Source organism: Actinomycetota bacterium, from assembly GCA_014360655.1.
In the GTDB taxonomy this organism is placed as follows: Bacteria; Actinomycetota; Geothermincolia; order Geothermincolales; family RBG-13-55-18; genus JACIXC01.
This window is the reverse complement of record JACIXC010000002.1, coordinates 115344-171415: the sequence shown is the minus strand read 5'-3', so window position 1 is coordinate 171415 and position 56072 is coordinate 115344. Positions and strand designations below refer to the sequence as shown.

Sequence of the window (56072 nt, the reverse complement as noted above, 5' to 3'; positions counted from 1 at the left end):
ATGTAGCTGTCGCTCGCCGCCGCCAACAGGGGTATGTACGCAGCGTGGATGTTCATCTCAACCATCCTTCCCAGTAATTACCATACAACATCACCTTCATGCGCCCGGGTTCCTCCCGTCCCAGCCCTGCCATTCCCGGATTAACTCCAACATTCTACCAGCCTCTATCGCGGCTCTGCAATCGAGCATGAGGCGCTGCATGAAGAGCAGGTTGTGCCAGGTGAGAAGGCGGTGGGCGAGGATCTCCCCCGTGCCGTGGAGGTGGCGTATGTACGAGCGCGTGAAGCGCTCGCAGGCCGGGCAGGTGCAGCCCTCCTCGAGCGGCCTCATGTCGTCACGGTAGCGCGCGTTGCGCAGGTTCATCCTCCCCTGCCTGGTGAGCGCCACCCCGGTGCGCGCCATGCGGGTGGGGAGCACGCAGTCGAAGAGGTCGATCCCCAGGGCGATCGCGCGCAGCATCCCCTCGGGGTCGCAGATGCCCAGCAGGTGGCGGGGCCTGTCCTCGGGAAGCACGCGCGCCTGTACCTCCAGGCAACGGAGCATGGTCTCGCGCGGCTCGCCCACGGAGAGCCCACCGATGCCGTAACCCGGGAAATCCATGCCCGCCGTGAGGCGCGCGCTCAACTCGCGCAGGTCCTCGTAGGCGCCGCCCTGGACGATGCCGAAGAGGGCCTGCACGTCGCTCCTGCGGGCCGCGAGCGAGGCCTCCGCCCAGCGTAACGTCGTCTCCACGGATTCCCTGACCTCATCCCGCGAAGCCGGGTAGGCCACGCAGTGGTCGAGCACCATGGCCACGTCGGAACCCAGTCTCTCCTGGATACGCACCACGGCCTGCGGCGTGAGGAGATGTTCGCTGCCGTCGTAGACGGAACGGAAGCGCACGCCGCCCTCCTCCACGCGCGCGGCCGTCGAGAGGGAAAAGACCTGGAAGCCCCCGCTGTCGGTCAGAACGGGCCCGTCCCAGCCCATGAAGCGGTGGAGCCCGCCAGCCTTCTCTATGGTCTCCACCCCGGGACGAAGGAAGAGATGGTAGGTGTTGGCAAGGACCATGTCGAAGCCGATCTGCGCGAGCTCCCAGGGCGCCATGGCCTTGACCGTGCCCCTGGTGCCCACGGGGAGGAAGGCGGGCGTCACCACCTCGCCGTGCGCGGTCATCATGCGGCCTACCCTGGCCGCGGTGCCGCCGTCCCGGCGGATTATCTCGAACCTCATTCCCTTTTCTCTTTCTCTTCCTTTTCCTTTCCTTATTTTTCCTTTTTCTCTTCCTTTTCTTTTCCTTTTCCTCTTCCCCTTCTCTTCCCCTTCTCTTCCTTCCCGTTATCTCCGCTCTTCTCGTTCTTCCCCCTGTCTCGCTTGCTTATCTCCCCTTCTTCGCATCTCGCCTCCTCCGCCCACCAGGGCCGTCCACCGCAACCATGGCGCCGTTTCACCCCCGCCCGCCGAAACTCTGGCGTGCACCTGCGCGACCGCCTCACGGGCGCGGTCCGCCGACCTTTCCCTCCGCACCCTTCGATCCCAAGTCCAGGAAGCGCGCCGCCGTCCCCCTTCCCCGCGCGACCACGTCAGTCCGGGGGTCGCCAGCCGTGTGGGTAGCGGAAGAGGCAGGCATCTCCGAAGCTCAGGAAACGATACTCCGCCTCCACCGCCCTGCGGTAGGCCTCCATGACCAGATCCCTGCCGGCGAAGGCGCAGACCATCACCAGGAGGCTGGAGTACGGGAGGTGGAAGTTGGTGAGCAGGTGGTCCACCACACGGAAACGGAAACCGGGGTAGATGTAGAGATCGGTCGGGCCCTTGAAGGGACGCAGTTCGCCGCCGCGCGCCGCGCTCTCCAGGGCACGGACCACCGTGGTTCCCACGGCCAGCACCCTCCGTCCTTCCCTGCGGGTCTCCGCCACCCGTTCGCACAACTCCTCGCCCACGTCGATCTCTTCAGTATGTATGCGGTGACGCTCCACCTCCTCCTCCTCGATGGGACGGAAGGTGTCCAGTCCCACGTGCAGCTCCAGGAAGGCCAGGCGAACTCCCCTGACCTCCAGCTCCCTCAATACGCCATGGTCGAAGTGGAGCCCGGCGGTGGGCGCTGCCGCCGAACCGAGCGCGCGCGCGTACACCGTCTGGTACCTCTCCTGGTCCTCCAGCCTCTCCTTGATATAGGGCGGCAGCGGCACCTCGCCGACCCTCTCCAGCCATTCCTCCACGCTGCCTCCATCCGCCGCTTCCATCGCCACCCGCAGCATGCCCCGCTCCCCCTTTTCCACCACCCTTCCCACCAGCTTGCCGTCGGCGAACGTGATGGTGGTCCCCACGCGCAGGCGCCTCGCGGGACGTGCAAGGGCCTGCCAGCACCCGTCTCCCAGGGGCTGCAGAAGGAGCAGTTCCGCCCCACCGCCTCCCTGCCTGCTCCCGCGCAGGCGCGCCTTTCTCACGCGGCTGGAGTTGAAGACGGCGCAGTCGCCTTCCTCGAGCAGCGACGGCAGGTCCCGGAAGAGGCGGTGTTCCATGGCCCCGGTCTCGCAGTCGACCACCAGGATACGTGAGTCCTCCCTCCGCTCCAGGGGACGCTGGGCGATGAGCCCGGCGGGGAGTTCGTACGCGAAGAGCTCCCGCTTCATGCGGTCGCCTCCGCGAGTGCCTTGCGGGGCGAGGCCGTGCCGCCTTCCTCGCGAGCAAGACGCCTCCACCAGGGGGCACGGGCCACCGCTCTCAACCCTCCCCTTCATGCGGGTAAACGCCCCTGGCGCGCATCCTCTCCCGGAAGGCACGGTCGTAACGCTCTCTCTCGCTGAAAAGGCAGCCGCAGTAGGGCTGGGTGTACATGCCGAGCTCCCGCGCCTCGGCAAGGGTTTCGCGGTATGCGGCGCGTCCGTCCCATACAACGAAATGCAGGCCACGGCTGCGCGCCACCGACTCTCCCAGCAGGCGGAGGAGCCCGTGGTCCTGGAAGGGGCTGGCGAACAGGGTGGTGGTGAAGGATGGGATGTCATGCTCCGTGGCGAAGTCGGCCGCCCGGCGCAGGCGCAGGCGGTAACAAAGCTCACAGCGGCTTTCCTCGCGGAAGGCCACCGCCCTCACCCAATCCTCCGGCTCGTAGGCCAGGACGGTGAACTCGCTTCCCGTCCTGTTCATGAGCTCCTCGAAGCTCTCCAGCCTTCGCCTGTATTCCCGGAAGGGGTGCACGTTGGGGTTGTAGAACAGGTAGCGGGTATCCGGCACCGCGAGGTCCAGGGCGCGTTGAGCGACCAGGGCACACGGTCCGCAGCAGCTGTCCAAGAGCAACGATTGCGCGCACATATCACGTTTGAAGTCCCTCCCGCCGGCGCTTCCCGGCAACGAGCTTTCCAGGGCCCCTCTCCGGCAGCGCACCGTCGCCTCTACGCCTCGTCCCACCCGGGGCCCGCCAGGTGAAACGTCCTTCATCCCCGCATATCAGAGCCCGCGCTTCCCCGCGCGGGTTCCTCCGGGAACACCGGCCTTCCGCGGTCAGAAGAGGGTGTTGCCGCGCCGCTCCTCCATGCCGAGGTGGCGGTAGGCGTTCTCCGTGGCCACCCTGCCGCGCGGCGTCCTCTGCATGAAACCTATCTGCATGAGGTAGGGCTCGTACACCTCTTCCAGGGTGTCTATTTCCTCGCCTATGGAAACCGCCAGGGTGTTGACGCCCACGGGTCCCCCGTTGAACTTCTCGATGATGGTGGTGAGGATGAGCTTGTCCACCTTGTCCAGGCCCATCTCGTCCACCTCGAACAGGGCCAGCGCACGGCACCCCACCTCGTAGGTTATGCTCCCCTCGGCCCTCACCTGGGCGAAATCGCGCACCCGCCGCAGCAGGCGGTTGGCTATGCGCGGCGTGCCGCGGGAGCGGCGGGCCAGCTCGTGCGCTCCCTCCTCGTCTATCTCCACCTCCAGTATGCGCGCGGAGCGCATGATGATGGCCTTCAGCTCCCGCACGTCGTAGTAATCGAGGCGACACTGCACCCCGAAGCGGTCGCGCAGGGGCGAGGTGAGCAGCCCGGAGCGCGTGGTCGCCCCCACCAGGGTGAAGGGCGGCAGGTCCAGGCGTATGGAGCGCGCGGCCGGACCCTTGCCGATGACGATGTCCAGCTGGAAATCCTCCATGGCCGGGTAGAGGACCTCCTCTACGGCTCGGTTGAGGCGGTGGATCTCGTCGATGAAGAGCACGTCGCCTGGTTCAAGGTTGGTGAGCACGGAGGCCAGGTCCCCCGCCCTCTCCAGGGCCGGCCCCGAGGTCTGGCGCAGGGAGACCCCCAGCTCGTTGGCGATGATGCCCGCCAGGGTGGTCTTCCCCAGCCCCGGGGGACCGGAGAGGAGCACGTGGTCCAGGGGCTCCCTCCTCTCCTTGGCGGCCCCGATGAAGATCTCCAGGTGCTCGCGGATACGGTCCTGCCCCACGAACTCGCTCAGCCAGCGGGGCCGCAGGGTGAGGTCGAGCTCCTGCTCGTCCTCCCGCGGTTCCGGGTCCAAGAGGCGTTCCTCGTCCGCGCCTTCCCGGTCTTCCCGTCCCATTCCTTCCTCGGCCATGTCGCAACCGTTCCTTCCGTGCGGAGCGGACGGCGCTTCCCGCGCGATCGCCGCACCCTCACCCGTGCGCCTTCCCCATCCCTTTCTCCGCAGGGATGTCCATCCGCACCGACGCCTTCGACGTCACCCCTTGCCCCCCAACCGCCGCAGCGCGTAGCGGATCATGTCCTCCACGCGCGGCTCCTCCGCGCTGTAACCCTCCAGGGCGCGGTTGGCCTCCGCCACGCTGTAGCCCAGACCCTTCAAGGCCTCCCGCGCCTCGCGCAGCATGTCCCCCCCGTCGGGTCCCGCGGGCAGCGTGCCCAGGTCGCCCGCCAGCGGCGCCAGCTTGTCCTTGAGCTCGACGATGATGCGCTGGCCGCTTTTCCTGCCCACGCCCGTCACGGCGGTGATGGCCTCCAGGTCCTCGCCGGCCACCAACCGCGCGAAGGTATCCGGGTCGTAGGCGGAGAGTATGGCCAGGGCGGCCCTGGGGCCGATGCCGGTCACGCCGATCAGGTTGAGAAAAACCTCCCTCTCGCGGCGGTCCCGGAACCCGTAGAGCTGAACCAGGTCTTCCTTTATATGGAGATACGTATGAAGGCGCACCTTCTTACCCAGGGGCGGAAGGCCGCTCAGGGTACCCGTGGTGAGATGGAGGGTGAGGCCCATGCCTCCCAGGGCCACCACCGCGCTGCCCTCGCCCTTTTCCACCAAGGTGCCTTCCACGAATTCGATCATCCCGCGACCCTCTTCCTGCTCCGCCTCCTGCCCTTCCTCGCTCCAGGCGGCATATCACCGCCCCGCATCACGTCCGCGCCGTTCCTTCCGGCCCGGCGCGCACGCCAGCTCAGCCGTCCCCGACCCCACCCTTCCGCTTCGCCCCCGCGCCTTTCCTGGCAATATCTTCCAAGCGGCCCTGGAGCTTCTCGCGATGCGCGTGGCAGATGGCCAGCGCCAGCGCGTCGCTGGCGTGGCTGGACGCTATCTCGTCCTCGAGCGACAGCAACGTCCGCACCATGTAGCTCACCTGCCTCTTGTCGGCCCGCCCGTGTCCCACCAGCGCCTGTTTTACCTGCAGCGGCGTGTATTCCTCCACGCCCACCCCGCAATGCGCCGCGGCGAGTATGACCCCTCCCCGGGCCTGCCCCACCACCATGGCGCTGCGCGCGTTGCTGTTGAAGAAGAGCTCCTCGATCACCACCAGGTCCGGCCGATACTCCTCTATCAGGTCCTTTATCTCGCGATATATCTTAGCAAGTCGCGATGACAGCGTCTGGCGAGAGGAGGTGGTGATGCCGCCGTAGCCCAGCGCCCGCAGCACGTCGCCCCTCTTCTCGATCACGCCGTAGCCGGTGGACGAAAGCCCGGGGTCGACGCCCATGATGACCATGTTTACCGCACGCCCCTATTCCTCCGCGAGCTCCGCCAGTATTTCGTCGGGGATGTCGAAGTTGGCGTAGACCTCCTGCACGTCCTCGTAGTCCTCCAGCGCATCCACCAGCCTGAGCACCTTCTTGGCGGCTTCCTTGTCCAGCTTGACGGTGTTCTTGGGGAGCATGGTGACCTGAGCGGAGGCCACCTCGACACCCGCTTTCTGCAACGCCTCCACCACGCCCCGGAAGGACTCCACGTCGGTGATGATCTCCCAGTGGTCGTCCTCGGAGACCATGTCTTCCGCCCCCGCCTCGAGGGCCGTCTCCAGCAGGGCGTCCTCGTCCGCCCCGCTCTCCTTGTTCACGATGATGTTCCCCTTCTTCTCGAACATCCAGGCCACGCACCCCGTGGTCCCCAGGCTGCCGCCCGTGCGGTTGAATATGCGCCGGATGTCGGAGGCCGCCCGGTTGCGGTTGTCCGTCATCACGTCCACCATGATGGCCACCCCGTCGGCGCCGTATCCCTCGTAGGTAATCTTCTCGAACTCGTCGGCGGAACCCTCCCCGGTGCCCCGCTTGATGGCCCTCTCGATGTTCTCCTTGGGCATGGAGTAGCTCCTCGCCTTCTCGATCGCGTTCGCCAGGGCGAGGTTCGTCTCCGGGTTGCCGCCTCCTTCCCGCGCGGCCACGATGATGGCCCGCGAGAGCTTGCTGAACATCTGCCCGCGCTTGGCGTCCTCCGCGGCCTTTTTATGCTTGATCGAAGACCACTTGCTGTGTCCGGACATCTCCTCCTCCTGTCTCCTCCACCGGCCGGCTGGAAACGGCCTGCCTGCATGAGCCTATCGCATGAGCCTGTCAGCGTGTCCTCCTGCGCCGGCGTGCGGCTCCGGGCGGCGCAGGGAACCCTCCCGGCCCGCTAATCGCCCGCGAGTTCATCGACCATGCGCAGGAAATAACGGTGTACGCGCCCGTCGTCGGTCAGCTCGGGGTGGAAGGCGGATACCAGCATGCCGTCCTGGCGCGCCATCACCGGCCTGCCCCTGAACTCTCCCATGACCGACACCTGCGGCCCCACCTCCTCTATCCAGGGAGCGCGGATGAACACGGCGCGGAAGGGTCTCTCGGCCTCCTCGACACCGCGCAGGGCAATGTCCGTCTCGAAGCTGTCCACCTGGCGCCCGAAGGCATTGCGCCTGGCGGTGATGTCCATCAGCCCCAGAAGCGGCTGGTCTCCCTCCGCCAGGCGCGCGGCCATCATGATCAATCCCGCGCAGGTCCCGTAGAGGGGCATGCCCTCGCGCGCCAGCGAGCGTATCTCCTCCAGGAAACCGTGGGCCTGCATCAATCTGCCCATGGTGGTGCTCTCTCCGCCGGGTATGATGAGCCCCCGGCAGACTTGAAGCTCGGCGGGATACTTGACCGCGATCCCCCGAGCTCCACAATCCTCGATCATGCGTAGATGCTCGCGCACCGCACCCTGCAGCGCGAGCACGCCGATGGTCGGTTTCTTCATCGTTCCGCCTCTCCCGTTCCCCCGCCGTCGTCACCAGCCGCGGAACTGGATGAGGTTCTCGCGTCCGATCTCCGAGATCTCCTTGCCCACCATGGCCTTACCCAGGCCACGCGAGACCTCGGCCAGTATCTTGGGGTCATCGTAGTGCGTGGTGGCCATGACGATGGCCCTGGCCCTGGCCGCAGGGTCCTCCGACTTGAAGATGCCCGAGCCCACGAACACGCCGTCCGCGCCCAGCTGCATCATCATGGCCGCGTCCGCCGGCGTGGCAATGCCGCCGGCGGAGAAGTTAACCACCGGAAGCCTGCCGTTCTCCGCCACCCAGCAGACCAGGTCATAGGGGGCTCCCATCTCCTTGGCCGCCGCCATGAGCTCGTCCCGGGGAGTCACCGTGAGGCGCCTTATCTCCTCGTTGATGGTGCGCATGTGGCGCACCGCCTCAACCACGTTGCCCGTGCCCGCCTCTCCCTTGGTGCGGATCATGGCCGCGCCCTCCGCGATGCGCCGCAGCGCCTCCCCCAGGTTGATGGCGCCGCAGACGAAGGGGACGGTGAAGCGCCACTTGTCGATGTGGTGCCTCTCGTCGGCGGGGGTGAGCACCTCGCTCTCGTCCACGTAATCGACTCCCAGCGCCTCCAGGATCTGCGCCTCCACGAAATGCCCGATGCGCGCCTTGGCCATGACCGGGATGGTCACCGCCTCCATGATGGCCTCGATGACCCCCGGATCGGCCATCCTGGCCACTCCACCCGCAGCACGGATGTCGGCGGGCACCCTTTCCAGGGCCATGACCGCGACCGCGCCCGCCTCCTCGGCGATCTTCGCCTGTTCCGGCGTGGTCACGTCCATGATCACCCCGCCCTTGAGCATCTCCGCCAGGCCGGTCTTCACGCGCAGCGTACCTTTTTCCACCATCTTCCGGATCCCTCCAAACCTTCCGTCTATGGAAACAACGCCCCGCGGGGCTTTCCTTCTTTTAATATAGACCATACTCACCCGCAACTGAATAGCTCCCCCCGGCACGGGAAGTCATGCCTGTCCTACTCCCTGCGGTTCGTTTTGCACCACGACGAGCCCTGGATTATCATTGTTTACTGGCCCGCATGGAGCTCGCGTGGGGGAGAGGGGTCTTGCGCGGAAGGGGGAGAGTTGAGCAAGCAGGGCGAGATCGATTACCTGAAGAACATAGGGGTTGCGGGGGCTGAGCATGCCGCCAACAAGCCCTTCTCCGACTCCGAATGCGGCACGTACCTGGTGCAGATAGGGACGGTGATGTCCCTTCTTCCCCCTCCGCCCGCGAAGCTGCTCGACCTGGGATGCGGCACCGGCTGGACCAGCCGTTTTCTGGCCAGGCGCGGATATGAAGTCACCGGGGTGGACATCTCGGCGGACATGATCGCCTGCGCCGAGCGCAAGCGCGAAGAGGAGGGGGTGGGCAACCTGCGCTTCCTGGTCCGGGATTTCGAGTCCCTGGAGTTCCGCGACGAGTACGACTGCGCCCTCTTCTTCTCCGCCCTGCACCACACGGAGGACGAGGAGGCCGCCCTGCGCGGCGCCTACCTGGCCCTGAAACGCGGCGGTACCTGTCTCGTCTACGAGCCGGGAAAGGGCCACGCCGCGGCCCCCGCTTCACGCGACGCCGTCGAGAGATACGGGGTGACGGAGAGGGACATGCCACCGTCCCTGGTGGTGGCGGCGGGAAGGAGGGCCGGCTTCGGGATCCATCACGTATACCCGCATCCCGAGTTCATGTTGGAGACCATCTTCGGCGAGCCCGGGTATCCCCCCCTGCGGAAACTGTTCAAGTACGAGCACCTGCGCGATCCCATCCGCGTAGTGCGCCTGCTGGGAAGGCTGCGCAAGAAGCGGGATTCCGGCATCGTGATCTTGATCAAGTGACCCGCAGCCGGGCGGGGAATCCCCTCAGGTCATCGACTCCCTCTGCGCCTGGGTGTACATGCCCTCCATGCCGGCCATGGCCCGCAGGCGGCGTATGCGCTCCTCTATGGGAGGATGGGTATCCCAGATGCTGGAACGCCGGTGGATGCGCTCGCCCCCCTCCTTGCGGAAGGGCTGCACGATGAAGAGATGGGCTGTGGCCTTGCTGGCGCGCGGGAAGGGCTTGGCCTGCGTGGTAAGTTTTTCCAGGGCGCTGGCCAACCCCTCGGGATAGCGCGTCAGCATGGCCCCGTTGGCGTCGGCCAGGTATTCCCTGCGGCGCGATATGGCCAGCTGCAACAGCTGGGCGATGACGGGCGACAGGACGAGAAAGACGAGGCCTATCACCAGTATCACCAGGTAGATTATGCCCCCGCCCTCGCCGCCGCCTCCCCCTTCGCTGCGCCGTCGTCCGCCCCCGCCGAACAGGAACATGCGGAAAAGGACCTCCGAGAAGATGACCACCAGCCCCACCAGCACCACCACCATGCTCATGAGACGTATGTCGTAGTTCTTGATGTGGGACATCTCATGGGCGAGGACGCCCTCCAGCTCCAGCCGGTTGCAGTTCTCGAGGAGACCCCTGGTCACGGCCACGGCCGCGTGCTCCGGGTCCCGTCCGGTGGCGAACGCGTTCATGGCCGGGGTGTCGATGATGTAGGTGCGGGGCACGGGCAACCCCGCCGCGATGGCCAGTCCCTCCACGGTGTTCACGTAGTAAGGGTACTCCTCCCTGGTCACCGGCCGCGCTCCCGCAGCCGCCAGGGCGATCTTGTCGCTATGGTAATAACTGGTAAAGGCCATGACGGTGGCCACCACGGTGGCTATGATCAGGCCGACCAGGGCTCTCTCCAGCCCCCAGATGTAACCGACGAAGAAGCCGAGCAGCAGGATGAAGGCGATGAACACGGAGACCAGCACCGCCGTCTTCCACTTGTTCTTGGATATCTGGTCGTAGAAGGTCACTTCCTACACCTCCCCAACCTTCCTCGCCGTGTGCCGGCGGACCCCGCGCCGCTGCCCTGCGACCCGGTCTCGCGCCCCCGCGACGCCGTCTTCGGCGCCCTTGAGCAGCTCCGACCGGCCAGGCACACTCGCCGGCGCGACGCCCCCGGGGGGCTCCCGCCTCAGCACGTGCGCGGAAACGCGTTCCCGCCGCGCGCCGCTCAGAACTCCACCTTGGGGGCGGCCCGCTCCGCGGCGACCTCGATCTCGAAGTACTCGCGCGGGGTGAAGGTGCCCGAGAACATCCCGGCGATGATGTTGCCGGGGAAGCGCTGCCGGTCGGTGTCGTAGGACATGACGCTGTCGTTGTAGAACTGGCGAGCGAAGGCGATCTTGGACTCCGTCCCGGAGAGCTCCTCCTGCAGCATGAGGAAATTCTGGTTGGCCTTCAGGTCCGGGTAGTTCTCGGCCACGGCGAACAGGGTCTTCAGGGCTTGCGTGATGGCGTTCTCCGCCTGCGCCTGCTCACCCACCGTCTGTGCGCTTATCCCCATGGCTCGCGCCTGGGTGACCTTCTCGAAGACCTCCTTCTCGTGCGCGGCGTAACCCTTGACCGTCTCCACCAGGTTGGGGATGAGGTCGTAGCGCCGCTTCAACTGCACGTCTATCTGGTGCCAGGCGTTGTCCACGCGGTTGCGGTCCCGGATCAGCTTGTTGTAGTAGTAGACTATCCACGATATTACGAGGAAGGCCAGCACCGCTATTATCACGATGACCCATACCACTTCCCTTACCTCCTTTCTTCCCGCTTTCGCATTCTACACGAGGGCGACGACAACCACCCTCCTGCGCCGCGAGCCTTGGCACCTCCTTCCCTGCCTGGCGAGATGCCATCAATCTACCGAAGCGGGCTCCTCCCAAAAGTCGCCCGCGTCAATCATATCAACCCGCCCGCTTCCCGGCCACCGGTTCGCTCCACGAGTGCAGGGGGCCAGGCGATCCGTCTTTTACCGGGCTACGGACAGTATCGGTAAGAGGTGGCTCCTTCCTTTACACGCAATCCGTATGCCGTTCACGCCCGCCTTCTCGCGCTCCGTTGGCCATACCACGGCCTCCGGCGGTTCGGCTTCAACGGCGCACCTTCAGAGCAGGTGGGCCAACCCGTCCCCCACGAACCTTGCTCCCAGCACCAGCAAAAAGGCGCCGCAGGCCAGGATGACGTAGCTGTATATGCGGTCGGAGAGGAAGCGCTTCCCCGTGACCACCAGCATGGCTACCAGAAAATACCAGAGGACGTCGGCCATGATGTGCCCGGTGTAGAAGAAGACCACCCCCGCGACCCCCCGCTCGAGGGAGCGCAACATCCAGCTCAGCCCGAAGGTCGCCCACCACATGAACCAGTAAGGGTTGGAGAGGCTGGTGGTGAGACCCGAGAGAAACGGCCCGAGACGGACCGCGGAGCGGTCCTCCAGGTCCAGGTGCAACCTGCCGTCCCTGACCTCTATGGCCATCCCCAACCCCATCCAGAAGAGAAAAGCACCTCCGGCCACGCCCACCAGGCCGAAGAAGACGTCGTTACCCACCACGCGGTCCAGGCCCAGCATGAGAAGTATCACCAGGCTCCCCTCCAGCACCGCGTGTCCCGCCACCAGCAGGGGGCCGGCCACGAAGCCACGTCGGTAGGATTCGCTGATGGTCACGGTGAGCAGGGGCCCCGGCATGAGAGCCCCGGAAAGCCCCACGCCCAGGGAGACCAAGAAGATCGAGGCCAGGCTCATCGCCGCCGCTCACCATCCGTAATGGGCCCGCATGCGTGCCATGCCCTCGTCCACGCACGCGATGATCGCGCGACACAGATGCGGGGTGACGGCGGCGACGCAGGAGAGCTGCCCGTCCCGTCCCGAGGCCAGCAGGGGATACCCGTCCAGGGGCCGGCCGAAAGCATCGCCGACGGCCAGGCCCGCCTCGCGCGCGATGAGGTTGGCGGCAGCCAGGTCGTAGGACGAGTTGTTGAGGACGTGCCCGTGCCCGCAGCGCAGGAACATCTCCTCGAGTTGCGGGACCTCCCTTAGCATGCGGTCCCCCACATCCACGTAGGCGTCCAACTGCCCGGTGAGGAGGCGGGTGATGCAGAAGGTGGCGCTACCCAGGTCGAAGACCCCCCCGTCCACGCTGGAGGCGTCGATGAGTCCCTCGAGGACCAGCACGGTGGGGAGGGCGGGCCGCCCCCGCAATCCCAGCGTCCAGAAGAGGGTGGAGAGGTCGTCGTGGGGGTGGAGGACGATCTCCCTCTCCTCCCCGTCGATGACCATGCGGGAGCCGGCTCCCCGCCTTGCCTCGAACCAGGCCTCGTTCTTTATCTCCCGGATCAGCCCGTAAACCACGTCGCCGAGGTCGGGGCGGGGTTTCCGCTCCGGTTCATAGGCGGCCACGGCTATGGACACGCAGCAAGCTTCCAGGCCGGCGGCCGCCGGCCGCGTGCCGTCGATGGGGTCCACCACCAGCACCCAGCTCGCGCCCTCGCTTCCCACAAGCCCACGGTCCTCGGAGAAGAAACCCACCCCGGGGAGTTCCGCGACGCGTTCCTCCACCAGGCGCTCCGCCATCTCGTCTATGGCAAAGGTTGAGTCGCCGCTGCTCCCCCTCCCCTCCATCCTGCGCGCTTCCTTGCTTCCCAGGTGGGGACGCACCAGGTCCCGTACCTCCCTCGAGAGGTCCCGGCAGAACGTCACCAGCTCCTCCAGGCGCATCCCCGCTCCTTTCCCTATCACGCGGCGGGGCGGCTCGCGGTCCCTCCCCGGCGCCTCAGCGGCCCCTCCCCCGGGCTCGCACGGCGTCCTCGTAAGCCGCCTCCACCTCGACCACCAGTTTCTTCCAGGAAAAAGCGGCGGCCCTCGCCAGCCCGGCGGCGGCCATGGCCTCCCGCCTTTCCTCGTCCTCCACCAGCCCACCAAGCGCTTCCGCCAGCGCCGCCGCGTCGCCGGGGGGCACCAGAACTCCCTCCACGCCGTCCCTCAGGACGGAGCGGTACCCCGCGATGTCCGAGGCCACCACCGCCAGCCCGCAGGCCATGGCCTCCAGCAGCACGATGCCGAAACTCTCCCAACCCAGCGCGGGGGCCACCATGACGCGCGCCGAGCGGTAGGCGGCAGGCACCGCCTCGCTCTCCAGCCTTCCCAGCCAGCGCACGCCCTCCACGTCGCCCCCCCTCGCCTCCGCCCCCACCACCAGCAGCTCCACCTCGGGATGTTCCCGCCTCACGAGCGGCAGCGCCTCCAGGAGGACCTGCAGTCCCTTGCGCGGCTCGTCCCTGCCCACGAAGACCACGCGGAAGCGGCGGGGGTCAAGTCCCGGGAGGGTGGGACCGCGGGGGGTGAACCTCTCCGTGTCCACGCCGTTGGGCAGGATGCGGTACTCGCCGGGGAAGTAGCGGGAAACCAGGTCGAGGGCGGCGGGGCTCACCGCCGCGCGCACGTGCAGGCGTTTCGCGAGCCTGCGCAAGAGCGGCGCGGCCAGGCGGTAACCCGCGCTCCCGCCTTCCCGCGCGGCGTGAAAGGTGCCCAGGTTGGCCGACCGCGACGCCAGCAGGGCGAGCATGGAGACGCTGGGCACGAGGGGCTCGTGCAGGTGCACGAGGTCAGGCCGGTTGCGCTCGAGGAAGCGCCTTATCCTCGCGTAGACGCGTGGCCCGAAGGATATGTTGGCCACGGAGCGGTTGGCGTACACCGCGAAGGAGCCGCCCACGGAATGGAAACCCTCGCCGCTCTTTCCGCCGGGCGCCACAACGGTCACGTCGTGCCCGCGCTCCCTCAAACAGCGCGACAGCTGCTCCACGTGGCGGTTCACGCCGCCGGGCACGTCCCAGGAATAGGGGGAGACCAGCGCGATCTTCATGGAGCCATTCTACCCCTCACCGCGGAAAATGGGCTGGAACATGTGCCACTGGGTGGGGTCCTCGCGGATGAATCCCTCGAACACCTTCGCCAGCTTCTGGGTGTTGACCCGCACGTCGCGTCGGGTGTCCCCGGTGACCTCCACCTCAAGGGGCGGCCCCACGTACCCGTGGTAGGCGCCGCCCCTGCGTATGATGTGGCAGGGGAGCACCGCCGTGCCCAGCTTCACGGCCAGCAGGGCGGGCCCGATGGGCATGAGGACCTTCTCCCCGAAGAACTCCACCTCCACGCCGCTCCCCGCGACGAGGCGGTCGGAGAGCAGGGCCACCATACCGTTTTTCAGAAGTACCTCGATCACCTTCTCCACCGTTCCCTCCCCCAGGGGGATGATGCGGATGCCCATGCGCCGTCGCAGCTCCGTGTGGAACTCGTACATGGGGCGGGGTTCGAGCTGCTCGGCCACCGCCCAGAAGGAGGGGTAATTGTGCCCCACCCAGCCGCCGATCATGTCCCAGCTCCCGTAGTGCGGTAGCGCCAGGACCACGCCCTTGCCGCGCCGCAGGCACTCGTCGAACCATTCGACCCCGTGGGGGATGGTCAGCGAGTAGAAGACCTCCTCGAAGGTGAGGTGGTAGCAGCGCAGGAAATCCACCCAGTAGCGCGCGTACTCGTGAAAGCAGCCCCGTGCCATCCTCTTCCAGGCGCGCGGCCCGGCATCGGGGAGCACGCGGCGCATGTTGCCGCAGACCACCTCCCTCTTGCGGGGCGAAAGGCGGTATGCTACCTCGCCCATCCCTATCCCCACGGCGTGCGATACGCGCGCGGGGAGGCGGCCCACCAGCCAGCAGGAACCCCTGAAGAAACAGTACTTCAGGTAGCCGAAGATCCTGGCGGCCGAGGGGACTTCCCGGCGCATGGCGCCTCCCCGCTCAGGCCTCTCGTCCGGAGGCGTCCTTCGCGCGCGCCCCCCGGTAGATGACCAGCACCCGGTGCGCAAGGGTCTCCACGCCCAGGATGAGCACCAGGTAGAGCGCCCCGCGAAAGGTCCACAGGTTGCCGGTGAACCCGTAGACGAAAAGGGGTATGCCGAAGAGGAGCATGCGCAGGGGTCGTGCCAGGAGGCCAACCCCGCAGGAGATGCCCAATCCCTCCGCCCTGGCCTTCACGTAGCTGATGAGGGAGGAAAGCACCATGTAGGCCACCACCATGAAGGCCACGTCGAAGATCCTCTCCACCGTGAAGTAATAGAGGGCGCCCAGCGAGTAGAGGAAATCCGCCACCCGGTCGGCGGTGGAGTCGTAGAAGGATCCGAAGGTGGTGACCCTGCCGGTCAGCTTGGCCACCTGACCGTCCCAGATATCGAAGAGCCCCGCGAGGAACATCAGCCAAGCCCCCAGGAAGAAACGCCCCCGGGCGAAGAAATAACCCACCGCCACCGAGGAGAGCAGGGAACAGGTGGTGAGCAGGTTAGGCGAGAGGACGCGGCCCAGCACCCATCCCAGGGGGTGGAAGACCGTGCTGGAAAATCTTCTCAAGCCGGCGTCCACGCTCCAGGTCCTAGCCATGCCCGCCCTCCCCTCAGCGCAGCGGACCGTAGAAGACGCTGATGATGGTGCACCCTTCCTCGCCGGCGATGAAGGGGCCGTGCCGCAGGCCCGCGGGGAGGAAGACGAAATGTCCCTTGCGGAAAACCTCGTCCTCTCCCACCTCGGCCGGCTGTCGCAGTTCCCCCTCCAGCACGTACGCCGCTTCGTCCGAGGCGGCGTGCCCGTGCGCCGGCATCTCGCAGTGGGGCTCGAAGCGCACCAGCAGGATCTGCCCCCCTCCCCTGGGATCCATGTAGAGCACCTTCATCTGCGCGCGTGGAAAATCGGCGGGGACCCATTCCAGCTGATCCTCATGCGTCACGAACTTGTCCATGATCACTCCTCCGCATCTTACCTCGCCGGCATCCCTGCGCCGTCCCCTCCGGGAAACCCGTCGCCCGACGCCTCACCGCGGGGCCCTCCCCTCACGCGTCGTCCCTGGCGGAGAGATCGTCGAACGACCGCAGCGACTCCTCGATCCTCTCCAGGCACGCGGCCGCATGCAACCTGGCCCTTTCCCCCGTGGCCCTCTCCTGCAGCTCCAGGGTGCCGTCCTCGTCGTATCCCTTCCCGATGACCACGCGGAAGGGTATGCCCAGCAGGTCGGCATCGGCGAACTTCACTCCCGCGCTCTCCTCGCGGTCGTCGAGCAACACATCCCATCCCCTGCGCAGGCAGGCGCCGTACAGTTCCTCCGCCGCCCTCCTCCTGCCCTCCTTCTGGTAATCGAGGGGGAGGATGTGCAGGGCGGCGGGCGCCACGGACAGGGGCCAGATGATGCCGCGTTCGTCGTGGTGCTGTTCCACCACCGCCGCCATGAGCCGGGTCACGCCGATGCCGTAACAACCCATGTACATGGGGCGGGAGACGCCCTCCTCGTCGTGGTAGTAACAGTGCATGGCCTCGGAATACCTCAACCCCAACTGGAAGACCTGGCCCACCTCTATGCCCGCCTCCAGCCTGAGCCTCCCCTCGCAGCGGGGGCAGGCGTCGCCCTCCCGCGCGGTGGTCACGTCCGCGAACCGGTGCACGGTGAAATCCCGGCCTTCCTCCACGTTGACCAGGTGAAAGTCGGCACGGTTGGCGCCGCAGGCCATCCCCCCCGCTCCCTGCAGATAGGTATCGGCCACCACCTCGATCGCGTCCAGGCCCACCGGCCCCACGAAGCCCTGCAGGATACCTGGAAATCTTTCCCAGTCATCCTCCCGGAAGAGCCGGAACTCGTCGGTCCCGAACACTCGCGCCAGCTTCGTCTCGTTGGCCTCGCGGTCCCCGGGGACGAGAACGGCCACAGGCCTCCCCTCCACCAGGTACATGAGGCACTTGATCATGCGCTCCGCCTGCAGGCCCAGGAACTCCCCCACCTCGTCTATGGTGCGTCGCCCGGGGGTGTGCACCTCCTCCCGCTCCTTCCCGTCTCCGCGCGGCGGCCCGGCGCGCCTGTAGGAGGCCAGCTCCAGGTTGGCGGCGTAGGAACAGCGGTCGCATAACGCTATGCGGTCCTCCCCCGCAGCGGCGGGGACCATGAACTCGTGGGACACGTCGCCGCCGATGAGCCCGGTGGCCGCCTCCACCGCCCTCCAGGTGCAGCCACAGCGGCTGAAGATGCGGCCGTAGGCCTCGTACATGACGCGGTAGGACTCGCGCATGCCCTCCTCGTCGCGGTCGAAGCTGTAGGCGTCCTTCATGATGAACTCCCGCGCCCGCATGAGCCCGAAGCGGGGTCGTATCTCGTCGCGGAACTTGCTCCCGATCTGGTAAAGGTTGAGGGGCAGCTCGCGGTAGGAGGAGACGTTGGAGCGCACGAGGTCCGTGATGACCTCCTCGTGGGTGGGTCCCAGTCCGAAATCCCGCTCCGCACGGTCCTTCAGTCGCATCATCTCCGGCCCGTACTTCGCCCAGCGCCCGCTCTCCTCCCACAGCTCCCGCGGCTGCAGTATGGGAAGCATGATCTCCTGCGCGCCCGCCGCGTTCATCTCCTCGCGGATGATGTCGCCGATCCTGCGCAGCACCCTGACCCCCAGGGGCAGGAACTCGTATATGCCCGATGCCACCCTGCGCAGGTAACCGGCCCGCAGCAGCAGGCGGTGGCTGGCGATCTCCGCGTCCGCGGGACTCTCCCGCAGGGTGGGGATAAAGGTCCTCGACTGTCTCATCCCGCCTTCTCCGTCATGCCCTTTCTCCCGCCGCGCGGCGGGGCTCTCCCGCCGTCCCTTCCGCCACGCGTATTTCTACTCTGCGCGACCCTCCTGTTCCTCCCAGTCACGTTCCATGTTTTCCACCTCGCGCAGGAGCACGGAGAGGAGCTCCTCCTTGGGAAACCACCCGACCGACTCGCCGCGCCGGAAGAGGAGGCCCCGCTCCTTCCCGCCCGCTATCCCCAGGTCCGCTTCCCGCGCCTCTCCCGGGCCGTTGACCGCGCACCCCATGACCGCGATGCGCAGGGGAGCCCTCAGGTCCGCCAGCAGCTTCTCCAGCTCCCCCGCTATGGCGGCCACGTCGATGCGGCAGCGCGCGCAGGTGGGACAGGCCACTATATCCGCCCCTCTCCTCGCCAACTCCAGGGCCCGCAGTATGGCCAGGCCTGCCCTCACCTCCTCCACGGGGTCCCCCGCCAGCGACACTCTTATGGTGTCCCCGATCCCCTCGGCAAGCAGTGTTCCTATGCCCACCGCCGACCTCACCGTCCCCGTCCATGGCGGTCCCGCCTCGCTCACCCCCACGTGCAGTGGATAATCGACCGCGCGCGACAGGAGGCGGTATGCCTCTATGGTCAAGGGGACGGAGGAGGCCTTCACGGAAACCTTTATATCATAAAACCCGTACTTCTCGAGAACGGCTATCTCCTCCAGCGCGCTCTCCACCAGCGCCTCCGGCGTGGGATGGCCGTATTTCGCCAGTATGTGGCGGGGAAGGGAGCCCGCGTTCACCCCCACGCGCACGGGGATACCGGCCGCCTTCGCCGCCGCGGCTACCTCGCGCACCTTATCCTCTCCCCCGATGTTCCCGGGGTTTATGCGCAGGCCGCGCACCCCCGCCTCCACGGCCAAGAGGGCCAGGCGGTGGTCGAAGTGCACGTCCGCCACCACGGGCAGGGGGGAACCCTCCACGATGCCGCGCAGGGACTGCAGGGCGCGTTTCATGCCCCCGCTTCCCGGGGCGGGTACGGCCACGCGCACGATGTGGCACCCCGCGCCGTGCAGGCGCCCTATCTGCTCCAGTGTGGCCGCGACGTCCCAGGTCGGGGTGTTGGTCATGGACTGCACGCTCACCGGCGCCCCGCCGCCCACCGGGACGTTCCCGATCATTACCTGCCGGGTGATCTTGCGCACGGTCATGGCAGGCTCACGGGGTTGGTGATGTCCAGCCGCAGGGTGAGCAGGAACATCATCGCGAAAAAGGTCAGGACCGCCACCGCCACCGGGTAAAGCTTGCGCATGTCGATATCCTTCCCGGTGATCTTTTCCACGAAGAGCACTAGGAGGTGTCCGCCGTCCAGCGGCGGGAGGGGCATCAGGTTGATGTAGGCCAGGAAGAGAAGGATGAAGGCTAAGAAGTTGAGGAAATAGTACATTCCCTCGCCCGCCAGCTCGCCGGCCACTCGCGTTATGCCCACCACGGTCATCGGCCTCTCCTCCGTGGGTTCCGCAAGGCCCAGTAACTGTTTCAGGGTCGAGAGGTTGAAGACGCGGTAGATGCTGTAGAAGACCCCCCTGGAGTATTCCAGGTACCAGCGCCCCGTCTCCGCGAAGGAGGCCGCCAGGGAGTAATGCTTCTCTCCCGGCTGCGGGCTTATGCCCAGGAAACCCCTGCCGTCCTCCAGCTCCGCCAGCCGCACCACGAGCGCCTTTTCCCGCCCCTCGCGCTCGACCAGTACCTCCACCTCCTCACCCGGGTTGGCGATGATGAAGTCGCGCACGTCCTCCCAGTCGCGCATCTCCTTCCCGTCCATGGAGAGGATGACATCCCCCGGCTGCAGGCCAGCCAGGTGAGCGGGGGTCTCCTCTCCCGTCTCCTCGACGTACTCGCCGACGCTGCCCACGGTGTTGGTGAGCACGGGGACCCCTATGAGCCAGACGGTGAGGAAGGCGATGAGCAGGGCGAGCAGCACGTGGACCAGCGACCCGGAGATGATGATCCAGAAGCGGCGGGCGCGAGACACTCCCTTGTAGGAGTGGGGCCAGTCCTCCGGGCTGACTTCCTCCTCGGGGTTCATGCCCAGGATCTTCACGTACCCGCCGACCAGTATCCATTTTATGCCAAACTCCGTCTCCCCCCGCCTGGTGCTCCAGATGCGCGGCCCGAACCCCACGAAGAACTCGGTGGCCTTAACCCCCACCATCCTGGCGGCCACGAAGTGCCCCAGCTCGTGGGTGATGACCATGAGGATGACGGCGGCGAGGGTCGCGAGCACGTAAAGGAAAACCGTCACTCCGCCTCACCTCCGCCGCGCCTCCTCCCCGCGCCCGCTCCCCGGGCGGAAAGCTCCCCGGCGGCCTCCGCCGCGCGGGCGCGGGCCCATTCCTCCGCGCGCAGCACGTCCTCCAGCGAACGCAGCGGCGTGGGACGGTAATCCTCGAGGGTCACCCTTATGACCTCCTCGATGGCCAGGAAAGGAAGGCGCCCCTGCAGGAAGGCGCCCACCGCCTCCTCGTTGGCGGCGTTGAGGACGGCGGCATGCAGCCCGCCCCTTTCTCCAGCCTCGTAGGCCAGGTCGAGGCAGCCGAAGGTGCGCCTGTCCACCTCCTCGAAGGTGAGGGAAGCGATGTCGCACGGGCGCGTCACCCGGAAGGGTGGCCCCCAACGCTCCGGGTAGGAGAGGGCCAGGGAGATGGGGAGGCGCATGTCGGGCAGGCTCAACTGTGCGGCGAAGGAGCCGTCCACGAACTCCACCAGGGAATGGACGACGCTCTGGGGGTGGACGACCACCTTGATCCTCTCGTAGGGCAGACCGAAGAGGAAGTGGGCCTCGATCACCTCGAGGCCCTTGTTCATGAGGGTCGCGGAATCCACGGTTATCTTCCTGCCCATGCTCCATGTGGGATGGGAGAGCGCTTCCTCGACCGTGACCGAGGCCAACTCCTCGCGGCTGCGGCCGCGGAAGGGCCCCCCGGAAGCGGTGAGCACGATGGAGGCGACGCTCTCCATGTCCTCGCCGCGCAGGCAATGGAATACGGCGCCGTGTTCCGAATCCACCGGGATTATCTCCCCGCCCCTCCCCAGCGCTTTCAGCACCAGCTCCCCGCCGGCCACCATGCTCTCCTTGTTGGCCAGGGCCAGGCGCTTTCCCGCCTCCAGCGCGGCCAGGGTGGGGGGCAGTCCCGCGGAGCCCACCACGGCGTTGAGAACCGTCTCCGCCCCGGGATGGAGGGCGGCCTCCAGCAGGCACTCCTTACCGGCGCAGACCCTGATCCCCGTGCCCGCCAGGCGCCTCCTCAGCTCCGCCGCCTCCTCCTCGCCCACCATGCCCACCATCTCAGGCCGGAAGCGCCTGGCCTGTTCCTCCAGGAGATCCAGGTTGCGGTGGGCGGTAAGGGCGAGCGCCCGCAGGCGGTCGCGGTGGGCTTCCACCACCTCCATCGCCTGGGTGCCAATGGACCCCGTGGATCCCAGTATGGCCAGCCCCCGCCGATGTTGTGCCTCTTTCATAGGAACATTATAAAGGTTATCGGGGCCTGACACCCTTGTTGTATGATGACATGAATGCGGGCCGGCGCGGCGCGGCGGCGAGACGGCTTCCGGGTACGGATCGATGAAGGAGGGGGATAGGATGGTCAAGCTCATCTACTGCGTGAAGAAGCGTCCCGACCTCAGCGACGAGGATTTCCACGATTACTGGCTCAACCGCCACGGCCCCCTGGTACGCAGGCTCGGTCCCGCGCTGAAGGTCTTGCGCTACGTGCAGAGCCACACCATGCCTCTGGAGTTGCACGACCTCATGAAGTCGCTCAGGGGGCTGGGCGACATCTATGACGGAACGGCCGAACTGTGGTGGGAGAGCATCGAAGACTTCCTGGACGCCTACAGCAGCCCGGAGGGCATGGACGCGAACAACGCGCTGATGGAGGATGAGGCCAACTTCATCGACTTCGCCGCCTCCTGCATGTTCTTCACGGAGGAGCACTCCATAATAGGGGAATGAGCCGGGGGGCGCAGGCGGCACGCCTCAGGCCTTGATCACCAGGTAGCGGAGGAAGTAGTAGCAGACCACGGCGGTGAGGAACATGCTGTCGAAGCGGTCCATGATGCCGCCGTGCCCTGGGATGAGCGAGCTCATGTCCTTCACCCCCAGCTCCCTTTTAACCATGGACTCGGATAGGTCGCCCAGGGGCCCGAAGACGCTCACCAGGGCCGCCAGCTCCATGGCCACGGCCACCGTGAGCCACTCGCGGTGCAGGGTCACCTGCAGGATGTATGCCGCCAGGAAGGCGCCCGCCGTGCCCGCCGCGGTTCCCTCCCAGCTTTTTCCAGGACTGATACGCGGCGCCACCTTGTGTTTCCCGAAGGCGGAGCCGGCGAAATAGGCCACGGCGTCGTAGACCCAGACCATGACGATCACCGCGAAGGGGGCGGTCCAGTTCACCTGGTCGAAGCGGAGCATGAGGACGAAGTGGGAGAGACAGAACCCCACAAGGACCACGCCCAGGAGGGAGATCGCCATGTCCGTGGTGGGCGACTGGGAATGGCGGCCGCACAGTACCCAGGCAAGGAGGACGGGGAGGTAGAGGGCCAGGAGTATGGCCAACGGCGTGAGCTCTCCCTCCTCGCTGCGTGATATGAAGTAGGCGATCACCGGGAGCCCGCAGCCGGCGGCCACGGAAACGATGGCGGCGGGCCGGTAACCGTGTTTCCCGAAGGTGGAGTAGAGTTCCCACAGCCCGCCGGCGACGATGAGCGCTATCCCCGCCGTGAAGGGGATCTCCCCCCACCACAGGAGGATGACCATCACCAGCACCAGGACGACCGCACTGACCACCCGGACGGCCAGGTCGGCGAAGCGGGCGCGCAGGGAAAGACGGGTCTTCTCCGCCCTTTCCTCGACGGTCACTGCTCAGACCTCCATGAGCTCCTTTTCCTTCACCTTCAACATCTCGTCCGTCTCGGCGACGAAGCGGTCGGTGAGCTTCTGTATCTCCTCCTGGCCCCGGTGCAGGTCGTCCTTGGTGATCTCGCCTTCCTTCTCGAAGGAGCGGAGGTTCTCGATGGCATCGCGGCGGATGTTGCGGATGGCCACCCTTCCCTCCTCCGCCCTGGCCCTTACCAGGCGCGTCAGCTCCTTGCGGCGCTCCTCCGTGAGCTTGGGCACGGGCAGGCGGATGACGTTGCCGTCGCTCACCGGCGTCAAGCCGAGGTCTGAGGCGAGGATGGCCTTCTCCACCTCGCCGATGATGCTCTTGTCGTAGGGGGAGATCACCAGAAGGCTGGGCTCCGGCACGGCGATGGAGGCGATCTGTTGCAGGGGGGTGGGCTGCCCGTAATAATTGACGGAAACCCGGTTGAGAAGCGCCGCGCTGGCCCTGCCGGTACGAATGCCCGCGAAGTCGTCCCGCACGTGCTCCACGGCCTTCCTCATGCGTTTCTCCGCGTCCTGCAGAACGTCCTCGACCACCTGTTACCCCCTTTCCTTCCTGTCCGCTACGACGGTGCCGATCCTCTCCCCGTAAAGGACCCTGATGATGTTGCCGGGAACGGTCATGTTGAAGACCACGATGGGAAGGGCGTTGTCCATGCAGAGGGAGACGGCGGTGGCGTCCATGACCTTCAGCCCCAGGCGCAGCACGTCTATGTAGTCGAGGGAGGTGTACATGACCGCGTCCGGGTTCTGCATGGGGTCCGAGTCGTAGACGCCGTTGACCATGGTCGCCTTGAGGATGGCCTCCGCCCCGATCTCCAGTGCACGCAGGGCCGCGGTGGTGTCGGTGGTGAAATACGGGTTCCCCGTGCCGGCCGCGAAGATGACTATCCTGCCCTTCTCCAGGTGGCGGATGGCCCTCCTGCGTATGTAGGGCTCGGCCACGGCCTGCATCTCTATGGCGGACTGCACGCGGGTGAACACTCCCCTCTTCTCCAGCGCGTCCTGGAGGGCCAGTGAGTTCATCACCGTGGCCAGCATGCCGACGTAATCCGCGGCTGCGCGGTCCATGCCCCGCGCGCTGGCGGCCACGCCCCGGAAGATGTTGCCGCCTCCCACCACGACCGCCAGCTGCACCCCCATGCGGTTGGCCTCGGCGAGCTCGTCGGCGATGGAGTTCACCGTATCCGGATCGATACCGTACTCCCTGGCCCCCATGAAGGCCTCGCCGCTGAGTTTTATGAGCACGCGCCGGTAAAGGGGCTTCGCCCTGCTCTCATCCTCCAATCTCACCATCCCCTTCGCCCCGTCTGACTCGGCCTCGTTCCCTTATTCTATTCTCCCGGCCGCATGACCTTCCCGCGCCCGCGCGAGCTGCGCGACCCTTCCGCTTCCGGCGCGCCCGCCCGCAGCGCGGCGCCGGGCGCGGGCACGTTCCCCGGGCCTCAGAGGGCCTCTCCCAGCTGGTAGCGCACGAAGCGGCGCACCACTATGTTCTCGCCCAGCGCCGCGATGGTCCTCTGTACCAGTTCCCCCACCGTTATCTCGGGGTCCTTCACGAAGGGCTGGTCCAGGAGGCATACCTCCTCGTAATACTTCTTCAACCTGCCCTCCACGATCTTGTCGACCACCTTCTCCGGCTTGCCCTCCTGCAGGGCACGGGCACGGTATATCTCGCGTTCCTGCTCGAGCACCTCCGGGGGGATGTCCTCGGCGGAGACGAAGAGCGGGCCTGCCGCGGCGATGTGCATGGCGATATCGTGGACCATGGCGCGGAAGGTCTCGTTGCGCGCCACGAAGTCGGTCTCGCAGTTCACCTCGAGCAGCACGCCGATGCGGTTGTTGAGATGTATGTAGGCGTCCACCACGCCGTCGGCCACGGCGCGTCCGGCCTTCTTCTTCGCTCCCGCCAGGCCCTTCTCCCTCAGTATGCGCAGGGCCTTGTCCATGTCGCCCTGCGCTTCCTGCAGCGCCTTCTTGCAATCCATGATGCCGGCCCCGGTGGACTCCCTGAGCGTCTTCACCTGTGCGGCGTTTATCTCCATTTCTCCTCCTTACATCACGGCGTACCACGGCGTCACGTGTCGGCCGCTCACTCCGTTACCTTTTCCTCCTCCGGGGCTCCCGTCTCCTCCTCGGCGGCCGCGGCGGTCCCTTCCCCGCCTTCCCCTTCTTCCTCCTCCGTGCCCTGCAGGGAGCGCATGACCTCCCCGAGCTGCTTCCCTTCCAGGACGGCGTTGGAGATTATCTTGCAGATGAGGTTGGCGGCCCTGATGGCGTCGTCGTTCCCCGGGATCACGTAATCCACCAGGTCGGGGTCGCAGTTGGTGTCCACCACCGCCACCACGGGGATCTCCATCCTGCGGGCCTCCATGAGTGCGATGTTCTCCTTGCGGGGGTCTATGATGAAGAGGGCGTCGGGCAGGCGCTCCATGCCCCGCAGCCCCTCCAGGTTGCGTCGCAGTTTCGCCAGCTGGTGGCGCACCCTGGTCGCTTCCTTCTTGGGCATGGCGTCGATCTCCCCCGAGGCCTCCATCTCCTCCAGCTGCCGCAATTTCTCCAGCCGCTGCCTGATGGTCACCCAGTTGGTGAGCGTCCCGCCCAGCCAGCGGTTGGTCACGTAGGGCATGCCGCAACGGAGGGCGTTCTCCCTTATGGCCTCCTGCGCCTGTTTCTTGGTCCCCACGAAGAGGAGCGACCCGCCTTGCGCCACCGTGTCCCTTATGAAATTGTAGGCGATCTCTATGAGTGACAGGGTCTGCTGCAGGTCGATGATGTATATCCCGTTGCGCTCGGTGAAGATGTACTTCGCCATCTTTGGGTTCCACCTGCGGGTCTGGTGCCCGAAATGGAACCCCGCTTCCAGCAGGTGTTTCATGGAAACGACGGTCATGGTTCCTCCTTGGTTCTCTCCTCCGCCCGCCTCTACCCCCGCACCCACCCTGCCGGGCACCAGGGCACGGGGTCAGCGGACGTGTGAATTTTAACGGCCACAAAAAAATCCCGCCCGTGGCGGGCCTCGCTGCGCCGTCCTCCCGAAAAGCCTCCTCGGCCCACCTCCTTTCAGTACTTCCCGGCGCCAGTAAAATATAGCACAGGGCCTTCTTCCCCGGCAACGGCCGCGCTCCCGCCGGGCCTCGCTTCCCACGTACGCCGCGGACGCGGTGGAGGTATCAGACCTCCAAAGCCCCTCTCGCGCTGGCCAGCCTCCCCCTCAGTCGCAGGATGGCCTTGGTGTGCATCTGGCAGACCCTGGATTCGGTGACGCCGAGGACCTCCCCGATCTCCCGAAGCGTCAGCCCCTCGTAGTAATAGAGGCTGATCACGATCTTCTCCCGCTCGGGAAGGCGGTTGATTGCGCTGGCCAGGATCTGCTTCATCTCCTCCACCTCGTAGGTCTTGGAGGGATCCTTGACCCGCGAGTCCTCCAGGGTATCCACCAGGCTTACCTTGTCCCCCTTGTCGCCGCCAACGTTCCACAGCTCGTCCAGGGCCACAAGGGAGATGAAACTCATCTGCTGCAGCAGCTGGTGGTATTCGTCCAGGCTGATGTTCATGTGGCGGGCCACTTCCTCGTCCGTGGGAAGCCGCTTGAGCTCGTTCTCCAGCGTGACGTAGGCCTTCTCCATCTCCCTCGCCTTGAAGCGGATGGAGCGGGGCACCCAGTCGATGGAGCGCAGCTCGTCGATGATGGCCCCCTTGATCCTGGCCAGGGCGTAGGTCTCGAACTTGATCCCCCTCTCCGGCTCGTACTTCTCTATGGCGTCGATAAGGCCGAAGATGCCGTAGCTTACCAGGTCCGCGTACTCGATGTTGGGGGGAAGGCTGGACGAAACCCTGCCCGCCACGTACTTCACCAGGGGCGCGTAGTTGAGGATGAGCTTTTCCCTGGCCTCCTGCGAACCTTCTTCCTTGAACTGCTTCCAGAGTCCGCTTACATCCGCTATGTCTTCCAACCTCGCCCCTCTTTTGTAAAAGTCTGCCGTATTCAACATGCTCCCCATCTCGGTTTCCGGACGCTCGTCTCTCGCGGTGACATCATGCGCGGGGATGGGCTTGAAAGAACACTTCTTTTACTCGGCCTTTGTTAAGATGAGTATATATCTGGGTAGTCGATAAATCAACATGGCCCAGCAGCTCCTGTACGGACCTGAGGTCCGCCCCGCCCTGCAACATGTGCGTGGCGAAGGTGTGCCGGAGGGTATGGGGACTCACCCTTTTCCCTCCTTCCAGCCCGCGATAGAAGCGTTCAACCACCCGACGCACTCCCCGATCGCTCAACCTGCCGCCCCTCACGCTCAGGAAAAGGGGCTCCGCCTTCCCGCCTGCCATACCTGTATTCGCGGCAAGCCGGTGTCTTTCCTTGGTCAGGTAGGCCTCGATCATCTCGACTGCCACGCGATGCACGGGGATCACGCGTTCCTTGCGTCCCTTGCCGAGAACCCTCACCTCCCCTCTCTTCAGGTCGATATCTCCCAGGTTCAGCGCGGCTAGCTCTCCCACGCGCATCCCGGTGGCGTAGAGCAGCTCCACCAGCGCCATGTCGCGCAACGAGGTGCGGTATATGTAAAGCGAGTGCCTTGCGGCCGCGCTCTCCACCTCCCGCAGGCTCAAGACCCTGGGCAACCTCCTTTCGCGCCGAGGCAGGGTGAGTGAGAGGGTGGGGTCGACCTCAAGGCGTCCCGTGCGCACCATGTAACGGAAGAGCCCCCTCACGGCGGCGGCCCTCCTGGCGACCGTGGAGCGCGCATAACCTCTGCTCTGCAGGTTTGCCAGGTAGCGCCTCATAAAACGGTGAGACACCGCTTCCGGACTTCCCACCCCGGCGCGCTCGCAGAAGTCCAGGAAGAGGGCGAGGTCCCCGCGGTAAGCCCGCAGGGTCTCCGGAGAGAGGTTGCGCTCCGTCTCCAGGAAGCGTAGGAAATCCTCCGTTTCCTCCCGCATCGTCACTCCCGTCTTCGCCGACCTTGCTGTTAAAATTATATATAATATTAAACTAAAATCTATTATTGTCAATATCTGAATTTTATGTTGCTATTTATAACTAATGTTACTAAACGAATGGCGGTCATGCAAGCTCGCCAAGGTGGCGTGTGGCGCAGTACCTGCCTCCCGGCTCAGCCGCAACCCAGCCCTTGAGCGCCAGCGAGGTAAGGGAGGCCAGTATCTCGCCGGGTGGCTCGCCCGTCGCCTCGACCATGGAGTCCAGGGACTTTGCGCCGTCTACCAGGAGCGCCAGCAACGCCCTCTCCCTCGCCTGCAGTTCACCGTGCGCGCCGGGCGACGCGCAAGTGAACGCCGTTCCCGTGAGCGGCGGCTCGAGATGGAACCCCTGCAGCTCTTCCAGCACGTCTTCGACGCCCGCCACCAGCTTGGCGCCCTTCTGTATGAGCGAGTGCGTCCCCCTGGAGAGTGGGCTGTCGATGGGCCCGGGAACCGCCATCACCTCCCTCCCCTCCTCCAGCGCGAACTCCGCCGTGATCAGCGCGCCGCTCTTCTCGCAGGCCTCCACCACCACCACGGCCTGCGACAGGCCGGCGATGAGGCGGTTGCGGTGGGGGAATCTCCAGGGCAGGGGCTCTTCGCCCGGCGCGTACTCGCTGAGAAGGCACCCGTTCTCCTTTATGCGCTCCAGGAGTTGTGCGTGCGCCGGGGGATAGACGCGGTCGATGCCGCATCCCAGCACGGCCACCGTGGGACCGCCCGCCTCAAGGCAGCCCCGATGGGCATGCCCGTCGATCCCGTACGCCGCTCCCGATACCACCACGACGCCGCATTGCGCCAGCTGCGAGGCGAGGAAGAGCGCGCACCTCCTCCCGTACCCGGAAGCCTTCCTGGCGCCCACCACCGCGACGAAAGGAGCGCGGGCGTCCACCTCCCTCCCTGCGGCGAAGAGCAGCGCCGGAGGGTCGTATATGGACCACAGGTCCGGGGGAAGGGCTCCATCCCCGGGGATTATGACCCTTATACCCCGTTCCTCCAGGCCGCGCAGCACCTGCGCGGGCTCCGCCTCACGGCAGGCCGACCGCCAGAGCCCCATCTTTTCCGCCCCGACCGACTTCTCCAGCGCGGGGCTCTTCCTCGCGATGAGGTCCCAGAGCTCGCATGCCCCTCCCGCCATGGAGATAAGCCTGGGCAGGGAGAGCGGGCTCATGCGCGGCAGGCAGGCCAGGGCGGCCCTATATGCCCTTTCCATGGACCACCTCCTCCATCGCCCACGCACTCCGCAACCTTTCCAGGGAACGGTATTGCACCGCTTCCGCGAGGTCGGCGACGGTCACCCTTTCCCTGCCGGCCAGGTCGGCGATGGTCCTCGCCACGCGCAGGCAGCGGTCAAAGCCGCGCGCCGTCAAGCCCAGCCGTCCCGCGGCGGCGAACATGAACTCCCTCTCCTCCCTCCCCAGGGGCGAGGACCTGTGCATGGCGGTCATGTCCACGTGGGCGTTAAGGGACGCGACCCCACCCCAGCGCCTCTTCTGCCTCTCCCTGGCCTCGATCACGCGCTCCCTCACCGCCTGCGACCCTTCCCCGCGCGGGAGCTCCACCAGCTCCCGGGGGGAAAGCCTGGGCACCTCCACCTGCAGGTCTATGCGGTCCAGGAGCGGACCGGAGATACGGTTGTAATAGGCCTTGATCCTACCGGGAGGGCAGGAGCAGCGGCGCACCTCGTCTCCCAGGAAGCCGCACGGGCACGGGTTCATACCCGCCACGAGAAGGAACCTGGCGGGAAAGGTGGTGTTCACGAGGGAGCGGGAAATGGTCACCACGCCCGTCTCCATGGGCTGGCGGAGGACCTCCAGCGCGTCCCGCTTGAATTCCGGCAGCTCGTCCAGGAAGAGGACGCCGCGGTGGCTGAGGGTTATCTCTCCCGGCCGCGGGAAGTTCCTTCCCCCTCCCACCAGGCCCACGTGGGATATGGAATGGTGGGGCGCGCGGAAAGGGGGCCTCCTGCACAGGGGCCGCTCCCCGTCGAGCAGGCCGGCCACGCTGTGGATGCTCGACACCTCCAGCGCTTCCTCTGGATCGAGGGGCGGCAGGATGCCGGGCAACCTCTCCGCGAGCATGGATTTTCCCGAACCCGGCGGCCCGACGAAGACTATGTTATGGCCGCCCGCGGCGGCTATCTCCAGGGCCCGCTTGGCGTGCGCCTGCCCCTTGACCTCCGAGAGGCACGGGCCTTCCTCGTCGCCCTCCTCCATGCGGCGTATCTCCGGTCGCGGCAGGGGTTTCCCCTGCAGGTATTCCAGGGCCTGCCGCAGGCTCTCAACGCCCACCACCTCTATCCCCTCCAGGCGCGACGCCTCCGCGAGGTTCGGCAGGGGCAGCACTATCTCCCTCCATCCCTCCCTTCTCGCCCAAAGGGCCATGGCCAGCGCGCCGCGCACTCCCCGCACCGTCCCGTTGAGGGAGAGTTCGCCCACCACGAGCCTCCCGGCGAAGGCGCCCGCGTCCAGGCAACCGGTGACCGCCAGCATGGCCAGGGCTATGGGCAGATCGAAGTATGAGCCCTCCTTGCGCAGGTGGGCGGGGGCCAGGTTCACGGTTATGAGCTGCCCCGGGAAGGGGAGATCCGAGTTGGCGATCGCCGCCTTGATGCGACGGTAGGATTCCCTGACCGCGGCGTCGGGAAGGCCGACCATGTATATTCCCGGAAGGCTGCCCGAGGTGTTGACCTCCACCTCTACACGCAACACCTCCATGCCCAGTATGGAGCAGCTGTCCAGCCTCGCGTACATTTCACGATCACCTCCTGCCCATGTTATATATATTATATAATATGAATAAGACAAGAGGATTATCGTGCGCCGCGCGGCGGGATGCTTCGCGCGCGAAAGGAAGCCCCGCGTCGGAAAAATACGGTGAGGTGCCGTCAGGGCGCGGCCGTTTCCGCGGGCGCCTTCCTCCCCGCCAGCCAGGAGATCAGGCACCCGAGGACCGGGAACGCGGCGAAAGCCCACCAGGTGTGGGCCAGGAAGGGGAGAACGCCCGCTATGTAACCGCGGTGCCTCAAGAACCAGAGGGAGGGCGGCACGCAGACGCCGAGGATTATCAGGTTGGTGAGCGCGGACACCAGCACGCCGCGCATCCCTATCCTGCGGGAGAGCCTTACGTCGGGCCCGTAAACCGAGAGTAGAACGCAGAGGCACAACAGGGCCAGCGCCGCCAGGGCGACCACCGTGTTGTCGTAACTGACCCAGATGGCCACGAGGGCCACGATGAAGAAACCCCCCAGCGCCAGCAGGCCGTATATCGCCTTGCGCAGGAGGGAAGAGATAACCAGCCGTACCAGGGAGGGCGGCTTGCGCACGCGGATGCGCCTTATCTCCTCCTCGACCCACACCTCGTCCTCGGGACCAGGCACGGCGTTGAGGTCACGCTCGCAGTTGAAGCAGTACTCGTCGCTGTCCAGGTTGTTCCTTCCGCACCAGGGGCAGGGCTTCATGATCACCCACAGTCCTCATAGATCTCCCATTACGAAGGCGTCCTCGACATGGACTATTTTCCACTTCCCGCCCTTCTTCAGCAAGGCTATGACGTCGAAGCGGCAGACGGTGACCTCAGGCCTTTCCCGGGCGAGATAATAGGAAGCGGCCTTCGCCATGCGCTCGCGCCTCCTGGCGTCCACCGCGGCCAGCGCCTCCTCCGCGTCTCCCACGGTGCGCGCCTTGACCTCGCAGAAAACAAGCTTCCCCGCCTTCCCGGCGATGATGTCCAGCTCCCCGAAGGGCGAGCGGTAGTTCCTCTCCAAAATGCGGTAACCGCGTCTCCTCAGGTAGCGGGAGGCGACCTCCTCCCCCTCCCGGCCCATGCTGCGGTTGTGCCCGCCCTCCGCCTGCTTCCCGTGCATGGTCCTCCTCGCATCCGCTCCCCCGAAACCGCCGCCGCGACCCGCCGACCCGCGCACCCCATCCCGTCCCGTGCTATGCGAATCCCAGGCGCATCTGCTGCACGCCGCGGAAGGAACCGCGGTGGCAGGGGGCCGGTCCGTGCAGGGCGATAGCCCTGCGGTGGAACGAAGTCCCGTATCCCTTGTGTTGCTCGAACCCGTACTCGGGGTAGCGAACCCACCACGACAGCATGAGGTGATCGCGTATCACCTTGGCCAGTATGGAGGCGGCGGCTACGCTGCGAGATAAGCGGTCCCCGTGCACCAGGCTCCACTGCGGGATCCCCAGGCCTTCCAGCCTGTAGTAGTCCACCAGCACCAGGTCCGGCGCCGGCGTGAGGGAGAGCACGGCCTCGCGCATGGCCGCGACGTTCGCCGCCTGCAGGCCCGCCTCGTCGATGTCCCGCGGGGAGACGCAGGCGTAGGACCAGCAGAGCGCCGCCGCGGTGATGCGGGAGAAGAGCTCCCTGCGCCTTCCCGGCGTGAGGGACTTGGAGTCTGCCAGACCCTCCAGCCCCTCCCAGCGCTCCCCCGGCGGCAGGACCACCGCGGCCGCGACCAGCGGTCCCGCCAGTGCCCCCCGTCCCGCCTCGTCGGTGCCCGCTATCCTCGCAAAGCCGAGCCTGCGCGCCCAGTTCTCCGCGGCATGCGAGGCCGGGTCCATGGTCCGCAAACCTCAGAGGCCCCGCCAGCGGCTGGGAGGCCACCAGACGGCCACGGCCCTGCCGATGATGGAACCGTAGGGAACGAACCCCCATCTCCTGCTGTCGTTGGAGTTGGGGCGGTTATCCCCCATGACCATCACCGTCCCGGCGGGCACCTCCCACCTGCCGTTGCTCCCGTCCGACACGTACTCGTAGTCTACCTGGCAAAGCTCGCCGTTCACGTAAAGCTGGCCCTCGCGCAGCTCCACCACGTCCCCCTCTACGCCCACCACCCTCTTGATGAAGGGCATGGCCTCCTGGTGGGTGATGTTGAGCACCTCCGCCAGCAGGTCCAGTGAGCGGGAGAGCGGGTTTCCGCCCTGTGTCGCGTTCGCCGGGTCGTTGGGATTGAAACGGAAGACTATGACCTCCCCTTTGCGCGGTCTGCGGAAATGGTAGGTAAGCCTGTCCACCAACACCCGGTCGCCCTCCTGGAGCGTGGGCTCCATGGATGGAGAGGGGATGATGAAGGGCTTGATGAAGAAAGCCTGCAGGAATATGGCCAGTACCAGGGCGGTGATAAAGAGTACCGCCACCTCCAGGGCCGCCGCGTACCAGTCGCCCCCTCCACCGGCCCGCCGCGTGGAGATGCCCGGCCCTCTCTCCCCCTCCTTGGCCTGACCCGCAGGCGAGGCGGCTTTTTCCTCGGGCTCGCGCTCCTCGCGGGAACCGCCGGGAGGGGATACAGCCATGACTCTACCTCAGGTCCTGCGCCTTTCCTTGATCCTGGCCGCCTTGCCGACGCGGTCCCTCAGGTAATAGAGCTTGGCGCGCCTCACCTTTCCCTGGGAGACCACCTCGATGCGGGAGATGATGGGCGAGTGCAGGGGGAAGGTCCTCTCCACGCCCACCCCGAAGGAGACCTTGCGCACGGTGAAGGTCTCGCGCGTGCCCCCGCCCTTGCGGGCGATGACCACGCCCTGGAAGACCTGGATACGCTCCCGGTTTCCCTCCACCACCCTGACGTGGACCTTTACCGTATCCCCGGGCCGGAAATCCGGTATGTCATCCCTCAGGTATTCGCTCTCTACGATGTCCGTCCTCTGCATCCTCTCCTCCTTTCCGTTCTATTACAAACCATCGACCAGCCTCCGGGCAAGTGAGGCGCCGATGGGCGATCCCGTACATTTTAACTCATGCGCGCGTGAAAGAAACCCGGCGGTCCCGGTGACGAGCCCCCCCGCCGCGGCGCCCGCGTCTTACCCGCCCCCTTCCCCTCCTTCCCCCATGCCGGCGGCTCCGTCCTCCTCGCCCAAAAGCTCCGGCCGCACCTTCCTCGTCCATTCCCTGGCCGCCTCGCGGCGCCACCTCTCGATGGCGCCGTGATCCCCCGAGAGGAGCACTTCCGGCACCCTCCAACCGTGGAACTCCGCGGGACGCGTGTACTGCGGGTACTCCAGCACGCCGCCGCTGAAGGATTCCTCGCGCAGGGAGGCCTCGTTCCCCAGCACGCCCGGCAGCAGCCGCGACACCGCGTCGATGATCACCAGGGCCGCGAACTCGCCGCCGGAGAGCACGTAGTCGCCGACGGAGAGGGCCTCGCTGCAGAGGTGCTCGAGCACCCTCTCGTCCACCCCCTCGTAGCGTCCGCAGATGAGGGCGATATGGGGAAGGGAGGCCAGTTCGGCCACCTTCTCCTGGGTCAGCCTGGCTCCGCGGGGAGTGAGCATGATCACCGCCACCTCCTCCCGCAGCCTCTCCAGCTCATCCATCCCGTACCCCAGCGCGCCCGTCACGGCCGCGAAGACGGGCTCCGGCTTCATGACCATCCCCGCCCCTCCCCCGAAGGGCGCGTCGTCCACCTGCCGGTGCCGGCCGGGGGCGTACTCCCGTATATCGTGCACCCGCACCTCGACGATCCCTTTCCTTATCGCCTTTCCCAGCAGCCCTTCCTGCAGGGGGGAAGTGAAAATCGCCGGGAAAATGGTGAAAACGTCGATGCGCACCTCGCTTACCTCCGGGAAAGAACGGCCCGCCGCGGCGGCGGTGACATGCGGTGAGCGCCTAGTCCAGCAGGCCGGGCATGGGGTTGATGGTAATCTTTTCCTCCTCCAGGTCTATCTCCATCACCACCTCCCCGATCATGGGGATGAGGCATTCCCGCTCTCCCCTCACCACCAGGACGTCGTTGGCGCCCGTCTCCATCACCTCGACCACCTCCCCCAGGAAGCGGCCCTGCGTGGTGAAGACACGCAGCGAGAGCAGGTCGTGTTCCCAGTAGGCCCCCTCCGGCGCCTCCCCCATCTGCTGCGGGGTTATCATGAGGTGCCTTCCCGCCAGGGCCTTCGCCTCCTCCCGCGTCTCCACCCCGTCGAAGCGGGCGAGCAGCGCCCCCGTCGTCCTCTTCGTCTCCCGCAGGACGAGCTTACGCCCTTCCTCTCCCTCCAGGATGAAGGAATTGCCGGAGGCGAAGCGCCGCGGATTGCTGGAGAGCACCTCCACTTTCACCCAACCCAGTATGCCGTAGGGCTTGAGGACCCTTCCGGCTATCACCAGGTCGCTTTCCCCGCCACCACGAGGCATGGCCTTCAGTCGATGATCTCCACGATGGCGTTGCGGCCCTCCCTGGTCGCGGAGGCCTTGATGAGGGTGCGCATGGCCTGGGCGATGCGCCCGTTCTTGCCGATCACCTTGCCCACGTCGGAGGGGTCCACGCGCAGCTGCAGGATGACCGACCTCTCGCCCTCCACGGAGGTCACCTCCACGCCGTCCGGGTTATCCACCAGGGCTTTCGCCAGGTATTCAAGCAGTTCCTTCATGGCCGACCCCCGCTTGCCTCCATCATTGCTTTCCACTTTTTTCCTCCTGGAACCTCTGCCAGACGCCCTTGATCTCCATGAGCCTGCGCACCTGGTCCGTGGGCTGCGCCCCCTTGCGCAGCCAGTCCAGGACCTTCTCCTCGTCCAGCTCGATCAGGGACGGCTCGCAGCGCGGGTCGTAACGCCCCAGGGTCTCGATGAACTTGCCGTCCCGCGGGCTGCGGGCGTCCGCAGCCACCACGCGGTAATAGGGCTTTTTCTTCCCCCCCATCCTCCGCAACCTGATCTTCACCAAGTAACATGCACTCCTTTCCTTGCTCCCGTCCCGCTAATCGCGCGGATCCGCTACAACTGGAAGGGGAACATCTGTCCCATCTTTCTGGGGGACATCTTCCCGAATTGCTTTATCAGCTTCTGCATCTGCTGGAACTGCTGCAGGAGCCGGTTGACGTCCTGTGTGCTGGTGCCGCTGCCGCGGGCGATGCGCTGCTTGCGGCTTGCGCCTATGATCTGCGGCCTGCGCCGCTCCTCGGGTGTCATGGAGAGGATGATGGCCTCCGTCTTCTTGAACTGCTGCTCGTCCACCTGCAGGCCTCTCAGCTTGGCGGGGGAGAGGCCGGGGATCATGCCCAGGATCTGGTCCAGGGGGCCCATCTTCTTCAGTTGCCCCATCTGTTCCAGGAAGTCCTCCAGGGTGAACTGCTGCTTGCGCAGCTTCTTCTCCAGCTCCTGGGCCCTCTTCTCGTCGTAGGTCGCCTGGGCCTTCTCGATGAGGGTGAGCATGTCCCCCATGCCAAGGATGCGCGAGGCCATGCGGTCCGGGTAGAAGGGCTCCAGGTCCCCTATCTTCTCCCCCACGCTCGCGAACTTGATGGGCTTGCCCGTGACCGACTTGATGGAGAGGGCGGCGCCGCCCCGCGCGTCACCGTCCAGCTTGGTGAGGATGACGCCGTCGAACCCCACCTGCTCCGCGAAGGCCTGCGCCACGTTAACGGCGTCCTGGCCGGTCATGGCGTCCACGACCAGGAGGGTCTCGTGGGGCGGGTGTTTCCTTTTTACGCGCACCAGCTCCTGCATCATCCCCTCGTCGATGTGCAGGCGCCCGGCGGTGTCCACGATCACCGTGTCCAGGCCCTCCTTCTCCGCCTTGCGTATGCCGTGCTCCACGATGGTCTCGGGGTCGGCCCCGCGCTCGGCGTAGACCTCGATGCCCGCCTGTTGCCCCAGCTTCTCCAGCTGGTCGATGGCGGCGGGGCGGTAGACGTCGGCCGCCACCATGAGGGGGTGGCGCCCCTGGCCGCGCAGGTGATGGGCCAGCTTGGCGGCGGCGGTGGTCTTGCCCGAGCCCTGCAGGCCCACGAGCATGATCAGCGAGGGCGGCCTCCCGGCGAAGCTGATGCGCTCGTTCCTGCTGCCCAGGAGCTCGGTGAGCTCCTCGTTCACTATCTTTATCACCTGCTGGGCGGGCGTGAGGGAGCGCAGCACCTCCTGTCCCACCGCCCTCTCTCTCACCCTGCCTACGAAATCCTTCACCACCTTGAAGTTGACGTCGGCCTCAAGGAGGGCGAGGCGTATCTCGCGCATCACCTCGTCGACGTTCTTCTCGGTCAGTTTCCCGCGCCCCCGCAGGCGCTTGAAGATGTCCTGCAGGCGGTCGCTCAGGTTATCGAACATCCTCTTCCCTCCGCCGTCCCCGCCGGACGCCGTTTCGCGGGGCACGTTCCCGTCTTCTTGCCCGGGCGGTCAACGCCGCACCACTAAACTATTTAAACTATCCGAAAGGCCAGGTAATGTCAAAAGTCGTCCGTCCCCGTCTTCCCCGTCCCCTCAGGAGAAGAGGGCGGATGCGAACTCCTCCGGGTCGAAGGGGTGGAGGTCGTCCAGCTTCTCGCCCACGCCGATGAGCTTGATGGGGATACCCAGCTCGTGGGCGATGGCCACCACGATGCCACCCTTGGCGGTGCCGTCCAGCTTGGTGAGCACCACTCCCGTCACCTCCACCGCTTCCTTGAACTGGCGCGCCTGGATGAGCCCGTTCTGCCCGGTGGTGGCGTCGATGACCAGGAGGGTCTCGGTCACCGGGGCGTTGCGCTCCGCCACCCGCTTGATCTTCTTCAGCTCCTCCATGAGGTTGGCCTTGGTGTGCAGCCTGCCGGCGGTGTCGGCGATGACCACGTCCATGCCGCGGGCCAGGGCCGACTCCACCGCGTCGTGCACCACGGCGGCGGCGTCCGCCCCCTGCCGGTGTTTTACCGTGTGCACGCCCACGCGCTCCCCCCATGTCTCCAGCTGCTCGATGCCCGCCGCCCGGAAGGTGTCCCCCGCCGCCAGGAGCACCCGCTTCCCCTCGCCGCGCAGGAGGTGCGCCAGCTTGGCGATGGTGGTGGTCTTTCCCGTCCCGTTCACCCCCACCACCATGAAGACGCTGGGACCGGGGTCGGCGAAGCGCAGAGAACGTTCCCCCGTGTCGAGGGCCTCGGCCACCACCCTGCGGAAGGCCTCCATGAGCTCCTCCGGCTCCCTCAGCTTCTCCCGCGCCACCGCTTCCCTCACCCGCTCCACGAGGAGCATGGTCATCTCCATGCCCACGTCTGCCCCCACCAGGATGTCCTCTACCTCCTCCCAGAAGGCGTCGTCGAAACGGCGTGCCGCCATGGCCCTCGCCAGGGGCGTGACCAGCCCGCTGCGGCTGCGCGAAAGGCCCCTGCGCAGGCGGGAGAACCAACTCTCCCTTTCCTCCTCCTTCCCGGCTCCCTCTCTCCCTTCCCCCGTCTCATCCTCGCCCCGCACGGACACGGCGGCGGCCGTACCCTCCGATGCGGCCTCCTTTTCCCGTGCCGCCGCCTCCAACCCGTCCCACCGGCCCTCTCCGGAAGCAGGGGAAGGGGCCAGCCCTGCCGCGACGCCGCCAGGCGTCGCCTCCCCTCGCGCCATCTCCCACGCGCCCTCCACGCTACCGGGAGCGCAGCGGACCTCCTCTCCCTCGCCACGCCCCACGTCAGGGAGGTCGCCCAGCTCCCGGAGGGCTTCCAGTTTTTCCCTCTTGCGCGCCTCCCGGAGCTCCCTCAGCTCTTCCCTGCGGCGGGCCTTCTCCTCCCTCTCCCGCCTCTTTTTCTCCTCCCTGTCCCTCTTCCGTCTCTCCCTGTCGCTTTTCCTGTCCTCTCCCATCACCATCATCCTCGCTAACGCCGCCGGCGGGCCGCGCCTGCCGCTCCCCGGACACCGCCATTGAATATCATAGCGTAAATAGCGTGACCGCCGCCCGCGCGCCCTGCACCGCGCCCCGCGGCCGAAGCGGCCTGGAACGTCTACGCGGCATGTTTCCCGCGCGGATGACCGGAAGGGGCTCGTGTTGAGGTCAGGCGATGCCGGTGCGCTCCAGGCGCTCCGTTTCTTCCAGTTTCTGGCTGACAACGCGCGAGACGCCAGAGGCCTGCATGGAGACGCCGTAGATGACGTTGGCGATCTCCATGGTGCGCTTCTGGTGGGTGATGACTACGAGCTGCGAATCGCCCTTGAATTCGCGCAGCATGTTCAGGAAGCGGTGCAGGTTTACGTCGTCCAGGGCCGCCTCCACCTCGTCCAGGAAGTAGAAGGGGCTGGGGCGCGTCTTGAAGATCGCGAAGAGGAAGGCCAGGGAGATGAGGGCCGTCTCTCCTCCCGAGAGCAGGGTGAGCTTCTTCAGCCGCTTGCCGCGGGGTTGGGCCTCGATCTCCACCCCCGTGTGCAGGAGGTCCGTGGGGTCGCTGAGGCTCAACTCCGCCCTCCCCTGCGGGAAGAGCTTTTCGAAGAGTTCCTGGAAATGCATGTTCACTTCCTCGAAGGTCTCCTTGAATATGCGGATTATCTCCCGGTCGATCGCCCGTACGACCTTGAGGAGCGCGGCCTTGCTCTCGCGCAGGTCCTCCACCTGCTCCATGAGGAACGTGTGACGCTCTTTCAGCGCCTGGTATTCCTCCACCGCCCTGGGGTTCACCTGCCCCAGCGCTTCCCGGCGCCTTTCCAGCCTTTCCAGCCTGGAACGCATCTCCTCCATGCTCTCCGTCGGCATGTACTCGCTGAACGCCGTCTCCAGCGGGACCTTGAACTCCTCCAGCAGGCGCTGCACGAGCATGTCCACTCGCATCTTGAGCTGCGTGGAGGCCAGGTCGCCGTGATGCACCATCTCGCGCAGTTCGGACTCGCGCTCCTCCAGCTCTTCCAGCCTCTCCTGGAGGGCGGCGATCTCCGCCTCCGCCTCCGAGAGCCTCGACCTGGTCGCCTCCTCGCGCTCCTTCATGCGCCTCGTCAACCTCCCGTGCACCTCCGAGAGGTCGGCCACGAGGGTGAGCAGCCTTTCCTGTACGCTCGCGACCTGCGCGATCTTCTCCTTCCCCGGCACCGCGGGTCCCTTCGCCTCCTCCTCGAGTTCCGCTATCCTGCGCTCCAGGTGGAACCGCCGTTCGCGCAGGGAGGCCTCGTGCGCCTTCAGCTCCTGCAGGCGCTCCGCCATCTCCCTCTCGCGGCCGCGCAGTTCCTCCACCCTGGTTTCCGCTTCCCCGAGGGGCGCCTCGGCGCACCGCATGGTCTGCCGGCGTTCCTCCTCCTCTTCCCGCAGGCCCTGCAGCCTCTCCTCGTGTTCCGCCCGCCTCCCCGCGATATCGTCCATTCTCTCCGCAAGGCGCGCGAGCTCCTTCCCCTTCTCCTCTATCCGCTGCCTCAGTCCTCGCAGCGCCGTCTCCCCCTCCCGTATCTCTCCCTCGAGACCGCGCCTCTCGTCCGCCACGCGCTCCAGCTCGGCGCGCAGGCGCGAAACGGCTCCGGAAGCCTCCACGCGCCGCGCCTCCAGGTCGTTCGCCTCCCCCTCGCAGAGCGCGAGCTTTTCGCGCAGCCGCTCCATCTCCCGCCGCCTGGCGACCACGTGGAAGGGGCTGCGGGGGCGCGCCCCTCCCTTCACCGCGCGCCGCGGCGCTATGACGTCGCCGTCCGCGGTCACGAAGGTGAGCCTGGGGAACAGCTCCGCCTTGCTCTCCGCCTCTCTCAGGCCGGAGCAGAGCACCACGTCCCCCAGCAGGGACACGACGGCGGGCCGTATCTCCGGTGAGCACTCCACCACCTGGAGGGCGGAAACGCCGCCCACCGCCTCCGCCACGCCTGCCGCCTCCTGCATGGAAGAAGTTTCCAGTTCGCGCAGGGGCAGGAAAATGGCGAAGCCCTCGCCCTCCCTTTTCAGCGCGCGCACCGCGGCCATGGCGTCGCCGAGCCTCTCCACGATGACGGAGAAGAGCCACGGCCCCAGGTAGGACTCGATCGCCTTCTCCCATTTCTCCTCTATCCTGATCTCGTGCAGCAGCAACCCCTTCACGCCCGGCAGCCCGCCGCTGTTCTCCAGTACGCGCCTCGCCGCGGCGGCGTAATCGATGTGGGAATCCTGCACCTCCTGGAGCGCCTGCAACCTGGCCGCCGCCAGCGCCTCCTCACGGAAGGACTCCGCCTCAAGCCGCGACAGGGAAGCGAGCTCTTCCTCGCGGCGGGCGAGCTCCTCGCGGACCGCGGCCAGCCTTTCCTCGCACTCCCGCCGCCGCTCTTCCACCCTGGCCAGCTCCTCCTCCATGCGGGCCGCCGTCTCCTCGAGGCCGGAGCGTTCCGCGGCGAGCCTCTCGCGCTCCGCCAGGGCGGTCCGTTCCTCGACCTCGAGGGACTCGCCGAGCTCCAGTTCCTTCGCCAGCCTTTCCGAGATCTGCGCGAGCCCTTCCCGTGCGCCCTGCAGGGATCGCCGCAGCTCATCCCTTGCCTCCCGGGCCCTTCCCAGTTCCTCCCTCAGGCGGCCGAGGCGCTCCCGCATGGATGCCTCCTCCCCGCGCATCCCTTCCATCTCCTGCAGCGCCTGCGCCAGCTCGGCCTCCAGGGCCGCCATCTTCTCCTCCGCCTCTTCCCTCCGCGAGCGCCACCTCTCCCGCAAGTCCGCCTCGCCCGAGAGCGCCGCGTAAAGCCTGAGCCTCTCGCGGCCCAGGCTGTCACAGGCGCGCAGCCTCTCCCCCAGGGAAAGCAGCCTCATGTCGCGTTCGCGGCAGGCGTCGAGCGCTTCGCGCAGGACCCTTACCTCCGCCTCGAGCGCGGCCCGTTTCTCCTTGTTCTCCTTTATCTCCGCGACCGCGGTTTCCAGCCTCTCCTGCAGGTTCCCTTCCTCCTGCCGACGCTCCTCCCACTGCCTCCTCACGTCCTCCATCTCGGCCACCAGCATGCGCAGGGACAGATCCCTTATCTCCGAGGCCAGCTGGTTGCTCTCGCGCGCCTGTTGCGCCTGCTTCTCCAGGGGACGCAACTGCTTGTTCACCTCGGAGATGATGTCCCTTACCCTCACCAGGTTGTGCTCCATGGCCTCCAGCTTGCGCAGGGCCTTCTCCTTGCGGCGCCTGTGCTTGCGCAAACCGGCCGCTTCCTCGATGAATACCCTGCGCTCCTCGGCGCCGCTGCGGAGGATGCTCTCCAGCCGGTTCTGGCTCACCACCGCCGTCAACTCCCGCCCCACGCCCAGGTCGGAGAGTATCTCCTGTATGTCCACGAGGCGGCATGGAGTGTTGTTGAGAAGGTACTCGCTCTCCCCGCTGCGAAAGATGCGGCGCGTCACCACCACCTCCGGGAACGCAAGCGGGATGCCTCCGCCGCTGTTGTCGAGGACCAGCGATACCTCCGCCATGTTGAGGGGCTGGCGGCTCGCGCTGCCGGAGAAGATGACGTCCTCCATCTTGCTCCCCCTCAGGTTGCGGGGGCTCTGTTCCCCGAGCACCCAGAGCACCGCGTCCGCGATGTTGCTCTTCCCGCTGCCGTTGGGACCGACGATAACCGCGATCCCGGGCTCGAACTCCAGGGTTATCCTATCGGCGAAGGATTTGAAGCCGCGCGCGCTCAATGATTTCAGGTACATGCTCGTCGGCTCTCCTTTCCTCCTATCCCGGTACGGTTTTAATATTTTTCTCTTTGCCCCCTGCTTTCCCCTTCATGCCAGGTCCGCTTCCATTCCGGCACCTTTTCGCCCATATTATAAGTACGTTCTCACCTGATGGGATATCCCTCCGCACCTGAAGAAACGGCGAGCAGCGAGCATATTCACGCGGCGCCGAGCGAGACCGTTACCCTGAGGCCCCGGGCCGGAAGAAGAACGGATTTCCAACCTGCAAAGGCCGGGAACGACCGGGTCGGTCGCAGCGAGCCTGCGAGCGAGACCGTTACCCTGCGGCCCGGCCGCCGGAAGAAGTACATATACCCACCCACCAAGGCCGGGTCCGGGGTCGGGCGAGGGACATCGCAAGCGGCCTCCGGACAAGGAAGGCATATGATAAACCCTTGCATGGATTGAGTACCCGCATGAAAAGGTGAAACCATCGCGAGGCCGCGCGTCGCGGAGCGAGCACGAGCCCCGGCCCGGCCTCCTTATACGCAACCACTAAGGCCGGGAACGACCGGGTCGGTCGCAGCGAGCCTGCGAGCGAGACCGTTACCCGGCGGCCCGGCCGCCGGAAGAAGTACATATACCCACCCACCAAGGCCGGGTCCGGGGGTTGGGCGAGGGACATCGCAAGCGGCCTCCGGACAAGGAAGGCATATGATAAACCCTTGCATGGATTGAGCACCTGCATTAAAGGGTGAAACCATCGCAAGGCCGCGCGTCGCGGAGCGAGCACGAGCCCCGGCCCGGCCGTCGGAAGGAGGACGTATTTCCACCCACCCAGCCCGGGGAACTACAGGGTCGGTCGCAGCGAGCCTGCGAGCGAGACCGTTACCCGGCGGCCCGGCCGCCGGAAGAAGTACATATACCCACCCACCAAGGCCGGGTCCGGGGTCGGGCGAGGGACATCGCAAGCGGCCTCCGGACAAGGAAGGCATATGATAAACCCTTGCATGGATTGAGCACCTGCATTAAAGGGTGAAACCATCGCGAGGCCGCGCGTCGCGGAGCGAGCACGAGCCCCGGCCCGGCCTCCTTATACGCAACCGACCCAGGCCGGGAACGACCGGGTCGGTCGCAGCGAGCCTGCGAGCGAGACCGTTACCCGGCGGCCCGGCCGCCGGAAGAAGGACGTATTTCCACCCACCCAGCCCGGGGAACTACAGGGTCGGTCGCAGCGAGTGCGCCTTTCCCAACGTTCCGGATTTATAAGAAAGGTACGCGGCGCCGAGCGAGACCGTTACCCTGAGGCCCCGGGCCGGAAGAAGGAAGGATACGCAACCGACCCAGGCCGGGAACGACCGGGTCGGTCGCAGCGAGCCTGCGAGCGAGACCGTTACCCGGCGGCCCGGCCGTCGGAAGGAGGAAAGACATACGCCCGCGCGGGTATCAATAGTAGAAGCCCACACCCACCGTACCCGGCCCGACGTGCGAGCCGATCACGGGTCCCGTTTCGTTCCAGCGGATGTCCTCGGGATCGCAGTCGAGAGCGGCCTTCACCTTGTCCATGAGCTCGAACATGCGTTCCTCGTCCTGCACATGGGTCAGACCGACCTTCACCCTGCGGCCGCCGGCCTTCTCCGCCGCGAGTTCCACCAGGCGATCCAGGGCCTTGTTCGCCCCACGCACCTTCTCCAGCGCGTCGATGGTCCCGTCTATGTAGAGGATGGGCTTGATGCGCAGCATGGAGCCCATGAACGCCTGCGCGCCACCGATCCTCCCGCCGCGGTGCAGGTATTCGAGGGTGGCCACCATGAAGAGGAGTGTGCTGTTCTTGATCTTCTCCTCCACCATCCCCATCAGCTCATCGAGCCCCATCCCCTCCTTTCTCCCCCGGACCAGCTCGTCGATGAACATGCTCAGCTGTATGCTGGTGAAGCGGGAGTCGACTATCCTGATGGGAAAATCACCCATCTCCATGGCGGCCGAACGCGCCGATTCGCAGGTGCCGCTGATGCCGGCGGAGATGTGTATGCTGATTAGGGCGTCGTACCTGTCCGCCATTTCCCGGTAGGCCTCCAGGAACTCGCCTGCGGAGGGCTGGGAGGTGGTGGGAAAGACCCCGGGCTCCCGCAGTCGCCGGTAGAACTCATCGTGGGTGATGTCTATGCCCTCGCGGTATGAGACGTCGTCCATGATGACCTTCAGGGGCACCACCTTTATGTCGTGCTCCCTGGCGTAATCCTCCCCGAGATACGCGGTGGAATCCGTGACTATACCGATGCCTGCCAACTTCATCCCCCCTTTTCTTACCGGCGTGAGTGGCGCGATGCCGACAGGCGCCCCTCATCCCACGCAGCAGCCTCGCAATGGATCATCTATCAATAACACCCGGGGGCCGTTTATGGCAACAGCCCTGACCGGGGCCCGCGGGGTCGTCACCCTTCCCTTATGCGGCGCAACGCCTCGCGGGCGGCGGACTGTTCCGCCTCCTTCTTGGAATTCCCCCTCCCCGTCCCCATTTTCCTGCCCGCCACGTACACGGTGGCGTAAAAGGTCTTGCAGTGATCGGGACCCTCCTCCCGCAGGCGGTACTTCGGCAGTATCCCCCGTTGCTTGACCGCCAGCTCCTGCAGGCGCGACTTGTAGTCGAAATCCAGTTCCCCCGCCACCGCCTGCTGCAGCCGCTCCCGGAAGAGGCGCATGATCAGGCGCCTGGCGGCTTCCAGGCCGCGGTCCAGGTAGACGGCTCCGATGAGCGCCTCCACGGCGTCGGCTATGATCGATGTCTTGTCGGCGCCCCCGTCCGCCCTCTCGTCCCGGCTGAGCATGACGTGTTCTCCCAGGCCGAGGTCGCGTGCGACCTCCGCCAGCAGGTTCATGTTCACCAGGGTAGACCTGACGCGCGTGAGTTCCCCCTCGTCAAGGTGTTCGTAATGGCGGTAGAGGTAGTCGGAGATCACCAGGTCAAGGACGGCGTCTCCCAGGAACTCCAGCCTCTCGTTGGTGTCGCCGGCGTCCAGCCCGGCTTCATGGGCGTAGGAACGATGGGTCATCGCCCTGCGCAGCAGCTCGCGGTCGCGGAAGACGACGCCGAGCTTATCCTCGACCGGCTCCGCCTTCCTCCTGCCCCGGAACCTCATCACTCCTCTCCTCTTTCGGCGGCCAGCAATCGCTCCGTCCTTTCAACCAGGCCCATCTCCACAGCCTCGGCCGCTGCGCGCAGGGAGTTCTTCACCGCGAGCGCGTCCGAGCTTCCGTGGGCTATTATGCATATCCCGCGCACGCCCAGCAGCGGCGCTCCACCGACGACCCGGTAATCCAGCTCCTCGCGCAGGCCCGCCAGGGCCGGGAGGACCGCTTTCATCTCCTCCTCGCTCAATGAAGAGAGGGAGGCGAGCAGCCTCCTCAATATCATCGACGCCACTCCTTCGATCACCTTGAGCGCCACGTTACCGGTGAAGCCGTCGGTCACCACCACGTCGGCAGCGTGAGCGGCCAGCTCCCTCCCCTCCAGGTTCCCGGCGAAGTCGATCCTCTCCTCCGCCGCAAGGAGGGCGTAGGCCTCGCGTGCCAGCTGGTTGCCCTTCCCCTCCTCTTCCCCGATGTTGAGGAGCGCCACGCGGGGTTTCTCCAGGCCGAAGCGCAGGGAAGCATAGGCGCTTCCCAGCAGGGCGAACTGGCGCAGGTGTTCCGGCCGGCAATCCGCGTTCGCTCCCGCGTCCAGGAGGAGGGTGGGCGCATCCAGCGGCGGGAGAACGACCGCGACCGCCGGCCTCTTGGCCCCCTTTATCCTGCCCCAGGTGAGCAGGGCCGCGGCCATGGCGGCTCCCGTGTTCCCGGCGGACACCATGGCATGCGCCCTTCCCTCCCGGACCGCCCGGGCCGCCGCAACAAGGGAGGAGCCCTCGCGGCGTCTCACCGCCAGGGCTCCCTCTTCCGCCATCCCTATGACCTCGGGCGCGTGGAGGACCGGGAGTTCGCCCCTGCCCGCCTCGCGCAGCAGGACCGACAGCCTCTCCTCGTCGCCCACGAGCAGAACACTTATACCCAGCTCATCGCGCGCATCCAGCGCACCGGCCACCATGGCCTCCGGCGCGCGGTCTCCTCCCATGGCATCCAGGGCCACGACGATCTCCGACCGCTCCATGCTATAGCCAGCTCCTCACGGGATCCCGCAGCTCAACGTGGGGTTTCGTCCGCGTAGTCGCGGCGTCATTCGCTTTCCAGGATCTCCCTGCCGTTGTAGGTTCCGCAGTTGGGGCAAGCTCGGTGGGGCAACTTGGGGGAATGGCATTGCGGACATTCCGCCTTGGGGAGGGGTCGCGCCACCCATTTCGCCCGCCTGGATGCGGTGCGCGAGCGAGATTTCCTCCGCTTGGGTACCGCCATGCTCACCTCCGTGATATGACCACGAGTTCTAATGTATCCGGCACAAACACCATCAGAGTATAAATACCGTGCATAACCCGGGTCAAGCAGAGTCCGCCAGGCGTGGCCGCCCCTCACTCCCCCTCATCCTCCAGCAGCGTGCGCAGCACCTCCAGTCGTGGGTCGATATCATCCCCGCGGCAGTCACAGGGACCCTGGTTCAACTCTTTCCCGCAACGGGGACACAATCCGCGGCAATCAAGTCTGCACAGGTGCTTTATCGGCATACTGAGCAGCACGGCGTCGTTGACCAGGATGTTGAGGTCCACGGTGTTCTCCTCGATGAGGTAAGCGTCCTCTTCCGGCACCTCGACCTCCCGCGGCAGCCTGCCGCCTTCCCCGGCGGCAGCCCCCAGGCCGGGACGCCTGTAGAACTCGTCGACGTCGATGTCCAGCTCCTGGCGGTACTCCTTCAGGCAGCGGGTACATTCCATGCCGACGGTGCCCCGCACCTTGCCCTTCACCCTTATGCCGTCCGGGCTGCTCTCCAGCCACAGGTCGAGGCTGAGGCCACCCAGCCCGCCGCGCTCGTACAACCCCTGCTCTCCCACCGCGATGTCCAGGTCGGCCCGGAACCTCTCCCGCGAGAAAAGCTTCTTCATGAGGCTGGAAACGGGCACCCTGAGCCTGCGCGAGGCAAGCGACTCGCTCATCAAGCATCTCCTCCCGCCTGCAGCGGTATCACTCTCAGGGGCGACAACCGCCCCAGGACAAGTGTTGCGGATGAGGGTGGGGGTTGGCAAGCGTGAATGCCATGGCGGGGTTGCATGTCCGGGTTCGTACGGTCACGGGGTGGATGGGCGGCCTGCCTGCTTGAGCGAAAACCGCCCCCTCTGCGCTGTCTCGCACGGCACTGGCGTCTCCGCGGCCCGCGGGAGGCGCGGCGTCACTCCAGGTCGAACTCCTCGCTCACCTCCTCCTGCTCCGGAGGCCCCTGGAGCCTCTCGCGCGCCCTCTTGATCACCTCCAGCAGCTTGTAACAGGTCACCTCGAGGTTGGCCAGGCGCTCGTCGGCGTAATCCTCAGCCTCCAGCCGTATCTCCCTCGCCTGTGCCTGCGCGTCTTCGATGATCTTCTCCGCCTCTGCCTTGGCCGCCTTGATGATCTCCGTTTCGTCTATGAGGCGCCTCCTCTCCTCCTGCGCCTCCTCCCGTATCCTCTCGGCCTCCTTGCGGGCCTCCTCCATGATCTCCTGCTTTTCCTTTACCATCCACCGTGCCTGCTTGAGTTCCTCCGGAAGAGAGCTGCGGAACTCGTCCAGCAGCTCGAATATCTCCGTTTCGTTGACCATCACCGAGGAGGAAAAGGGCACGTGCTTGCTGGATACTATGAGATCCTCTATGCGATCCAGTTGTTGAAAGACATCCATTTAGACCGCCCCTTTCTGCGAGCCGCCGAATTTCTTTCTGAACATCCTTATCAGCTCCCCCTCTATATTCTCCGGCACCAGGCCCTTCACGCAACCCCCGTAGCTCGCGACCTCCCTTACCGCGCTCGAGCTTATGAAGGTGTACATGGGGTTGGCCATGACGAAAAAGGTCTCGATATGCTCGTCCAGCGCCTGGTTTATCTGGGCCATCTGGAACTCGTACTCGAAATCGCTCAGCGCCCGCAGGCCCTTGATGATGGCCGTGGCTCCCACCTTGCGGGCGAAATCCACCAGCAGGGTGTCGAACGACTCAACCTCCACGTTTTCCAGGCCCTCCGTGGCCTTGCGCAGGAGATACACCCTCTCCTCCAGGTCGAAGAGGGGTTCCTTGGCGGGGTTGGCCGCCACGGCCACGATGAAGCGCTCGAAGAAGTGGCTTGCCCTCTTTATGACGTCCAGGTGTCCATTGGTTATGGGATCGAACGTTCCCGGGCATATCGCTACCGTCATTCCTCGCCTGCCCCCCTCTCCTCCCTTACAATATTTTCCTCCTGCATGTAAATATCGACCGCGGTCTCTCCGTATTTTCTTCTCTCCCGGAAACCCAATCCCGGAGGCGCCCCGGGGATCGAGCTCCGCAGCGGAGCCTCCATCACCAGCACTGCGCAGGGCCCCAGGAACCCGCCGTCGGCCAGTCTTTTCAGCATTTCTTCGCGGTAATTGACATCAATTTTATAGGGTGGGTCTATAAAAATCAAATCGAAGGCGCTCCCGGGTAAGCGGTTTTTACGCAGGTAATCGAGGACCTCGCACCGTACCACCGTTCCCCTGTCGCTCATGCCAAGCTTATCCAGATTTTCCTGAATAATACGTGCCGCCTCCCTTCCCCTGTCCACGAAGACCGCGTGCTGCGCTCCCCTGCTCAAGGCCTCGAGTCCGAGGGAACCGCTGCCGGCGAACAGGTCCAGCACCCGCGCGCCCGCCACGCGCTCCCCCAGCATGCCGAATACCGCCTCGCGCACGAAATCCCGCATGGGCCGCGTGTTCCTCCCGCGCGGAGCCCTGATGTGCCTTCCCTTCGCCTCTCCCGCGATGATCCTCATGCTGCCACTTTATACCATGACAATTCTTTCCACCACCCCGTGCGCCTCAGGCCTGGAAGAGCCACGCGAGGTTCTCGCCGTATCTCTCCCTCACCTCCAGCCGCAGCAGGCGGTTATGCGGCCTCTCCAGGTGGGGGTCCTCCTCCACCAGGGAGAAGGCATCGCTGCGCGCCGCGCGCAGCAGGCGGTAATCCTTGTTGAGCCGGGCCACCCGCAGGTCCGAGACCCCCGACTGGCGCGTGCCGAAAAGGGTGCCCTCGCCGCGGATATCCAGGTCGGCCTCCGCCAGCTCGAAGCCGTCGCTTATCTCGGCGATGGCCTTCCTGCGACGCAACGATTCCTCGCCGTCGCCCGTGAAGACGAAAATGCAGTGGGAGCGGTGTTCGCCCCTGCCCACGCGCCCCCGCAACTGGTGCAGCTGGGAGAGGCCGAAACGGTCCGCGTTCTCCACCATCATGACCGTGGCGTTGGGGACATCTATGCCCACCTCGATGACGGTGGTCGACACCAGGAGCTGGACGTCCCCTCTCCTGAAGGACTCCATGACGGCGTCCTTCTCCGCCTTGGCCATCTGGCCGTGCAGCAGCCCCACGCCGTACTGCGGGAAGCGTGAGCCCAACTCGCGGGCCTCCTTCTCCGCCGCCTTGGCCTCCACGGCCGGAGACGGGTCCACGAGCGGGCATACAACGTAAGCCTGCCTCCCCTTCGCCAGCTCCTCGTGCATCAGCCGGTATGCCCGCTCCCTCTCGCCTACGCCGATGACCATGGTGGTCGTTTCCGCCCTGCCCTCCGGCAGCTCGCGCAGCACGGAGACCTCCAGGTCCCCGTAGAGCGTGAGGGAGAGGGTGCGCGGAATGGGAGTGGCGGTCATGATGAGGGTATCAGGGTGCGCGCCCTTCTCCTTGAGCAGTATCCTCTGGCGCAGTCCGAAGCGGTGCTGCTCGTCTATCACCGCCAGCCCCAGGTCACGGAAATCCACGTCGTCCTGGATGAGGGCATGGGTCCCCACGAGAATGTCCAGGCCGCCGGCGGCGGCCTCCCGCAGTATCTCCCGCCGGCGCGCTGCCGTGGTGCTCCCGGTGAGCAGCTCCACCCGCACCTCCATGCCTTCCTGAAGCAGCGCGCAGATGTTCCGGTAGTGCTGCTCCGCGAGTATCTCGGTCGGCGCCATGAAAACGCCCTGATGCCCCCCTTCCACCGCGAGGAGCAGGGCCATGAGGGCGACCACCGTCTTTCCCGATCCCACCTCGCCCTGCAGCAGGCGGTTCATGGGGGAGGGGGCCGTCATGTCGGCGGTTATCTCCCTGAAGGCGCGTTCCTGCGAGGCGGTAAGCCGGAAGGGGAGGTTGCGCGTGAAGCGCTCGAGCAACCCGCCGGGAGGCACGTGGGCTATACCTCGCGTCTCCGTGCGCATGTGACGGCGGTTGGCCGCCAGGGCCACCTGCATGACCAGCAACTCCTCGTAAGCCATGCGCTGCCGCGCCCGGTTGAGGCGGCCCCGCGTGGTGGGGAAGTGCATCTCGCGCAGGGCCTGCGCGCGCGGGGGGAAACCGTGCCGCCTGCGCAGCCCGTAGGGTATGTGGTCGGGCAGGTCCCCGTACTGTTCCAGCGCGCGCATGACAAGTCTCCGCAGCATGGCGGCGCTCAATCTCTGCGACGCGGGGTGGATGGGGATGATGCGCCCGGTATGAACCGTGGCCCGTCCCACCTCGTCCGTGTCCTCGAGGATGTCGTAGGAGGGATTGGTCATCTGCAGCTTCCCGAATCGGTACTGCACCTTTCCGGAAAAGACGACGCCGGTTCCCTCCGGCAGCCTGTCTGCGTGGTAGGGCTGGTTGAACCACACCCCGTAAAGGTATGCGGTGCCGTCGTAAACGGCCACGCTGAGCACGCTGCGATTGCGCGAGAGCCGCCTCGACTCCAGCGAGCGCACCGTCCCCACCACCGTCGCCTCCTCGCCGATGCGTACCTCGCAGATGCGCGAGATGCGGCGGCGATCGAGGTAGCGCCGGGGAAAATGCAGGAGCAGGTCCTCCACCGTGCGGATGCCCATGGCCTCGAGGTGGCGCGTGAGGCTGCTCCCTATCCCCCGCACCTCGCTCACCGGGCTGCGGAGGGAATGCCAGTGCGCCGCCAGTTCCTCAACCCGCCGATCAGCCGGAACCGTCATCGGGGTCACATCCTAAGGGGGGACACCGGTCATCTCATTCCAGGCCGAAAATGTAATGGTACACTGGCTGCCCGCCGTCGATGACCTCGACCTCCAGCCCGCGCTCCTCCAGCATCTCGACTATGGGACCGTGATCCATGCCCGCGGCCCCCTCTCCCACTATAACGCTGGCGACCTCGTCCCCGTCCCCCACCATCTTCCGCAGGAGGTCCTTCGCCGCACGCAGCAGCTCGTCCGCGGCGGAGACTATCTCCCCCCGGAAAAGCCCGATGTATGAGCCCTTCCTTATCTTCCCCAGGCCGCACTTGCTGTCCCTGACGGCGGTGGTCACCGCGCCCGTCTTCACCTTGCGCAGGGCCTGTACCATGCGTTCCCTGTTCTCGTCCCAGCCGCATCGGGGATCGTAGGCGACCATGGCCGCGAATCCCTCCGTGATGGAAACCGCCGGTATCACGGCGACCTCCTTCCCGGTGAGCTCCCTGGTCTGCTCCGCGGCGGGGATGATGTTCCTGTTGTTGGGGATGAGGAGCACGTGGTCCTGGGGGACGCTTTCGATGGCGTCGAGTATCTCCGCCGTGCTGGGATTCATGCTCTGGCCACCGTCGACGATGACGTCAACCCCCATGGAATAGAGGATCTCCTTTATTCCCTCTCCCACCGCCACCGCCACGATGGCGGTGGCCTTTCCCGGCGCCGCGGGGCCGCCACCCGCCTCATGCACCTGCTCCCTGAGGTCGCTGATCTCCACGTCGCTGAGCCTGCCTATCGCGGACGCCTCCTCGATGACCTTGCCCAGGTCGTCGGTGTGCACGTGAACGCGGTAGAGCTTGTCGCCCCCCACCACCAGCACGGAGCCCCCGAGCCCCTGCAGGACCTCGCGGAAGCGCTCCACCTTGGAGTCCTTGCAATGGAGCATGAACTGGGCCTCGTAGCGGTAGTCCTCCGCCTGTTCCAGGACGCGCGCCACGGACAAGGCCGCGTCCTCCTCCACGCGCCCGAGGTCCTCGCCGCTCAGGCGTGCGAGGATGCCCTCGAAGATGGCCACCAGCCCGCGCCCTCCCGCGTCGACCACGCCGGCCTCCTTGAGCACGGGCAGCATGTCGGGGGTACGCTCCAGCGCTTCGCGTGCCCTGCGGATCACGTGCGCGAACCATTCCTCGAGGGATGCGCTGTCTCCCCTGGCCCTCTCCCCTTCCTCAGCGGCCTCTCTCACCACGGTGAGTATGGTACCCTCGACGGGTTTCATGACCGCGCGGTACGCCACCTCGCTGCCGCGGGACAGGGCCTCCGCCATATCCGCCACGCCCACTTCTTCCAGCCCGCCCATGACCTCGGTCATGCCCTTGAGGATCTGCGAAAGGACCACGCCGGAATTGCCGCGCGCCCCCATCAGGGAACCCCTCGCGATGGCCTGGCAGACCGATGACATGTCATGGTGGTCGCTCGACCCGATGGCCTCCTTCACGGCCTGCATGGTGAGGAGCATGTTGGTGCCCGTGTCGCCGTCCGGGACCGGGAAGACGTTCATGGCGTTTATCTCGTCCTTGTGGACCCGCAGGGCCTCGAGGGCACCGTCAACGAGCCCGCACAGGTCGGCCGCCCGCAGAGCATCAACCAAGCGACGCACACCCCTCTATCAGCTTTCGCGCACTCCCTGCACGTGGACCTGCACGTCCTCGACCCGCAACCCACTGCAGCTCTCCACCGTGTATTTCACCTGCTCGATAAGGTTATGCGCCACTTCTACGATGTTCACCCCTACCTTGACGATGACATACAGGTCGAAGCTGACCGACTCGTCCCTGCGCTTCAGGCGCACCCCCCGGCGCAGGGACTCCCTGCCCAGCAGCTCCGCCACGCCCTCGTGCAGGCTCTGGCTGGCCATGCCCACGATGCCGTAACAGCGCGTGCAGGTCAGGCCGGCGAGGTCGGCCAGCACCCCGTCGCTTATGACGATCTTTCCCTTCACCTGCGAGGGATCTTCGTCCCGCAACGCCCACCTCCACCTTTTCCCTCGTAAACAGGTTGATTATAGCAGCCGCCGCCGACCTTCAACCACACGGGAGGACGGCCGTCCGGGCGCCCGAGGTTGAACTCTTCCCCCCGCCTCATCCCGACGGGCGCGGGGGATCTAGCCGTGTTTCACGGCGGCGGTCGCAACGGGAAAGCCCGCCTTCGCGGCGTGGACGTCACGCCCGGCATCGGCAGGAAACTCGGGAGGTCCGGGCGGCTGCACCGCGCGCATGCCGCCCCCGTTCAGGAAAGGAAGGGAGCGAGGGCCGCGCGCAGACGTCCTTCCGCCGCCTCGGGACGGAAGTCCTCGAATCTTCTCCTCTCCCCGGAGACTATCCTCTCCCTGAAAGCGGCGTTGAGGCGCAGTTCCTCCACCGCCTCCGCGATATAGGGAAACGCCTTCCTGGTGAAGAGTATGCCGCTTCCTCCCAGCGTCTCCGGGACCGCCGCCGCCGCGTAGGCGACGATGGGCAGACCCTCCTTCATGCTTTCCGCAAGGGGAACGCAGAAACCCTCGTGCTCGCTCATGGTCATGAAGACGTCCGCCGAGCGATAGAAGGAGGCCAGCTCCCGGTCGCTGACGCCCGTGGGCCCTCCGGGAAGCATGACGGAGCCCGCGAGGCGGTATTCCTCTACGATGCGCCACAGCTCGCGCGTATACCCGTCCAGCCAGGAGGCGCCTATGAGCATGAGCCGCGAACCGGGGTTTACCATATGATGGTAATAAACGAAAAAGCGCAGCAGTTCGTCCACTCGCTTGTTGGGAACCAGCCTCCCCACGAAGAGGATGTTCCACCTGCCGTCCCGCAGCCGCGCCCTCATGCCGGGTTCCTCCTCGTCCAGGTAGGAAAAATCCACGTAGATGGGCATGACGCCCGTCCTCTCGGGCGGGAACCCGGCCGCCACGAGGTCACGCCGGTTGAAGTCCGAATCCCCCCAGGCGAAGTCGCATTCCCTGAGGCGGGGCAGCAGGCGCAGCCCCTTCTCGCAGAAGGAAGCGACCCGCGGGCTGTAGGGCGCGAAAAAATGCGGCGGGGTGATGTTGTGGTAGATGAGGATCCTGCGGTTCCTGCTGGCGAGGAAGAGGCGGTAATTATCGCAGTAAACGGAGTAGTGGTAGAGGAGCAGGTCCCCCTTCGCCCCGCGGTATCTCCTGCGGTAGACCTCTTCCCCCTCGTTATACCGGGCCATGCGGGGGTCCGTCTCGTGGGCATATACGTGGCTCTCCAGTCCCCAGGAGAGGAAGGTGCGGTGCATGTTGAGCGCGTTGTTGGTTATGGCGTCTCCCTTTTGCAGCCGCGCGCAGATCTGGTGGACCCTCATGCGCCCCTCACCCTCACGAGGATGGAATGAACGCCGGGGACGACCTCCGTCGTGAACCCGTGTTTGTCCGCCAGCCAGCACACGAACGCGGAAGACCACCGTCCGCCCATGGCCGCGCGGGGCATCCCGCGTTCCTCTTCCCCACGGGCCGCCGCGAACCACATCTCGCCCCCGTACCCGTGCAAGGACGCCATGCGCATCACCAGCTCCAGCAGCGCGGCGTCAAACCTTTCCGGATGCGGCAGGGCCAGCGCCGCCAACCGCCAGGTGCGCTCGTCGCGCAGCAACCCGCGGTAATCCATGCATACGACGGGAAGGAAGTTCGCCTGGTAGTACGTGGCCTCGAAGCGGTCGTCGCTCGCGCCCCCCGCGAGCCTTTCCTCCTCCAGCATGCGCTCGTAGGCCTCGACGCCAGGCAGGCCCAGGAAGAAGAAAGCCCCTTCGCCCCGCGCGAGCAGCACCTCCGCCAGCTCTTTTTCCCTCTCCCCGCTGTGCACGGCCACGGCGGCAGGAACACCGCATGCCAGGTCCTCCCTGCAACGCTTCAGGTGCAGCAGCTCGAGGTGTATCGCGCAGACGGCCTGCGCTATCCTCTCGTTGCAGGCTACCTGCTTCGCCACGCGGCCCTGCGCGGCCTCGTCGATGAGGCGGAAATTGCGCTTGCGGCCCAGGGGCATCCTCGCCAGCACCTTTTCCGCCGTGCCCTTTTCGGAAACGCCTCGCAGGTATTCGTCCATGCCGGGACGTATGCGCGCGCCGAACTGCCGGAGTGCTGCCTCTATCCCCGGCGCGAGTGCACCGTCCCAGCGGATGGCGGCGTAACCGCCTTCCCCTCCGCCGCCCGGCGCGGCCGCTTCGAAAAGGGCCGCCTTCTCCCGCAACTTCCTCCTCTCCCCCTTGACGAGGAGGTGGGATATGTTGCTCTCCCTGCCGTTAATCCTGATCAAGACCGAGCCTCCTCAATGCTTTCAGCAGCCTGTCCCTCATCTCCGCCTCGCACAACAAGCGGTACCTGTCCCGCTGCCCCTGCAGCACCCGCTCCCTTAAGAGCGGGTCCCGGCAGAGGCTTTCCAGCAGTTCCCCCACGAGCACGGGGTCCTCATCCTCGTAAAGGACGCCGCAGTCGCCGAGCAGCTCCTCCAGGTACCCGTCCGCCCGCGCCACCACCGGAAGCGACGCGTGCATGGCCGACACGACATCGGGAAAAACCTCCTCCCCGCCGCCGGGAGCGAGGAAGATATGCGACTTCTCCAGGCAGGAAACCTTCTCCGCCGACCTGGAAGAGGGCAGGAGCAGCACGCTGTCCTGCAACCCTCGCCGTTGCACCTCGCGCCCCGTGAACTCCAGGTCCGCCGGGGTGATCCCGCCCCAGATGATGAGCCTCGACGACGCGTTCACCAGGCGGTGGTAGGCATGGAAGACGTCGAGCAGGTCCTCCATGACCGCGCGCGTAACCCTCCTGCAGCAGAACAATATATTGGTCCTCCCGTCGTCCAGCATCCGCGCGAGGCGGGCGTCGCCGCCCGCTCTCGGGACGCCTTCCCACGCGGACACCACGGGGATCACCTCCGTTTCGTGGATCCCCAGGCCGCTGCCCGCCA

At 66.1% G+C, this 56072-nt stretch carries 59 protein-coding genes (2 of these 59 cut by a window edge); 2 read left to right on the top strand and 57 right to left on the bottom strand.

Annotation, left to right across the window (positions count from 1 at the left end):
* From yajC to pdxS, 10 genes are all read right to left on the bottom strand, one after another.
* Window positions 1-2, bottom strand: partial view of a preprotein translocase subunit YajC gene (gene yajC / locus H5T73_02295; protein MBC7246597.1) — a 2-nt sliver only. 331 nt of this gene lie to the left of the window's left edge; just 2 of its 333 coding nucleotides fall inside the window; the start codon is cut by the window's left edge — 2 of its three bases fall inside, at window positions 1-2; its stop codon lies off the left edge, out of view.
* A 94-nt stretch (window positions 3-96) separates the two neighbouring features.
* Window positions 97-1212 carry a tRNA guanosine(34) transglycosylase Tgt gene (gene tgt / locus H5T73_02290; GenBank protein ID MBC7246596.1) on the bottom strand — a complete coding sequence of 372 codons (1116 nt, stop codon included), beginning with the start codon at window positions 1210-1212 and terminating at the stop codon, window positions 97-99.
* 350 nt (window positions 1213-1562) lie between these two features.
* Window positions 1563-2615, bottom strand: coding sequence for a tRNA preQ1(34) S-adenosylmethionine ribosyltransferase-isomerase QueA (gene queA, locus H5T73_02285; GenBank protein ID MBC7246595.1), 1053 nt, complete (start codon window positions 2613-2615; stop codon window positions 1563-1565).
* Window positions 2616-2706: 91 nt separating this feature from the next.
* The gene (locus H5T73_02280; protein ID MBC7246594.1) at window positions 2707-3390 is read right to left on the bottom strand and encodes an epoxyqueuosine reductase QueH; all 684 of its coding nucleotides are present in this window, start codon (window positions 3388-3390) and stop codon (window positions 2707-2709) included.
* Between the two features lie 93 nt (window positions 3391-3483).
* Window positions 3484-4524 carry a Holliday junction branch migration DNA helicase RuvB gene (ruvB, locus tag H5T73_02275; protein MBC7246593.1) on the bottom strand — a complete coding sequence of 347 codons (1041 nt, stop codon included), beginning with the start codon at window positions 4522-4524 and terminating at the stop codon, window positions 3484-3486.
* A 138-nt stretch (window positions 4525-4662) separates the two neighbouring features.
* Window positions 4663-5259, bottom strand: coding sequence for a Holliday junction branch migration protein RuvA (gene ruvA, locus H5T73_02270; GenBank protein MBC7246592.1), 597 nt, complete (start codon window positions 5257-5259; stop codon window positions 4663-4665).
* Window positions 5260-5368: 109 nt separating this feature from the next.
* Entirely contained in the window at window positions 5369-5911 is a 543-nt protein-coding gene (ruvC, locus tag H5T73_02265; protein MBC7246591.1) for a crossover junction endodeoxyribonuclease RuvC, read from the bottom strand.
* A 15-nt stretch (window positions 5912-5926) separates the two neighbouring features.
* Complete coding sequence (locus H5T73_02260) at window positions 5927-6682, bottom strand: YebC/PmpR family DNA-binding transcriptional regulator (protein MBC7246590.1); 756 nt, start codon at window positions 6680-6682, stop codon at window positions 5927-5929.
* Window positions 6683-6813: 131 nt separating this feature from the next.
* Complete coding sequence (gene pdxT, locus H5T73_02255) at window positions 6814-7410, bottom strand: pyridoxal 5'-phosphate synthase glutaminase subunit PdxT (GenBank protein MBC7246589.1); 597 nt, start codon at window positions 7408-7410, stop codon at window positions 6814-6816.
* A gap of 30 nt (window positions 7411-7440) precedes the next feature.
* Window positions 7441-8325: a pyridoxal 5'-phosphate synthase lyase subunit PdxS gene (pdxS, locus tag H5T73_02250; GenBank protein MBC7246588.1), complete on the bottom strand. Its 885-nt coding sequence runs from the start codon at window positions 8323-8325 to the stop codon at window positions 7441-7443.
* Window positions 8326-8559: 234 nt separating this feature from the next.
* Between pdxS and H5T73_02245 the strand changes: the two genes are divergently transcribed.
* Entirely contained in the window at window positions 8560-9309 is a 750-nt protein-coding gene (locus tag H5T73_02245; GenBank protein MBC7246587.1) for a class I SAM-dependent methyltransferase, read from the top strand.
* 24 nt (window positions 9310-9333) lie between these two features.
* Here the strand turns inward: H5T73_02245 and H5T73_02240 are convergent, their stop codons facing one another.
* From H5T73_02240 to H5T73_02185, 12 genes are all read right to left on the bottom strand, one after another.
* A complete protein-coding gene (locus H5T73_02240) occupies window positions 9334-10314 on the bottom strand; it encodes a M48 family metalloprotease (protein MBC7246586.1) in 981 nt (326 codons plus the stop codon).
* Between the two features lie 200 nt (window positions 10315-10514).
* Window positions 10515-11078, bottom strand: a complete 564-nt coding sequence (locus H5T73_02235) for a LemA family protein (protein MBC7246585.1) — start codon at window positions 11076-11078, stop codon at window positions 10515-10517.
* 357 nt (window positions 11079-11435) lie between these two features.
* Window positions 11436-12071: a LysE family transporter gene (locus H5T73_02230; protein MBC7246584.1), complete on the bottom strand. Its 636-nt coding sequence runs from the start codon at window positions 12069-12071 to the stop codon at window positions 11436-11438.
* Between the two features lie 9 nt (window positions 12072-12080).
* Window positions 12081-13043, bottom strand: a complete 963-nt coding sequence (locus H5T73_02225) for a hypothetical protein (protein MBC7246583.1) — start codon at window positions 13041-13043, stop codon at window positions 12081-12083.
* Between the two features lie 55 nt (window positions 13044-13098).
* Window positions 13099-14187, bottom strand: coding sequence for a glycosyltransferase family 4 protein (locus H5T73_02220; protein MBC7246582.1), 1089 nt, complete (start codon window positions 14185-14187; stop codon window positions 13099-13101).
* A 9-nt stretch (window positions 14188-14196) separates the two neighbouring features.
* Complete coding sequence (locus tag H5T73_02215; GenBank protein ID MBC7246581.1) at window positions 14197-15102, bottom strand: phosphatidylinositol mannoside acyltransferase; 906 nt, start codon at window positions 15100-15102, stop codon at window positions 14197-14199.
* Window positions 15103-15115: 13 nt separating this feature from the next.
* Window positions 15116-15751 carry a CDP-alcohol phosphatidyltransferase family protein gene (locus tag H5T73_02210; GenBank protein ID MBC7246580.1) on the bottom strand — a complete coding sequence of 212 codons (636 nt, stop codon included), beginning with the start codon at window positions 15749-15751 and terminating at the stop codon, window positions 15116-15118.
* A gap of 13 nt (window positions 15752-15764) precedes the next feature.
* Entirely contained in the window at window positions 15765-16106 is a 342-nt protein-coding gene (locus H5T73_02205) for a cupin domain-containing protein (protein ID MBC7246579.1), read from the bottom strand.
* Window positions 16107-16197: 91 nt separating this feature from the next.
* Window positions 16198-17928, bottom strand: a complete 1731-nt coding sequence (locus H5T73_02200) for a proline--tRNA ligase (GenBank protein MBC7246578.1) — start codon at window positions 17926-17928, stop codon at window positions 16198-16200.
* A gap of 75 nt (window positions 17929-18003) precedes the next feature.
* On the bottom strand, window positions 18004-19110 hold the full coding sequence (gene ispG, locus H5T73_02195) for a flavodoxin-dependent (E)-4-hydroxy-3-methylbut-2-enyl-diphosphate synthase (protein ID MBC7246577.1): 1107 nt from the start codon (window positions 19108-19110) through the stop codon (window positions 18004-18006).
* Window positions 19107-20204, bottom strand: a complete 1098-nt coding sequence (locus tag H5T73_02190) for a site-2 protease family protein (GenBank protein MBC7246576.1) — start codon at window positions 20202-20204, stop codon at window positions 19107-19109. Before H5T73_02190 ends, ispG begins: the two co-directional genes overlap by 4 nt.
* Window positions 20201-21421 (bottom strand): 1-deoxy-D-xylulose-5-phosphate reductoisomerase, encoded by a 1221-nt coding sequence (locus H5T73_02185; protein ID MBC7246575.1) that lies wholly within the window; start codon window positions 21419-21421, stop codon window positions 20201-20203. Before H5T73_02185 ends, H5T73_02190 begins: the two co-directional genes overlap by 4 nt.
* A gap of 103 nt (window positions 21422-21524) precedes the next feature.
* On the opposite strand from H5T73_02185, the gene H5T73_02180 reads away from it, so the two are divergent.
* Window positions 21525-21914: an EthD domain-containing protein gene (locus H5T73_02180; protein ID MBC7246574.1), complete on the top strand. Its 390-nt coding sequence runs from the start codon at window positions 21525-21527 to the stop codon at window positions 21912-21914.
* A gap of 24 nt (window positions 21915-21938) precedes the next feature.
* On the opposite strand, the gene H5T73_02175 is transcribed toward H5T73_02180, so the two are convergent.
* The 35 genes from H5T73_02175 to H5T73_02005 all read right to left on the bottom strand — a co-directional run.
* Window positions 21939-22820, bottom strand: coding sequence for a phosphatidate cytidylyltransferase (locus tag H5T73_02175; protein ID MBC7246573.1), 882 nt, complete (start codon window positions 22818-22820; stop codon window positions 21939-21941).
* Between the two features lie 3 nt (window positions 22821-22823).
* Window positions 22824-23381, bottom strand: a complete 558-nt coding sequence (gene frr, locus H5T73_02170; protein ID MBC7246572.1) for a ribosome recycling factor — start codon at window positions 23379-23381, stop codon at window positions 22824-22826.
* A 3-nt stretch (window positions 23382-23384) separates the two neighbouring features.
* On the bottom strand, window positions 23385-24140 hold the full coding sequence (locus tag H5T73_02165; protein MBC7246571.1) for a UMP kinase: 756 nt from the start codon (window positions 24138-24140) through the stop codon (window positions 23385-23387).
* A gap of 149 nt (window positions 24141-24289) precedes the next feature.
* Window positions 24290-24889: a translation elongation factor Ts gene (tsf, locus tag H5T73_02160; GenBank protein MBC7246570.1), complete on the bottom strand. Its 600-nt coding sequence runs from the start codon at window positions 24887-24889 to the stop codon at window positions 24290-24292.
* Window positions 24890-24936: 47 nt separating this feature from the next.
* Complete coding sequence (gene rpsB, locus H5T73_02155) at window positions 24937-25737, bottom strand: 30S ribosomal protein S2 (GenBank protein ID MBC7246569.1); 801 nt, start codon at window positions 25735-25737, stop codon at window positions 24937-24939.
* A gap of 280 nt (window positions 25738-26017) precedes the next feature.
* Window positions 26018-26839, bottom strand: a complete 822-nt coding sequence (whiG, locus tag H5T73_02150) for an RNA polymerase sigma factor WhiG (protein MBC7246568.1) — start codon at window positions 26837-26839, stop codon at window positions 26018-26020.
* A gap of 43 nt (window positions 26840-26882) precedes the next feature.
* Window positions 26883-27788 (bottom strand): tyrosine recombinase XerC, encoded by a 906-nt coding sequence (locus H5T73_02145; GenBank protein ID MBC7246567.1) that lies wholly within the window; start codon window positions 27786-27788, stop codon window positions 26883-26885.
* Between the two features lie 124 nt (window positions 27789-27912).
* Complete coding sequence (gene dprA, locus H5T73_02140; GenBank protein ID MBC7246566.1) at window positions 27913-29040, bottom strand: DNA-protecting protein DprA; 1128 nt, start codon at window positions 29038-29040, stop codon at window positions 27913-27915.
* Window positions 29024-30580 carry a YifB family Mg chelatase-like AAA ATPase gene (locus tag H5T73_02135; protein MBC7246565.1) on the bottom strand — a complete coding sequence of 519 codons (1557 nt, stop codon included), beginning with the start codon at window positions 30578-30580 and terminating at the stop codon, window positions 29024-29026. The genes dprA and H5T73_02135 overlap by 17 nt, the downstream gene beginning before the upstream one ends.
* 134 nt (window positions 30581-30714) lie before the next feature.
* The gene (locus H5T73_02130) at window positions 30715-31293 is read right to left on the bottom strand and encodes a hypothetical protein (GenBank protein MBC7246564.1); all 579 of its coding nucleotides are present in this window, start codon (window positions 31291-31293) and stop codon (window positions 30715-30717) included.
* Window positions 31294-31302: 9 nt separating this feature from the next.
* The gene (locus tag H5T73_02125; protein MBC7246563.1) at window positions 31303-31692 is read right to left on the bottom strand and encodes a YraN family protein; all 390 of its coding nucleotides are present in this window, start codon (window positions 31690-31692) and stop codon (window positions 31303-31305) included.
* A gap of 73 nt (window positions 31693-31765) precedes the next feature.
* The gene (locus tag H5T73_02120; GenBank protein ID MBC7246562.1) at window positions 31766-32395 is read right to left on the bottom strand and encodes a ribonuclease HII; all 630 of its coding nucleotides are present in this window, start codon (window positions 32393-32395) and stop codon (window positions 31766-31768) included.
* 12 nt (window positions 32396-32407) lie between these two features.
* Window positions 32408-33127 carry a signal peptidase I gene (lepB, locus tag H5T73_02115; GenBank protein MBC7246561.1) on the bottom strand — a complete coding sequence of 240 codons (720 nt, stop codon included), beginning with the start codon at window positions 33125-33127 and terminating at the stop codon, window positions 32408-32410.
* Window positions 33128-33136: 9 nt separating this feature from the next.
* Complete coding sequence (gene rplS / locus H5T73_02110) at window positions 33137-33484, bottom strand: 50S ribosomal protein L19 (protein MBC7246560.1); 348 nt, start codon at window positions 33482-33484, stop codon at window positions 33137-33139.
* Between the two features lie 150 nt (window positions 33485-33634).
* The gene (trmD, locus tag H5T73_02105) at window positions 33635-34381 is read right to left on the bottom strand and encodes a tRNA (guanosine(37)-N1)-methyltransferase TrmD (GenBank protein ID MBC7246559.1); all 747 of its coding nucleotides are present in this window, start codon (window positions 34379-34381) and stop codon (window positions 33635-33637) included.
* A 58-nt stretch (window positions 34382-34439) separates the two neighbouring features.
* Window positions 34440-34958, bottom strand: coding sequence for a 16S rRNA processing protein RimM (gene rimM, locus H5T73_02100; protein ID MBC7246558.1), 519 nt, complete (start codon window positions 34956-34958; stop codon window positions 34440-34442).
* Window positions 34959-34963: 5 nt separating this feature from the next.
* Complete coding sequence (locus tag H5T73_02095; GenBank protein ID MBC7246557.1) at window positions 34964-35194, bottom strand: KH domain-containing protein; 231 nt, start codon at window positions 35192-35194, stop codon at window positions 34964-34966.
* A gap of 22 nt (window positions 35195-35216) precedes the next feature.
* The gene (gene rpsP / locus H5T73_02090; protein ID MBC7246556.1) at window positions 35217-35465 is read right to left on the bottom strand and encodes a 30S ribosomal protein S16; all 249 of its coding nucleotides are present in this window, start codon (window positions 35463-35465) and stop codon (window positions 35217-35219) included.
* Window positions 35466-35539: 74 nt separating this feature from the next.
* Complete coding sequence (gene ffh / locus H5T73_02085) at window positions 35540-36868, bottom strand: signal recognition particle protein (GenBank protein MBC7246555.1); 1329 nt, start codon at window positions 36866-36868, stop codon at window positions 35540-35542.
* A 153-nt stretch (window positions 36869-37021) separates the two neighbouring features.
* Entirely contained in the window at window positions 37022-38362 is a 1341-nt protein-coding gene (gene ftsY / locus H5T73_02080) for a signal recognition particle-docking protein FtsY (GenBank protein ID MBC7246554.1), read from the bottom strand.
* 190 nt (window positions 38363-38552) lie between these two features.
* Window positions 38553-42101 carry a chromosome segregation protein SMC gene (smc, locus tag H5T73_02075; protein MBC7246553.1) on the bottom strand — a complete coding sequence of 1183 codons (3549 nt, stop codon included), beginning with the start codon at window positions 42099-42101 and terminating at the stop codon, window positions 38553-38555.
* Window positions 42102-43511: 1410 nt separating this feature from the next.
* Window positions 43512-44360: a DegV family protein gene (locus H5T73_02070; protein MBC7246552.1), complete on the bottom strand. Its 849-nt coding sequence runs from the start codon at window positions 44358-44360 to the stop codon at window positions 43512-43514.
* Between the two features lie 140 nt (window positions 44361-44500).
* Window positions 44501-45205: a ribonuclease III gene (gene rnc / locus H5T73_02065; GenBank protein ID MBC7246551.1), complete on the bottom strand. Its 705-nt coding sequence runs from the start codon at window positions 45203-45205 to the stop codon at window positions 44501-44503.
* Window positions 45205-46197 (bottom strand): phosphate acyltransferase PlsX, encoded by a 993-nt coding sequence (plsX, locus tag H5T73_02060; protein MBC7246550.1) that lies wholly within the window; start codon window positions 46195-46197, stop codon window positions 45205-45207. The genes rnc and plsX overlap by 1 nt, the downstream gene beginning before the upstream one ends.
* A gap of 80 nt (window positions 46198-46277) precedes the next feature.
* Window positions 46278-46454, bottom strand: a complete 177-nt coding sequence (gene rpmF, locus H5T73_02055; GenBank protein MBC7246549.1) for a 50S ribosomal protein L32 — start codon at window positions 46452-46454, stop codon at window positions 46278-46280.
* A 113-nt stretch (window positions 46455-46567) separates the two neighbouring features.
* The gene (locus tag H5T73_02050; protein ID MBC7246548.1) at window positions 46568-47146 is read right to left on the bottom strand and encodes a DUF177 domain-containing protein; all 579 of its coding nucleotides are present in this window, start codon (window positions 47144-47146) and stop codon (window positions 46568-46570) included.
* Window positions 47147-47379: 233 nt separating this feature from the next.
* Window positions 47380-47862, bottom strand: a complete 483-nt coding sequence (locus H5T73_02045; GenBank protein ID MBC7246547.1) for an ATPase — start codon at window positions 47860-47862, stop codon at window positions 47380-47382.
* Window positions 47863-48372 (bottom strand): pantetheine-phosphate adenylyltransferase, encoded by a 510-nt coding sequence (gene coaD, locus H5T73_02040; GenBank protein MBC7246546.1) that lies wholly within the window; start codon window positions 48370-48372, stop codon window positions 47863-47865.
* Window positions 48369-48965 carry a 16S rRNA (guanine(966)-N(2))-methyltransferase RsmD gene (gene rsmD, locus H5T73_02035; GenBank protein MBC7246545.1) on the bottom strand — a complete coding sequence of 199 codons (597 nt, stop codon included), beginning with the start codon at window positions 48963-48965 and terminating at the stop codon, window positions 48369-48371. The genes coaD and rsmD overlap by 4 nt, the downstream gene beginning before the upstream one ends.
* 46 nt (window positions 48966-49011) lie before the next feature.
* Window positions 49012-51135, bottom strand: a complete 2124-nt coding sequence (gene recG, locus H5T73_02030; GenBank protein ID MBC7246544.1) for an ATP-dependent DNA helicase RecG — start codon at window positions 51133-51135, stop codon at window positions 49012-49014.
* Between the two features lie 34 nt (window positions 51136-51169).
* Complete coding sequence (locus H5T73_02025) at window positions 51170-52753, bottom strand: DAK2 domain-containing protein (GenBank protein ID MBC7246543.1); 1584 nt, start codon at window positions 52751-52753, stop codon at window positions 51170-51172.
* Between the two features lie 18 nt (window positions 52754-52771).
* Window positions 52772-53104, bottom strand: a complete 333-nt coding sequence (locus tag H5T73_02020; GenBank protein ID MBC7246542.1) for an Asp23/Gls24 family envelope stress response protein — start codon at window positions 53102-53104, stop codon at window positions 52772-52774.
* A 287-nt stretch (window positions 53105-53391) separates the two neighbouring features.
* On the bottom strand, window positions 53392-54471 hold the full coding sequence (locus H5T73_02015; protein ID MBC7246541.1) for a glycosyltransferase family 4 protein: 1080 nt from the start codon (window positions 54469-54471) through the stop codon (window positions 53392-53394).
* Window positions 54468-55418, bottom strand: coding sequence for a hypothetical protein (locus tag H5T73_02010; GenBank protein ID MBC7246540.1), 951 nt, complete (start codon window positions 55416-55418; stop codon window positions 54468-54470). Before H5T73_02010 ends, H5T73_02015 begins: the two co-directional genes overlap by 4 nt.
* Window positions 55405-56072 carry the 3' portion of a glycosyltransferase gene (locus H5T73_02005; GenBank protein MBC7246539.1) on the bottom strand. It continues 475 nt past the right edge of the window, so only the last 668 of its 1143 coding nucleotides appear in the window; its start codon lies off the right edge, out of view; the stop codon is at window positions 55405-55407. The genes H5T73_02010 and H5T73_02005 overlap by 14 nt, the downstream gene beginning before the upstream one ends.

What these genes read in the sequence shown, in the direction of transcription:
- tgt (MBC7246596.1), bottom strand. Translation starts at nt 1,212, where the DNA reads ATGAGGTTCGAGATAATCCGCCGGGACGGCGGCACCGCGGCCAGGGTA.
- queA (MBC7246595.1), bottom strand. Translation starts at nt 2,615, where the DNA reads ATGAAGCGGGAGCTCTTCGCGTACGAACTCCCCGCCGGGCTCATCGCC.
- ruvB (MBC7246593.1), bottom strand. Translation starts at nt 4,524, where the DNA reads ATGGGACGGGAAGACCGGGAAGGCGCGGACGAGGAACGCCTCTTGGAC.
- ruvA (MBC7246592.1), bottom strand. Translation starts at nt 5,259, where the DNA reads ATGATCGAATTCGTGGAAGGCACCTTGGTGGAAAAGGGCGAGGGCAGC.
- ruvC (MBC7246591.1), bottom strand. Translation starts at nt 5,911, where the DNA reads ATGGTCATCATGGGCGTCGACCCCGGGCTTTCGTCCACCGGCTACGGC.
- H5T73_02260 (MBC7246590.1), bottom strand. Translation starts at nt 6,682, where the DNA reads ATGTCCGGACACAGCAAGTGGTCTTCGATCAAGCATAAAAAGGCCGCG.
- pdxT (MBC7246589.1), bottom strand. Translation starts at nt 7,410, where the DNA reads ATGAAGAAACCGACCATCGGCGTGCTCGCGCTGCAGGGTGCGGTGCGC.
- pdxS (MBC7246588.1), bottom strand. Translation starts at nt 8,325, where the DNA reads ATGGTGGAAAAAGGTACGCTGCGCGTGAAGACCGGCCTGGCGGAGATG.
- H5T73_02230 (MBC7246584.1), bottom strand. Translation starts at nt 12,071, where the DNA reads ATGAGCCTGGCCTCGATCTTCTTGGTCTCCCTGGGCGTGGGGCTTTCC.
- H5T73_02225 (MBC7246583.1), bottom strand. Translation starts at nt 13,043, where the DNA reads ATGCGCCTGGAGGAGCTGGTGACGTTCTGCCGGGACCTCTCGAGGGAG.
- H5T73_02220 (MBC7246582.1), bottom strand. Translation starts at nt 14,187, where the DNA reads ATGAAGATCGCGCTGGTCTCCCCCTATTCCTGGGACGTGCCCGGCGGC.
- H5T73_02215 (MBC7246581.1), bottom strand. Translation starts at nt 15,102, where the DNA reads ATGCGCCGGGAAGTCCCCTCGGCCGCCAGGATCTTCGGCTACCTGAAG.
- H5T73_02210 (MBC7246580.1), bottom strand. Translation starts at nt 15,751, where the DNA reads ATGGCTAGGACCTGGAGCGTGGACGCCGGCTTGAGAAGATTTTCCAGC.
- H5T73_02205 (MBC7246579.1), bottom strand. Translation starts at nt 16,106, where the DNA reads ATGGACAAGTTCGTGACGCATGAGGATCAGCTGGAATGGGTCCCCGCC.
- H5T73_02200 (MBC7246578.1), bottom strand. Translation starts at nt 17,928, where the DNA reads ATGAGACAGTCGAGGACCTTTATCCCCACCCTGCGGGAGAGTCCCGCG.
- ispG (MBC7246577.1), bottom strand. Translation starts at nt 19,110, where the DNA reads ATGACCGTGCGCAAGATCACCCGGCAGGTAATGATCGGGAACGTCCCG.
- H5T73_02185 (MBC7246575.1), bottom strand. Translation starts at nt 21,421, where the DNA reads ATGAAAGAGGCACAACATCGGCGGGGGCTGGCCATACTGGGATCCACG.
- H5T73_02180 (MBC7246574.1), top strand. Translation starts at nt 21,525, where the DNA reads ATGAAGGAGGGGGATAGGATGGTCAAGCTCATCTACTGCGTGAAGAAG.
- H5T73_02165 (MBC7246571.1), bottom strand. Translation starts at nt 24,140, where the DNA reads ATGGTGAGATTGGAGGATGAGAGCAGGGCGAAGCCCCTTTACCGGCGC.
- tsf (MBC7246570.1), bottom strand. Translation starts at nt 24,889, where the DNA reads ATGGAGATAAACGCCGCACAGGTGAAGACGCTCAGGGAGTCCACCGGG.
- rpsB (MBC7246569.1), bottom strand. Translation starts at nt 25,737, where the DNA reads ATGACCGTCGTTTCCATGAAACACCTGCTGGAAGCGGGGTTCCATTTC.
- whiG (MBC7246568.1), bottom strand. Translation starts at nt 26,839, where the DNA reads ATGTTGAATACGGCAGACTTTTACAAAAGAGGGGCGAGGTTGGAAGAC.
- H5T73_02145 (MBC7246567.1), bottom strand. Translation starts at nt 27,788, where the DNA reads ATGCGGGAGGAAACGGAGGATTTCCTACGCTTCCTGGAGACGGAGCGC.
- dprA (MBC7246566.1), bottom strand. Translation starts at nt 29,040, where the DNA reads ATGGAAAGGGCATATAGGGCCGCCCTGGCCTGCCTGCCGCGCATGAGC.
- H5T73_02135 (MBC7246565.1), bottom strand. Translation starts at nt 30,580, where the DNA reads ATGTACGCGAGGCTGGACAGCTGCTCCATACTGGGCATGGAGGTGTTG.
- H5T73_02125 (MBC7246563.1), bottom strand. Translation starts at nt 31,692, where the DNA reads ATGCACGGGAAGCAGGCGGAGGGCGGGCACAACCGCAGCATGGGCCGG.
- H5T73_02120 (MBC7246562.1), bottom strand. Translation starts at nt 32,395, where the DNA reads ATGGACCCGGCCTCGCATGCCGCGGAGAACTGGGCGCGCAGGCTCGGC.
- lepB (MBC7246561.1), bottom strand. Translation starts at nt 33,127, where the DNA reads ATGGCTGTATCCCCTCCCGGCGGTTCCCGCGAGGAGCGCGAGCCCGAG.
- rplS (MBC7246560.1), bottom strand. Translation starts at nt 33,484, where the DNA reads ATGCAGAGGACGGACATCGTAGAGAGCGAATACCTGAGGGATGACATA.
- rimM (MBC7246558.1), bottom strand. Translation starts at nt 34,958, where the DNA reads ATGCCTCGTGGTGGCGGGGAAAGCGACCTGGTGATAGCCGGAAGGGTC.
- H5T73_02095 (MBC7246557.1), bottom strand. Translation starts at nt 35,194, where the DNA reads ATGAAGGAACTGCTTGAATACCTGGCGAAAGCCCTGGTGGATAACCCG.
- rpsP (MBC7246556.1), bottom strand. Translation starts at nt 35,465, where the DNA reads ATGGGGGGGAAGAAAAAGCCCTATTACCGCGTGGTGGCTGCGGACGCC.
- ffh (MBC7246555.1), bottom strand. Translation starts at nt 36,868, where the DNA reads ATGTTCGATAACCTGAGCGACCGCCTGCAGGACATCTTCAAGCGCCTG.
- ftsY (MBC7246554.1), bottom strand. Translation starts at nt 38,362, where the DNA reads ATGGGAGAGGACAGGAAAAGCGACAGGGAGAGACGGAAGAGGGACAGG.
- smc (MBC7246553.1), bottom strand. Translation starts at nt 42,101, where the DNA reads ATGTACCTGAAATCATTGAGCGCGCGCGGCTTCAAATCCTTCGCCGAT.
- H5T73_02070 (MBC7246552.1), bottom strand. Translation starts at nt 44,360, where the DNA reads ATGAAGTTGGCAGGCATCGGTATAGTCACGGATTCCACCGCGTATCTC.
- rnc (MBC7246551.1), bottom strand. Translation starts at nt 45,205, where the DNA reads ATGAGGTTCCGGGGCAGGAGGAAGGCGGAGCCGGTCGAGGATAAGCTC.
- rpmF (MBC7246549.1), bottom strand. Translation starts at nt 46,454, where the DNA reads ATGGCGGTACCCAAGCGGAGGAAATCTCGCTCGCGCACCGCATCCAGG.
- H5T73_02050 (MBC7246548.1), bottom strand. Translation starts at nt 47,146, where the DNA reads ATGAGCGAGTCGCTTGCCTCGCGCAGGCTCAGGGTGCCCGTTTCCAGC.
- H5T73_02045 (MBC7246547.1), bottom strand. Translation starts at nt 47,862, where the DNA reads ATGGATGTCTTTCAACAACTGGATCGCATAGAGGATCTCATAGTATCC.
- coaD (MBC7246546.1), bottom strand. Translation starts at nt 48,372, where the DNA reads ATGACGGTAGCGATATGCCCGGGAACGTTCGATCCCATAACCAATGGA.
- rsmD (MBC7246545.1), bottom strand. Translation starts at nt 48,965, where the DNA reads ATGAGGATCATCGCGGGAGAGGCGAAGGGAAGGCACATCAGGGCTCCG.
- recG (MBC7246544.1), bottom strand. Translation starts at nt 51,135, where the DNA reads ATGACGGTTCCGGCTGATCGGCGGGTTGAGGAACTGGCGGCGCACTGG.
- H5T73_02015 (MBC7246541.1), bottom strand. Translation starts at nt 54,471, where the DNA reads ATGAGGGTCCACCAGATCTGCGCGCGGCTGCAAAAGGGAGACGCCATA.